Here is a 57,225-nt window from a genome sequence, read left to right on the forward strand (position 1 = left end):
TCGGGTGCCCGCTCATCCTTACGAGGGGGCACACTCCCGAATGTGCGGGCGGGCCGGTCAGAGGGTGACGCGGCGTTCGGCGGAGAAGGCGCCCCAGGTGCCGTCGGGGAGTCGGGCGCGGAGCTTGAGGGCGCGGACGGTGCCGGCGGGGGCGGTGTCGGTGAGTCGGTACTCGGCGCGGCCGGTGGGGACGGCGCCCTCGCCGAAGTCCAGGGTGGTGACCGCCTTCCCGTCGAGGTACACCTCGTAGCTCGTGATCGGCTTCTCGCTCGCCGGGGGCGTCCAGCTCAGGGTGATCTCGCCGCCGGCGGCGCGCGCGGCGAGGTCGGCGGGCGCGGTGCTCGGGCCCTCGCCGGCGGCCGGCGGGGTGGCGGCGTCGGCGGCGGGGCTGTCGGGGGAGGAGTTGTCGGCGCCGTCGCGGGCCCGCACGGTGAAGGTGTAGACGGTGTCGGGGCGCAGGGCGGGCACGGTGGTGCGGGTGGAGCCGGCGGGGGCGGTGTGCACGCGGACCCCACCCTGGTACACGTCGAAGGCGGTGGTGTCGGCGGCGTCCGGGCCGCTGCCGGGGGTCCAGGTCAGGGTGACGGCGCGGGGGCCGTCGACGCGGGCGGTGAGCGCGGTGGGGCGGGGCGGGGGCGTGTGGTCCTCGGGGCGGGCCGCGGGGGTGGTGGCGGTGACCTCGGGGGCCGGGGCGGAGAGGTTGCCGGCCCGGTCGCGGGCGCGGGCGGTGAAGCGGTGGGCGGTGCCGGGCGCGAGTCCCGTGACGTCGGTCATGTGCTTCTCGGCGGGCAGTTCGGCGACCACCTTCCCGTCCCGCAGGACCTGCCATCCGGCGAGGTCCCCGTCGGGGTCGGCGGGGGCCTCCCACATGACGTGGGCGGAGCCGGAGCTGCCGGCCTGGGCGGTGAGGCCGGTGGGGGCGGCCGGGGCGGTGGTGTCGGCGCAGCCGGTCGCGCCGAGGGCGAGGAGCAGGGCGCAGGCCAGTGGGCGGCCGGGGCGGGGGCGTCGCACGGGTGCCTCCGGGTGGGGGGAGCGGGGACGGGCGGGGATCGGGGGGACGGGCGCGCGGATGGGGCCGCGATCCATATTGGTCCAGACCAACTGTCCTTGTATGTCACGGGATCCGGCCCCGCCACAAGGGTCGGCCGCGATCGGATCCGACCGCCGGGACCATTCGTCCGCCTCGGTCCACAGTCGACCCGATGTGGTCGTTCCCGGACCGGATCTGGCATTATTGCGATCCCTTTGCAATAAGCGGTAGATCGGAAGTGTCACGCATGACGGCCCGGACCAAGCCCCGGATCCCCGCCCGGACCACGCGCAAGGCGGCCGCGGTCGGCCTGGCCGGCGCCCTCGCGCTCACCGCGGCGGCCTGCTCCAAGCCCTCCGGCGGCGGCGCTTCCCCCGCCGGGAAGGGCGAGGAGTCCGTGGTCGTCGGCATCGCCAACGAGCCCGAGACCCTCAGCCCGCTCCTCGGCTACGGCAAGGACGGCAACTCGAAGATCTTCGACGGCCTCCTCGCCCACGACACCGACATGAAGCTGAAGCCGGCCCTCGCCGCCGCCCTGCCCGAGGTCTCCGCCGACGGCCTGACCTACACCTTCACCCTCCGCCAGGGCGTGAAGTTCAGCGACGGCGCGCCCTTCGGCGCCCGGGACGTGGTGGCCACCTACCGCACCGTCCTCGACCCGAAGACGAACAACCCGTCCAAGGGCGAGCTCGACGCCGTCGCGAAGGTCGAGGAGAAGGGCGCCGACACGGTGGTCTTCACCCTCAAGTACCCCTACGCCCCCTTCGCCGAGCGCACCGTCCTGCCGATCGTCCCCCACCGCGCCACCGAGGGCGGCGACGTCAACGGCGGGGAGTTCTCCACCAAGCCCGTCGGCACCGGCCCCTACGTGCTGACCGACTGGTCCAAGGGCGAGAAGATCTCCTTCAAGGCCAACCCCGACTACTGGGGCGGCGCCCCGGCCGTGAAGAAGCTGACCATGGCCGTGGTCAAGGACGACGACGTGCGCGCCACCCGGCTGCGCTCCGGCGAGCTCGACGGCGCCATCCTGCCGCCCAACCTCGCCAAGACCTTCGCCAAGGACAAGGACCGCACCACCCTGACCGCCAAGTCCTTCGACTACCGGCAGGTCACCCTCCCCACCCACAACAAGGTCACCGGCGACCTCGCCGTCCGCCGCGCCCTCGACATCGCCGTCGACCGCCAGGCCATGGTCGACAAGCTCCTCGAAGGCGCCGGCAAGCCCGCCTACGGCCCGGTGCCCACCGACAGCCCCTGGTTCACCGCCGGCACCGAACGCCGCCACGACCCCAAGGCCGCCGAGAAGATCCTCGACGAGGCCGGCTGGAAGCCCGGCGAGGACGGCATCCGCGTCAAGGACGGAGTCCGCGCGAGCTTCCCCCTCTGGTACACCAGCGGCGACAAGATCCGCCAGGACCACGCCCTCGCCTTCGCCTCCGACGCCAAGAAGATCGGCGTCGAGGTCAAGACCGAGTCCGGCGGCTGGGAGGTCATCGAGCCCCGCATGAAGACCGACGCCGTCCTCGCCGGCGGCGGCTCCCCGGCCGACCCCGACTTCGACCAGTACCTCACCCTGAAGTCCTCCCTCGGCGGCGACGGCTTCAACAACATGGCCTGGTACGACAACCCCGCCGTGGACGCCGCCCTCGAAGAGGGCCGCAAGAGCGGCGACCGCGCCACCCGCAAGAACGCCTACGACACCATCCAGCGCGAACTCGTCGAGAACCCCGGGTACGTCTACCTCACCCACATCGACCACCTGTACGTGCTGAACGACCGCTGGGACGGCCCCAGCACCCAGGTCGAACCGCACGACCACGGCCTGGGCTCCGGCCCCTGGTGGAACGCCGAGTCCTGGAAGCCCAAGAAGTGACCGCCCGGCTGCCCTGGCGGCCGATGACCCGCATGGTGGGGCGGCGCGCGCTGCTCGCCGCCCCCGTGCTGCTCGCCGTCACCTTCGGCGTGTTCGCCATCGCCGCGCTCTCGCCCTTCGACCCCGTCAAGGCGTACGCCGGCACCGCCGGCCTCACCGCGACCCGCGCCGAACTCGACCAGCTCCGCGCCAACCTCGGCGTGGACCGGCCCCTGGTCGCCCGCTGGTGGGACTGGCTCACCTCGGCCCTCGGCGGGGACCTCGGACAGTCCTCGGTGATGCGCCAACCCGTCTCCGACGTGATCCTCGAACGCGTCGGCTGGTCCGCGCTGCTGGCCGGCACCGCCTTCGCCGTCGCCATCCTCCTGGGCACCGTCCTCGGCGTGCTCGCCGCCCGCCGCCAGGGCGGCCCGCTGGACCGCGTCGTCTCGGGCCTGGCCTACACGCTGGAGGCCGCGCCCGCGTTCTGGCTCGGCCTGCTCGCCGTGTGGTTCTTCTCCGTCCGGCTCGGGGTGCTGCCCTCGGGCGGCCTCACCGACGCCGACAGCGACGTGGTCACCCTCGACCAGGTCGCCTCCCACCTCGTGCTGCCCGCCCTCGTCCTGGGCGTCTCCCAACTGCCCTGGTTCTTCCTCTACGTCCGCCAAGGCGTCGCCGACGCCCTGGAGGAGGACCCCGTGCGCGGCGCCCGCGCCCGCGGCCTGGCCGACCGGACCGTCCTCCTCGGCCACGCCCTGCGCTCCGGAATGCTGCCCATGCTCACCCTGATCGGCTCCCGGGTCCCCGAGCTGATCACCGGCGCGCTGCTGGTGGAGACCGTGTTCAGCTGGCCCGGCATCGCCGCCGCCACCGTGCAGGCCGCCACCGCCGTGGACTTCCCGCTGCTCGCCGCCCTGACCGTGCTGGCCACCGCCGCCGTGCTCGCCGGCAACCTGCTGTCCGACCTGCTGTACGGGTTGGCCGATCCGAGGGTGGGCTTCGATGGCTGACCACGACACCACCCTGGTGAAGGACGCCCCGCGCACCGCGCCCGCACCCCCGGTGTGGCGCTCGCGCGGCCCGCGCCGCCGCTCCACCCGCGTGCTGCGGCTGCGGGTCTCGGCCGCCGTCACCCTCCTGGTGGCCCTGACCGTGCTGATCGTGCCGCCCCTGGTCGACCTCGACCAGCAGGCCGTGGACCTCGGCGCGCGCCTCCTGCCGCCCTCCTGGGCACACCCCTTCGGCACCGACGACGTGGGCCGCGACCTGCTGCTGCGCTGCGTGCACGGCCTGCGGGTCTCCCTCCTCGTCGGACTCGTCGCCGCCCTCGTGGCCACCGTCGTCGGCACCGTGGTCGGCGCCGCCGCCGCGGCCTTCGGCGGCTGGACCGACCGGGTGCTGATGCGCCTGGTCGACACCTTCTCCTCGGTGCCGCACCTGCTGCTCGGCATCTTCATCGTGGCCCTGTTCCGGCCCGGCCTGTGGCCCGTGGTGGTCTCCGTGGCCCTCACCCACTGGCTGTCCACCGCCCGCATCGTCCGCGCCGAGGTCCTCTCGCTGCGCTCCCGGCCCTTCGTGGACGCCGCGATCTCCGGCGGGGCCTCCCGGCTGCGGGTCGCCGTCCGCCACCTGGTGCCCGGGGTACTGCCCCAGGCCGGGCTCGCCGCCGTGCTGATGGTCCCGCACGCCATGTGGCACGAATCGGCCCTCTCCTTCCTCGGCCTGGGCCTGCCCGCCCACCAGGCCAGCCTCGGCAACCTCGTGCAGAACGGACGCGGCTCCCTCCTCGCCGGCGACTGGTGGCCCACCCTCTTCCCCGGCCTGTTCCTGATCGTGCCCACCCTCGCCATCGCCGGACTCGCCGGCGCCTGGCGCGACCGCCTCAACCCCCGTCGCCGCTCGGAGCTGACCCTGTGACCCGCCCGCCCGACGCACCCGCCCCCACCGGCCCCGTGCTGTCCGTCCGCGAGCTCTCCGTCCGGTTCCGGATGCCCCGGGCCGCCCCCGTGGCCGCCGTCACCGAGGTCTCCTTCGACCTCGCCCCCGGCGAGTGCCTCGCCCTCGTCGGCGAGAGCGGCTGCGGCAAGTCCGTGCTCGCCTCCGCCCTCCTCGGACTGCTGCCCGGGAACGCCGAGACCGCCGGCTCCGCCGTCCTCGACCCGGCCGGCGCCCACGCCCTCGACCTGGTCACCGCCGACGAGACCACCCTGGCCCGCCGGGTCCGGGGCCGCCGCGTCGGCCTCGTCCCGCAGAGCCCCGCCGCACACCTCACCCCCGTGCGCACCGTCCGCGCCCACGTGGAGGAGACCCTGTGGGCCCTGCGACCCGCCGGCCGCGACCGGGCCGGGCGCCGCGCCCGGCGGGAGGCGCTGCGCGAGGCCGGGGAACGGGCCGCCGACCGCGCCGCGTTCCCCCGCGACCACCTCGACCGCCACCCGCACCAGCTCTCCGGCGGCCTCGCCCAACGCGCCGCCACCACCCTCGCCCTGATCGGCGACGCGCCGCTGCTGCTCGCCGACGAACCCACCACGGGCCTGGACCGCGAACTGGTGCACCGCACCGTCGACGAACTGCGCGCCCACACCCGGGACACCGGCCGCGCCCTGTTGATGATCACCCACGACCTGGCCGCCGCCGAACGCATCGCCGACACCGTCGCCGTCATGTACGCCGGCCGGATCGTGGAACACACCGCCGCCGACGCCTTCTTCGGCGCCCCCGGCCCCCGCCACCCCTACGCCCGCGGCCTGCTCGGCGCCCTGCCGGAACGCGAGTTCGCGCCGATCCCCGGCAGCCCGCCCGCCCTCGCCGCCCTGCCGCCCGGCTGCGCCTTCGCCGCCCGCTGCCCCGCCGCCGACGACACCTGCGCGACCGTCCGCCCCGCCCCCGTCGCGGGCCTCGCCTGCCACCACCCGGAGCCGACCCGTGCTTGAGCTCGTCGACATCACCGCCGGCCACGACCGGCACGCCGCCCCCGCCGTCACCGGCGCCCACCTCACCCTCACCGAGGGCCGCGCGATCGGCCTGCTCGGGCCCAGCGGCTGCGGCAAGTCCACCCTCGCCAAGGTCGCGGCCCTGCTGCACCGCCCCGACCGGGGCCGCGTCCTCCTCGACGGGCAACCCGTCACCGGCTTCCGGCACCGCGCCCCGCGCGCCGCCCGCACCGCCATCGGCGTGGTCTTCCAACAACCCCGGCTCTCGGCCGACCCGCGGCTGCGGCTGCGCGACCTGATCGCCGAACCCCTGCGCGCCGTCGGCCGCCGCGAGGAGGCCGCCGACCGGGTCGCCGAACTCGCCGCCGAGGTCGGCCTCGGCGAGGACCTGCTGGTCCGCCGGCCGCACGAGGTCAGCGACGGACAACTCCAACGCGCCTGCCTCGCCCGCGCCCTCGTGCTGCGCCCCCGCCTGCTGATCTGCGACGAGATGACCGCGATGCTCGACGCCTCCACCACCGCCGCCCTGGTCGGCGTGGTCGAGGCCCACCGGGCCGCCACCGGCGCCGGGCTGCTCGCCGTCGGACACGACCCGGTGCTGCTGGAACGCTGGTGCGACAGCACCCTCCCCTGGTCCGAGGTGACGGGGGTTCCGGCCGGCGAGATCCGGCCGCCGGCCACCGCTCGCCGGGGCCCCGACCCCGGGTAGCGGACGCCCGCCGGCGGCCCGGCCCACACCGGCCCGAGCGGCGCCAACTCCCCCCGCTTGATCGACTGTTGCGCGTTCGTGAACCGTGTCCCGGGGCCATGGACTCCTCGACGTCGGCGATCTAGCGTCCCGTGGCGGCGCGACACCCACACAACCGAAGAGAAGGGAGGCCGTCGGGATGCTCCGAAAAGCCTGGAACCTGGCCCTGGTGCCGGCCCTCGCCGCCCTCGCGATCGTCAACGGGATCACACCGGCCGCCGCCGACGAGATCCCCAAGGCCCCCGGGCACCGCCTGGTCGACTCCTACACCGGAGCCCCCGCGACCGCGAACCCGCTGCCCGGACAGGCCCCGCCCCAACACCCGTACCTCGCGCCCAACGGGCGCAGCGGCATGCACTCCGACGCCGCCGGCAGCGCCACCAGCCCCTGGTCCGGCCCGCTCGGCAAGAACCCCGAGGTGCGCAGCGAGAAGATCGCCGCCCTCGGCGGGGAGTGCGCCACCGTCACCTTCGACTCCGGCGGCCGGCTGGTCACCGTCTGCGGCACCTTCACCGGCTTCCTCGTCCGACTCCTGGACCCGCGCACCCTGACCACCCTGGCCGAGTACAAGCTGCCGCAGCGCTCCTCCACCGTCGAGGCCGTCACCAGCCTGGACTTCTCCAAGATCTTCAAGGACACCTCCGGCGGCGCCTACTTCTTCCTCGACAACGAGGACCGGGTCGTGCTCGCCGACTCCCGCCAGCACGTCCTGCGCCTGGCCCACGGGCAGAAGCCGGACGGCGGCTGGCAGTTCACCGTCGAGAACGACTGGGACCTCACCGGACAGGTCCCGCACGACTGCGCGAGCTGGACCAACCTGTGGCCCTCGGGCACCTGCGACCCCGTCACCTCGGTCATGCCCGACTGGGACGGCCGCATCTGGTGGGTCACCCGCCAGGGCCGCGTCGGCACCGTCGACCCGCGCACCGACGCGATCCGCTCGATCCGCCTGACCGGCGAGGAGATCCAGAACTCCTTCTCGGTCGCCGAGGACGGCGTCTCCATCGTCACCGACCACGCCCTGTACAGCTTCCGCGCCGAGGCCGACGGCACCCCGAAGGCCCAGTGGCGCGAGACCTACGACCGGGGCACCGGCACCAAACCCGGCTCCGTCAACCAGGGTTCCGGCACCACCCCCGACCTCTTCGGGGACGGCCTCGTCGCCATCACCGACAACGCCGACGACCGGATGAACGTCCTGGTCTACCGCCGCGACCCGAACCTGCCCGCCGGCACCGACCGGCTCGTGTGCACCGTGCCCGTCTTCGGATCCGGCGCCTCCACCACCGACAACTCCCTGATCAGCTGGGGCAACAGCCTCGTGGTCGAGAACAACTACGGCTACGAGAACCCCACCACCCTGCTGCTGGGCAAGAGCGTGGTCGGCGGGGTCACCCGCGTCGACGTCCGCCCCGACGGCAGCGGCTGCGACACGGTCTGGCAGAGCGCGATCCGCTCCCCCTCCACCGTGCCCAAACTCTCCACCGGCAACGGGCTCCTGTACTTCTACGAGAAGCAGCCCAGCGTCTGGGGCATCGACGCCTGGTACCTCACCGCCGTCGACTTCCGCACCGGCGAGCGCCGCTGGAGCCGACTGACCGGCACCGGCGCCCTCTACGACAACAACTGGGCCCCCATCACCCTCGGCCCCGACGGCACCGCCTACGTCGGCGTCTTCAACGGCATCGTCGCCGTCCGCGACACCGACTGAACCGCACGCCGCACACGGGGGCGCGCCCGGGCCTCGGCCCGGACGCGCCCCTCGCCGTGCGGGGGTCAGCCGCGCAGCACGCGGTCCTCCGGGCGGCGGGCGGCCGGCTCCGGGCGGAACTCGTCACCGCGTCGCACCGCCGGGACCAGCAGCCCCAGCGCCGCCCACACCGCGACCGCCGCCGCGGCCGGCCAGGCGAACACGCCGCCCAGGGTGGCCGGCAGCGGGTCCAGCGCGCCGAACGAGGCCAGCCCGTGCAGGGCCAGCACCGCCAGGGCCGTCGCCGCCACCGTCAGCCAGGCCCGGGGGCTGCCGCCGCGCACGGCGAGCCAGCCGCCCAGGGCCACGCACAGCACCGTGACCGTGGGCAGGATCACCGCCGAGGTGCCGCCGCCCGGGATGCTCTGGGCGACCGCCGGCAGGTGCAGCAGCCCGCAGGCCGTCAGCAGCGCCGCGCCGAACCAGCGCAGCACCCCGTCCGCCACCCGCCCCGGCCGGTCCGCCGGCCGCTCGCGGGGCCTGGCCGGGGCGGCCGGGCGCGGTGGGGCCGCGGCGGCGGGGGCGCCGGCCGGCGGGGCGGGCGGCCAGGGGCGCGGTGCGGCGAGCGGGTCGGCGGCGACCCGGGGGACCGGTCCGGTCCACGGGGCCGGGTCGGGCCCGCCGGTCGGGTCGGCCGCCCCCGGGTGCGGCCGGCCCGACGCGACGGGGCCGGGCGTGGGGACCCCGTGCGCGAGGGCGGGGTGTTCGGGGGCGAGCGGGGCCGCCCCGCAGGCCGGGTCGGCGTCGTCGGTGAGGATGCCCACCAGCGCCGCCACGTCCTCCAGCGAGCGTCCGACGGCCGCCGCGCGCAGCGCCGCGTCCACCTCGCTCGGGTCGTGCGGCGGCACCCGCAGCAGGGCCACCAGGTGCCGCACCTCGTCCAGCGGACGGGCCACGGCCGCCGCGCGCAGCGCCGTCTCGGTCGCCTCCGGCAGGGCCCCGGTCCGCTTCAGCAGCCCGACCAGGTCCGCCACCTCCTCCAGCGGCCGAGTGGTCGCCGCCGTCCAGAGCAGGGTCTCGACGGCCGCGGGGTGTTCGGGGATGTCCGGGTTGAGGACTCGGTCGTCCCCCTCGAACTCGGAGGGACGAGCCGGGTCACTCGGGTCAGGTTTCATGGAACCGCTCCATTCAGGGCGCACCGGGGCAGAACACCCCAGTGGCTCGCACACATTCACGGAATGCGTACGTCTGACTACATTCCATGGGCATCCGGCGTGCTCCGCCATTCGGGAAGTCCCGAAAACGACCCGAGTGGTCCCTGTGGGTGAGGAGTCGGCCGATCGGAGCAGCGGACCCCCGCTCGGCCGACGCCCGCCCGGGGACCCGCCCCGAGCGGGCGGGCCGCCCGCCGCAGCGGGCCGGTCCGGGCCGGCGGGCCGATCGGGTGAGCCCCACCGGCCCCACCCGTCCCGGCCGCGGGCCGCCGCCCCCCGAACGGGCGCCCCTCAGTCCCGCCCGGCCGACGCCCGATCGGCCGCGTCCCGCTCCGCCGCCCCGCTCAGCGCCAGCGCCGAGTTCACCAGGCCCACGTGACTGAACGCCTGCGGGAAGTTCCCCAACTGCCGGCCCGCCGCCGGGTCGTACTCCTCCGCCAACAGCCCCACGTCGTTGCGGACCGCCAACAACCGCTCGAACAGCTCCCGCGCCTCCTTGTCCCGCCCCGTCTGCACCAGCGCGTCCACCAGCCAGAAGGAACAGGCCAGGAACACCCCCTCCGAACCCGGCACCCCGTCCACCGCCTGCCCCGCCACGCTGTAGCGCCGCAGCAGCCCGCCCTGGTCCAGCTCCCGCCGCACCGCCTCGATCGTCCCCAGCACCCGCGGATCGTCCGGCGGCAGGAACCCGGTGCGCGGGATCAGCAACGTCGCCGCGTCCAGCTCCTCCGAGCCGTAGGACTGCGTGAACGTGTTCCGCTCCGGGTCGTAGGCCCGCTCGCACACCTCCCGGTGCACCTCGTCCCGCATCGCCCGCCACCGCTCCGCGTCGCCCTCCAGCCCCGGCTCCCGCTCCAGGGACCGCACCGCCCGGTCCGCCGCCACCCACGCCATCACCTTCGAGTGCGTGAAGTGCCGGCGCGGGCCCCGCACCTCCCACAACCCCTCGTCCGGCTCCCGCCAGGTCCGCTCCAGGTACTCCAGCAGCGCCGTCTGCACCCGCCACGCGTGCGCCTCCGAGGGCAGCCCGGCCTCCCGGGCCACGAACAGCGAGTCGATCACCTCCCCGTACACGTCGAGCTGCAACTGCTCCACGGCCGCGTTCCCGATCCGCACCGGCCGCGAGTCCGCGTACCCCCGCAGCCAGCCCAACTCCGCCTCCGGCAGCCGCCGCTCCCCGCCCAGCCCGTACATGATCCGCAGGTCCGCCGGGTCCCCGGCCGCCGCCCGCAGCAGCCAGGCCCGCCAGTCCCGGGCCTCCTCGGTGTGCCCCGTGGACAGCAACACCCCCAGCGTCAGCGTCGAGTCCCGCAGCCAGCAGTACCGGTAGTCCCAGTTGCGGACCCCGCCGATCTCCTCCGGCAGCGAGGTCGTCGCCGCCGCCACGATCCCGCCCGTGGGCCGGTACGTCAGCGCCTTCAGTGTGATCAGCGAACGCGTCACGGCCTCCTTGTACGGGCCGTCGTAGGTGCACCGCGCCACCCACTCCCGCCAGTCCGCCACCGAGTGCTCCAGCGCCTCGAACGGGTCGACCAGCGCGGGCCGCGGCTCGTGCGAGGGGTGCCAGGTCAGCACGAACGCCACCCGCTCCCCGGCCGCCACCTCGAACTCCGAGTGGGTGGCGTTCTCCTCGCCCCAGGTCCGCACCGGCGGCTCGCTGCGCAACCACACCGAGTCCGGGCCGGCCACGGCCACCCGGTGCCCGTCGCAGCGCCGCACCCACGGCAGGGTGTGCCCGTAGTCGAAGCGCAGCCGCAGGGTGCCGCGCACCGTCACCCGGCCCTCGATCCCCTCCACGATCCGCACCACGTCCGGCGCGGTGTCCCGCTGCGGCATGAAGTCCAGGACCCGCACCGCGCCCTCCTCGGTCTCCCAGACCGTCTCGACCACCAGGGTGTCGGGCAGGTAGCGGCGCCGGGTCGCGTGCTCCCCGGGCGCGGCCCCGGCCGGCGCGATCCGCCAGTGCCCGTTCTCCTCGTCGCCCAACAGCCGGGCGAAGCAGGCGCCGGAGTCGTGCCGGGGCAGGCACAGCCAGTCGACGGAGCCGTCGCGGCCGACGAGGCCGGTGGTCATGAGGTCGCCGATGACGGCGTAGTCCTCGATCGGCGGGGTCGGGACGGGGGGCTGGGGGTGACGCGTCTGCGCGTTTCGGATCCGGTTCACGCCTTCGCTGTTTCCCGAAGAGGGGGCACGTCAAGCGGTACGCGTCCGGACGGGTGGCGGACACGCCGCGGCGCCCGCTCCCGGGGTGGGGGAGGGGCGCCGTGTCGGCGGTGCGGGCGGGCCCCGGTGGGGGCGTGCCGGCTTCGGACCGCCGGGCGGTCCCGAGGGGATCAGACCAGGTGGACCGGGAGGTCGAAGAGGTCGTTCTGGGTCACGATCGGCTTGTTGCGCAGGCCCTCGGGGCCCACCGCGAGCCGCAGCCCGGGGAAGCGCGCGTACAGGGCGGGCAGCGCGATGGACGCCTCCAGCCGGGACAGGGCCGCGCCGGGGCAGACGTGCGGGCCGTGACCGAAGGAGATGTGCCGGTTGGGGGTGCGGGTCACATCGAAGGAGCCCGCGTTCTCGCCGTGCTGCTCCTCGTCGCGGCCGATGGCGCCGAAGGAGACGATCAGGCCCTCGCCCTTGGGCAGGATCCGGTCGCCGACCTCCACGTCCTCGCTCGCGAAGCGGATCAGCACGTGGGAGGTCGGGGTGGCCCAGCGCAGGGTCTCCTCGATCACGTTCTCCCACGGCACCTCGCCCTTGAGCACCAGTTCGCGCTGCTCGGGGTGGGTCTCCAGGGCCACGACCGCGTTCACGATCAGGCTGATGGTGGTCTCGTGGCCGGCGGCGACCATGAGCTGGAGGGTGTTGACGATCTCCTGGGTGCTGAGGCTGTCGCCGTTCTCGGAGGCCGCCAGCAGGGCGCTGGTGAGGTCGTCGCCGGGCTCCGCGCGCTTCTGCTCGGTGATCCGGGTGAACAGCGTGGCCAGGTCCGCCATCATCTGCGGGACCTCGGCCGGCGGGGTCTGGGTCGAGAAGAACTTCTCGAACAGTTCCTTCATCAGCGGGTGGTCGGCGGAGTCCAGGCCCATCAGGTCGCTGACGATGGCCATCGGCAGCGGCCAGGCGAACGCGGCCTTGAGGTCGATCGCCTCGCCGGGGCCCGCGGCCTCGGCGGCGGCCGCGGCCTCGTCCAGGAAACGGTCGGTGAGTTCGGCGATCCGCTCGCGCAGCCGCTCCACCCGGCGCACGGTCAGCGCCTGGGCGACCAGGGCACGCAGCCGCCGGTGCTCGTCCCCGTCCACCGTCAGCATCGACCTGCCGGGGTTGGCCAGGCCGATCAGCGGCCAGTCCAGGGGTATCTCGCCGCGGGTCCAGGCACCCCAGACCTCGATGTCCTTGACGATCCGCGGGTCGGTGAGCAGCTTGCGGGCCTCGGCGTGCCGGGTGACGGCGTACACCGGCACCCCGCCCGGCAGGATCACGCGGGCCAGCGGGCCGGCCTCGCGCAGGGCGGCGCTCTCGGCGTCGAGGTCGGTGACGAAGGGGTCCAGCGCGATCGGCGCGGGCAGGCCGGCGGCCCCCGCGGTGTGGTCGTACGGGCACGTCATCGAATGGCTCCTAGGGCGGGGGTCGGGGTGTACGTGACGGGCAGTGCTGTCAGGCCCCGCAGCCAGGGGGAGGGCCGGCGGGTCAACGACTCCGCCGGCACCGCGAGGTCCACATCGGGCAGTCGGTCCAGGAGCACCTCGATCCCGGTCCTGGCGATGACCTCCGCCACCTCCTGGGCCGGGAAGGGACAACGGTGCTCGCCGTGTCCGAAGGAGAAGAACGCGTTGTTCCCGCCGGTGAGGGCGGACGCGTCGGTGCGGACGTGGGGGTCGGTGTTGGCGGCGGCCAGCCCGAGCAGGAGGAGTTCCCCCGCCGGGATGTGCCGGCCGCCGAGCTTGGTGTCGCGGGAGGTCCAGCGCCCCGCCACGTTCTGGGTGGGGGTGTCCTCCCACAGCACCTCGTTCATGGCCTCGCCGACGCTGTGCCGGCCGCCCGCGAGGGAGGCGGCGAAGCGGTCGTCGGTGAGCATCAGGCGCAGCGAGTTGCCGATCCAGTCGGCGGTGGGCTGGTGGCCGGCGGCCATCATCACCATCAGGTCCTGGGCCACCTCCTCGACGGTGAACCCGGAGCGGTTGGCGAGCATGTGCGAGGCCACGTCGTCGGCCGGGGCCTCGCCCTTGGCGGCGAGCAGCGCGAACATCGACTCCGCGAGGTGTTGCTGCCCGGCCAGGGCCCCCTCCCGCCCGTTGATCATGTCGTTCATCGCGGAGACCAGGCCGGGTCCCTGGGCGTCGGAGAAGCCGTAGATCCGGGCCAGCACGCGCAGCGGCAGCCGCATCGCGTACTCGGCGACGATGTCGGACTCGCCCTTCTCGCAGAGCTCGTCGATCAGTTCGTCGGCGAAGCGCTCGGCGTGCGCCCGCAGTTCGAAGGGGTCCACCGACTCCAGGGCCTCGGAGATCATCCCGGCCCGTTCGCGGTGGCGTTCGCCGACGGTGTAGAGGATGGACGGCTGGCGGTGGCCGATCATCGGCAGCAGCGGCCAGTCGGCCGGGATGTTCGGCCACTGGTTCCACAGCTCGGAGTCCCGGGAGAACAGCACGGGGTCGCTGGTGACCTGGTGCAGTTCGCGGTAGCCCAGCACCAGCCAGGCCGGCACGTTCCCCTCCAGGACCACCGGGGCCACCGGCCCGTGGTCCCGCCGCAGGTCCCGGTACAGGCCGATGGGGTCGGTCTGGAACCGCGGTCCGCTCAGCGGGACGGCCGAACGCGCGGGGCAGGAATCGGGGGTGGTCACGCGGTGGGCTCCGGGATCTTCGAAAGCTGGGCGGCGACGGTGGACTGGAGGTACTCGACGAGGGAGATCAGGACCTCCTTGCCGGAGGCGCGCGACCGCGCGTCGCAGAGGACCAGCGGGACCTCCGCGCCGAGGTCGAGGGCCTCGCGGATCTGCTCCGGGGTGTGGGCGGGGCCGCCGAAGTCGTTGACGGCGACCACGAAGGGGGTGCCGTGGTGTTCCAGCCGGTCGATCGCGTACCAGGAGTCGGCGAGCCGGCGGGTGTCCACGAGGACCACCGCGCCGAGGGTGCCCGCGAACAGGCGGTCCCACAGGAACCAGAAACGTTCCTGCCCGGGGGCGCCGAACAGGTAGAGCACGTTGCGCCGGTCCAGGGTGATGCGACCGAAGTCGAAGGCCACGGTGGTGGCGGTCTTCCCGGCCACCCCCGCCGTGTCGTCCACCTCCGCGCCCGCCTGGGTCATGGTCTCCTCGGTGTTCAGCGGCCGGATCTCGCTCACCGAACGCACGAGGGTGGTCTTGCCCACGCCGAAACCGCCGACGATGACGATCTTGAGACCGCTGTCGGCGGTGGGCGCCAGCGCGGTGCGACCGGCGGGGAGGTGGCCGGGGTCAGAGGTTGCGGAGTCCAACGAGCACCTGCTCCAGGATGTCGGGATCGGGAAGGCGGTACGCCGCCACGCGCGGGTGCCGGGCGCTGACGCGCCCGGTGTCCAGGAGATCGGCCAGCAGGATGCGGGTGATGGACACCGGGAGCCGCAGCTCCGCCGCGATCTCCACGACGGCCGTCGGGAACCGGCACAGCCGCAGGATCGTGGCGTGCTCGGACTGCATGCCCGGGGTCGGATCGCATTCGGCGACCACGAGGGTCACCAGGTCGAAGGCGTCCGAACCGGAGCTGCTGCGGCCCCCGGTGAGGGTGTAGAAGCGGTCGGGTGCGTCGTCCCGGCCCGGCCTGGGCCGACTCATCCCCGGGGCCTGGCGATCAGGTGCTCGCCGAGCTGCTCCACCAGTTCGGACATGTTGTGCCCGACGAGTCCGGCGTCCGCGTCCTCGGCGGCCACCAGCGCCAGGTGGGCGCCCTCGCCGGCCTCCACGATGAACAGGATCCCGCCGTAGAACTCGGCCATCGCCGAGCGCACCCCGCCGGTGCCGTCGCCGAACTCGACGGACGCGCCGTGCGAGAGGCTCTGGATGCCGGCGGCGATGGCCGCGAGTTGATCGGCCTGGTCGACGGAGAGCTCGGGGGTGCGGCAGAGCTTGAGCCCGTCCCGCGACAGGACGAGGGCGTGCCGGGCGCCGGGGGTGCGCTCCAGCAGGCCCTCCAGGAGCCAGCCGAGGGTCTCGTCGGTGGTGGTGCCGGTCATCGGGGATCGCCTTCCGGGTGAGTCGGGGTCTGCGGGGACGGGGCCGGGGAGTGCTCCGGTCCCGGTTCCGGCTCGGACTCGGACCCGGGCGTCGGGCGGGCGGAGGCGCCGCGCACGGCCTGGCGGAAGCTGCCGAAGCGGGCCACCGAGCGGGAGGGGGAGGGTGCGGGGGTCCGGTCGGACCGGGGGCCGGCGTCGGGGCCGTCGGGGTGCGCGGCGGCCAGGGCCCTGCCGCGCCGGCGGCGCGGCAGGCCCGATTCCCCGTACTCGACGTCCGGGTCGCCGGCGGTGTCCGGGCCCGCCGGCTCCGGCGCGTCGGCCACGGGCGCGGGGGCCGGCGGCGCGGGGTCCTCGGCCGGCGGCCGGCGCCGGGTGGAGGTGCGGGTGGGCAGGTCGGGCAGGCCCTGCTCCTCGCGCCCGGTGTGCGTGCGGTCGGCCTCGCCGGCGGTCTCGGGCGCGGCCTCGGCGCGGGGGCGGGCGGAGCCGGTGTCGGGGACGCGGGGCGCGGGCACGCGGGTCAGCGCGGGGCGCGCGGCGGGTGCCTCGGGGCTCTCGCGACGGGGCGCCGGCAGCGCGGGCCGGGCGGCGGGCCGGGGGTCGGCGGGCCGTTCGGGGGCCGGCGCGGGCGCGGGGGCCTCGGTGATCAGCTCGGCGGGCAGCCGCAGCAGGGCGCCGGTGCCGCCGCGCGCGGAGGGGCGGAAGGAGACGGCGAGGTTGTGCTTGCGGGCCAGCCGGCCGACGACCGCGAGCCCGAGACGGGTTCCGGACAGGCCGGCGAGGTCGGTGTTCTCCCCGCCGACGGCGGCCTCGGCGCGCCGCAACTGCACGTCGCTCATGACCAGGCCGCTGTCCTCGATCGTGATGACGACCCCGACCGGGACCTCCTCCACGTACACGTGCACCTCGGCCGTGGGCGGGGAGAAGTTGGCGGCGTTGTCCATGAGTTCGGCCAGCGCGTGCATGACGCCCTCGGCGGCGTGGCCGGCGACGGCGGCGGTGCAGGTGGAGTGCAGGCGGACGCGCTGGTAGCCGCCGATGCGGCCCATCGCGCCGCGCAGGATGGACTCCATGACGATCGGTCGGGCCCAGCGGCGGCCCGAGCGGGCGCCGGTGAGCACGGCGATGGAGTCGGCGAGCCGGCCCGCCTGGGCGGTGCGGTGATCGAGGTGTAGGAGGTCGCCGAGCACCTCCTCGTCGGCGTGCCGGTGCTCCATGTCGCGCAGGTCCGCGAGCATTCCGGTGGCCAGGGCCTGCATGCGGCCGGCGGCGTTGGCGGCGGCGGCCATGGCGGCGGCCCGGCCGGACTCGGCGCGGCGCAGGTCGGCGCCGAGCCGTTCGCGGGTGGTGGCCTGGGCGGTGACCAGCGCGTCCAGCTCGGCGGTCTGGGCCAGCACCAGCCGGTCCAGCGCCTCGGCGTGCTCGGCCTCGGCGCGGGCGCGCTCGGCGTGGTGGGCGGCGGTCAGCCGGTCCAGTTCGGCGCTGCGGGCGGCCGCGGTCTCGGCCCGTTCGGCGGCGTGGGCCGCGTGGAACCGGGCGGCCTCGGCGCCCAACAGCCCGAGCCGGGCCTCACGGGAGGCGAGTTCCTCGGTGAGCCGGGCGGCCCGGCGGCGCAGCTCGCGACGGGTGTGCCAGGACCAGGTCAGGGCGCACGCGGCGAGGGCCAGCAGCAGGGTCCCGGCGCCGGCGAACCAGCCGAGGGGGAGACGGACGGCTTCGGGGGCCGCGGCCACCGCCGCCGTCGATATCGCGCCGCCCACGGCCGAGGTGGCCACGAGGGCGAGGGCGGAAGGGCGAAGGGGTGAGGGCGACGCCGTCATCAATGAAAGCCTCATACCGGGCGCAAATGGAAGAGAACGTTCCTGGGTAACGAGGAGTCACTATAGGAGAGTTGTTGATCGATTTGGAAAGTTCTCGTTCGGTATTCCTCGCCACGGTGACCGAAAAAACGGGATGTCACCGGATCTGTCGGCACAAACCGGCCGAGGGTGTGGTCGGGATCTCTCCGCGCCCGTGAGACGGTGCCGGGTGACGATGCGCCAGAGAGCGTCTGTTTTCAGCCGGCTGACGACGCGTCGGCCGCGTGGCGGAACGGGGGAGCGATGAACGGGTGGGGACCCACCGCACGGGACCGGGTGCTCGTGGGCGTCGACGCCCTGGTGATCGCGGCCCTGGCCGCCGCGGGCGTGGCCGACCTCTACGGGCCGTGGTGGTGGCAGCTCGTCGCCGTCCTCCTCGTCGGCCTCTTCGCCTCCGACGCCGGCGACCGGGTCCGCCGCCGGCGCGCGCCCGAACCCCCCGAAACCCCCGAAGGGCACTGAGGCGCGCGAGCCCCCGCGCGGGCCGGCGGCACGTCAGGAAGGCGTCAGATCCCGCCCCGCGCACGTCAGGGACGCGTCAGCGCCGCCGCCGGCACCCGCTCCCCGGGGGTTCCATGGGGGAGTCGACCCCGCCGGGACGAAGGGAGCCCCCATGCGACGCGCCCCGCGCCACGCCACCACCCACCCCGCCCGGTCCGCGCCCGCCCGCGCGGACCGACCGGCGCACCGCCCCCGCCCCGTGCGCCGCGACCCCCGACCCGAACGGCGCGTCGCCCTGGGACTGGCCGCCCTGACGCCGACCCTCCTGAACGCCGTGGACCTCATGGCCGGCCGGGCGCACCCGACCAGGGCCCTGGGTTGGTGCGCGCTGGGCCTGCTGGTCCTGGCCGTCCTGTGGCCCGCCCGCGTCGAACTCGCCCCCGGCCGGCTCCTCGTGCGCGGCCTCCTGGTCCGCCGCGCCCTGCGCACCGACCGCGTCACCGGCCTCGCGCTGTCCGAGGGCCTCGTCCCGCGCCTGCTGCTGCGCGACGCCGACGGCCGGCGCGCCGCCCTCGACCCGGCCCTCCTCGTCGAGCAACCCCGGGCCTGGGCCGTGCTCGACGCGGACCTCCGCGCGAGCGAGGCCGCGGGCGCCCTGCGCACCGGGACCGCCGACCTCGCGACCCTGCGCCGACGGGTGGAGCGGGCCACGCTGGAACGAATGGCGACCCTGCCGACCCACCCCGGGCAGGGCTGAGCCGGGCCGAGACGGGTCGGGGCGGGCTGAGGGGAGGCGGCGGAATTCCGGTTGCCCGGCCGCGAGGGCGGTGCCCCCGCCGCCGTGCCGGCCCCGATGCGCACCGCCCGCGACCTGCCGGGCCGGAACACGGCGGGCCGGAACGCGGCGGCGCCCCGGCCCCCCGAGGAAGGAGGGGCCGGGGCGCGGTCCGCGCGGCCGGGGGAAGGTCAGCCGATCGGTCCGCCGAAGGGGCCCACGGCTCCGTAGTGCCGGGTGACGTCGAGCTTGTAGCCGGGGTCGGCGAGGTGGGTGTCGCGGTGGAACTCGGGGGCCGCCTTGATCTGCTCCTTGGTGCGGTCCACGTGCACCGTGCGCTCCTCGGCGTCCACGCGCGTGACCGTGCCCGCCGGCAGCAGCACCTCCTTGCCGAAGATCCACACTCCGGTGTCGACGACCAGGTAGGCGTCGGACACCTCGTGCGAGTGCTTGTCGACGTGGCCGATCGTGCCGTCCACGGCGTGCACCGTGTAGCCGGTGAGGTCGGCGCCGTCGGGATGGACGATCCCGGAGCGGTACTTCCACGCGTCGTCGGTCATCGGGTGAACTCCTCCTGTGGGGACGGGGCGTACGGGGGGGCCTGCTCGGGGTCGGCTACCAGCGGTACCAGCGGCCGCCACCGCCCGAGCGGGGCTTGGCGACGAAGCCGATCAGCCACAGCACCAGGACGGCCAGGGCCACCCACCAGAGCAGCTTCACGGCGAAGCCGGCGCCGAACAGGACCAGGACGAGCAGAAGAACGAGCAAAAGGGGAACCATCGTGTGCACCTCCGATCCGCCGCCTGCCCGCCGAACGCCCGTTCACGCGCCGCGGTGCGGAATTCCTCGCGGGCCGGCGCCGTGGATCCGAAGGCGGAATCGGGGTTCGGGGGCACCCCCTGAAAGATCCATTCGCCGTGGGGCTAGCATGTGAGCGCTGCCTAGCTCGAAAGAGAATCTTGTGACTGTCAACGAGGACTCGTTCACCAACTGGAAGACCCGCGAGGAGATCGCGGAGTCGATGATCCCGATCATCGGGAAGCTGCACCGGGAGCAGGACGTCACCGTGCTGCTGTACAGCCGCTCCCTGGTGAACAAGTCGGTGGTCAGCATCCTCAAGACCCACCGCTTCGCCCGGCAGATCGCCTCCGAGGAGCTGTCGGTCACCGAGACGATGCCCTTCCTGCGGGCCCTGACCACCCTCGACCTGGGCCCCTCCCAGATCGACATCGGCCTGCTCGCCGCCCAGTGGAAGACCGACCCGCGCGGTCTGTCGGTGGAGGAGTTCACCGCCGAGGCCGTGGCCGGCGCCACCGGCGAGAACAAGATCGAGTGCCGGACCTCCCGTGACGTGGTCCTCTACGGCTTCGGCCGGATCGGCCGCCTCGTGGCCCGGCTCCTGATCGAGAAGACCGGTTCGGGCAACGGCCTGCGCCTGCGCGCCATCGTGGTCCGCAAGGGCGGCGAGGCCGACCTGGTCAAGCGCGCCTCCCTGCTGCGCCGCGACTCCATCCACGGCCAGTTCCAGGGCACCATCACCGTGGACGAGGCCACCGACACGATCATCGCCAACGGCAACGAGATCAAGGTCATCTACGCCTCGGACCCCTCCGAGATCGACTACACGGCGTACGGGATCTCCGACGCCATCCTGATCGACAACACGGGCCGCTGGCGGGACCGCGAGGGCCTCTCGCAGCACCTGCGCCCCGGCATCGAGAAGGTCGTGCTGACCGCCCCCGGCAAGGGCGACGTGCCCAACATCGTGCACGGCGTGAACCACGACACGATCAAGCCGGACGAGCAGGTCATCTCCTGCGCCTCCTGCACCACCAACGCGATCGTCCCGCCGCTCAAGGCGATGGCCGACGAGTACGGGGTGCTGCGCGGCCACGTGGAGACCGTCCACTCGTTCACCAACGACCAGAACCTGCTGGACAACTACCACAAGGCCGACCGTCGGGGCCGCTCCGCGCCGCTCAACATGGTCATCACCGAGACCGGCGCCGCCTCCGCCGTCGCCAAGGCCCTCCCGGACCTCAAGGCGCCGATCACCGGCAGCTCCATCCGCGTGCCCGTCCCGGACGTGTCCATCGCGATCCTCAGCCTGCGCCTGGGCCGCGAGACCACCCGCGACGAGGTGCTGGAGTACCTGCGCGAGGTCTCCCTGACCTCCCCGCTCAAGCGCCAGATCGACTTCACCGGTGCCCCCGACGCCGTCTCCAGCGACTTCATCGGCTCCCGGCACGCCTCCATCGTGGACGCCGGCGCCACCAAGGTCGACGGGGACAACGCGATCCTCTACCTCTGGTACGACAACGAGTTCGGCTACTCCTGCCAGGTCATCCGGGTCGTGCAGCACGTCTCGGGCGTCGAGTACCCGACCTTCCCGGCGGTCCGCGACTGACCGGGACGCCCCGCACCCCGCCCGCCCCGACGCGCCAAGGCCCCCCGGCCCGGCGCGCCGGGGCGCGGCGCGTTCCGGGGTGATCGTCGTACCCTTCCGGACAAGAGTTTTTCGAGTCGGGGGGTCGGCTCGCGCGACAGCAGGTCACGCCGGGCCGGCCGACACACCCCGGTCGCCCGTCCGCGACCGGCGCCGCGCCCGCTCCCCACCACCCGAAGGGAGCGAGACGTGACCGCCCGAAACCTGCTGGCCGTCAGCGATCTGCACATCTCCTACGAGGACAACCGGACCCTGACGGAGTCCCTGAGACCGCACGGCGACGAGGACTGGCTGATCGTCGCCGGCGACGTGGGGGAGAAGTACTCCGACATCGAATGGGCCCTGAAACTCCTCGCCGACCGCTTCGCCAAGGTGATCTGGTCCCCCGGCAACCACGAACTGTGGAGCCATCCCAGCGACCCCTTCGAACCCCGGGGCGTGGCCCGCTACGAGCGGCTGGTCGAGATGTGCCGCGCGCTGGGCGTCCTGACCCCCGAGGACCCGTACGCGGTGTGGGAGGACCCGAAGGGCCCGATCAGCGTGGCCCCCCTGTTCCTGCTCTACGACTACTCCTTCCGCGCGCCCGGCGCCCGCACCGTCGAGGAGTCGCTGCGGATCGCGCACGACGCCGGGATCGTCTGCGCCGACGAGCACTTCCTGCACCCCGACCCCTATCCCGACCGCGCCTCCTGGTGCCGGGCCCGGGTGGCCTACAGCGAGGAGCGGCTCGCGGCCGTGCCGGCCGAGCACCGCACCGTGCTGATCAACCACTGGCCGATGACCCGGCACCCCACGCGGATCCTGCGCCACCCCGAGTTCGCCCAGTGGTGCGGCACCGAGCTCAGCGCCGACTGGCACGTGCGCCACCGCGCCGCCGAGGTCGTCTACGGGCACCTGCACATCCCCCGGGTCACCTGGCAGGACGGGGTCCGCTTCACCGAGGTCTCGGTGGGCTATCCGCGCGAATGGCGCCCGCGCGCCGAACCCCCCAAACTGCGCCGGATCCTGCCCACCGGGGCCCGTTCCGCCGACATCACCGGAGGTGCCCGGTGATCGGCGCGCTGCTGCCCGCGTCCGTGGCCACCGCCTGGCGCCCCGACGACGCCGAACAGCCGCCCCTGCACCCGGAGGAGGAGGCCGCGGTGGCCCGCTCGGTGGACTCCCGCCGGCGGGAGTTCACCACCGTGCGCGGTTGCGCCCGCGAGGCGCTCGGCCGGCTCGGGCTGCCGGCCTCGGCCGTGCCCTCCGGCCCGCGCGGCGAGCCGCTGTGGCCCCAGGGGGTGCGCGGCAGCATGACGCACTGCAAGGGCTACCGGGCGGCGGCCGTCACCGTGGACCCGTCGATCCTGTCGCTGGGCATGGACGCCGAGCCGGCCTTAGCCCTGCCGGACGGGTTCCTGCCCGGGGTGACCCTGCCCGAGGAGCTGGACCGGCTGCTGGCCACGGCGGCCGCGGTGCCCGGAGTTCCCTTCGACCGGCTGCTGTTCAGCGCCAAGGAGACCGTGTTCAAGGTCTGGTACCCGCTGGTGCGGCGCGGCCTGGAGTTCGAGGAGGCCGACGTGACGGTGGACCCGGACGGCACGTTCACCGCCCGGCTGCTGGTGCCCCCGCCCACCGTGGCCGGCCGGCCGCTGGACCGGGTGACGGGCCGGTGGCTCGTGCGCGACGGGTTGCTGATGACCGCCGCCGTGCACCGGGCGCCCGAGGCGGACTGATCCCGCGGCCCGGATCGGGGCGGATTCTGTGGATTCATCCCGGTTCGGGCCCTTCGGTTCCTCTGGGCACGGGGGCCTGTGGACAAGTGGTTCGCGCACGCGCCCGAAGCATGATCATGCACTCGGATGGTGGCCTCTCCCTCGCTCCGCGTGTTCGTGGCACCCGCCATTCGAGCATTTCACAGCAGTTTTCCGGAGGGGGTGGAGGAGAGCGCACACCGCCGGCTAGAATGCATACATGTCGAAGGTCCTGAATAAACTTCCAGTGGGTGAGCGCATCGGGATCGCCTTCTCCGGCGGTCTCGACACCTCCGTCGCCGTGGCGTGGATGCGTGAGCGCGGCGCGATCCCGTACGCCTACACGGCCGACATCGGCCAGTACGACGAACCGGACCTGTCCGACGTCCCCGCGCGCGGCCGTGCCTACGGCGCCGAGCAGGCCCGTCTCGTGGACTGCCGCGAACAGCTCGTCGAAGAGGGCCTCGCGGCCCTGGCCTGCGGCGCCTTCCACATCCGCTCGGCCGGCCAGGCATACTTCAACACCACCCCGCTCGGGCGCGCCGTCGTCGGCACCCTGCTGGTGCGCGCCATGCGCGAGGACGACGTCTCCATCTGGGGCGACGGATCCACCTACAAGGGCAACGACATCGAGCGGTTCTACCGCTACGGCCTGCTCGCCAACCCCGACCTGCGGATCTACAAGCCCTGGCTCGACCAGGAGTTCGTCACCGAACTCGGCGGCCGGCACGAGATGTCCGTCTGGCTCTCCGAGCGCACCCTGCCCTACCGGGACTCCACGGAGAAGGCGTACTCCACCGACGCCAACATCTGGGGCGCCACCCACGAGGCCAAGCGGCTGGAGTTCCTGGACACCTCCCTGGAGATCGTCCAGCCCATCATGGGCGTCCGCTTCTGGGACCCCGAGGTCGAGATCGCGACCGAGGACGTCACCGTCGAGTTCGAGCACGGCCGTCCGGTCCGGATCAACGGCCGCTCCTTCGACTCCGCCGTCGACCTCGTCCACGAGGCCAACACCATCGGCGGCCGGCACGGCCTGGGCATGTCCGACCAGATCGAGAACCGGATCATCGAGGCCAAGAGCCGCGGCGTCTACGAGGCCCCCGGCATGGCCCTGCTGCACCTGGCCTACGAGCGGCTCCTCAACGCGATCCACAACGAGGACACCCTCGCCATGTACCACACCGAGGGCCGCCGCCTCGGCCGGCTGCTCTACGAGGGCCGCTGGTTCGACCCGCAGGCCCTCATGCTCCGCGAGAGCCTCCAGCGCTGGGTGGGCTTCGCCGTCACCGGCAGCGTCACCGTCCGACTGCGGCGCGGCCAGGACTACACCGTCCTCGACACCCAGGGCCCGCACCTGAGCTACCACCCCGAGAAGCTCTCCATGGAGCGCACCGTCGACCCGGCCTTCGTGCCCGACGACCGCATCGGCCAGCTCACCATGCGCAACCTGGACATCGCCGACTCCCGCGAGAAGCTGGAGCAGTACGCCGCCCACGGCCGGCTCACCGCCTGGGGCGGCCTGATCGGCGACCTGCCCCCCGGCGGGGCGCGGGCCATCGCCGCCGGCGACCGCGAGGGCTCCACCGTCGACGCCGACGCCCTGGACCACGCCGCCATGGAGTCCGGCACCGACTGATCCGCGACGCGCACCGGACCCACCACGCCCGCGGGCCCGGGTGGACCGCCCCGACGAGGGGACGGCCCACCCGGGCCCGCGGCGCGTCCGGCCGGGCCCGGGCTCAGCCCTTCGTCAACGAGCCCCCCGCGTCACCGGCGGGCGCCGTCGCCCCCGCGCCCGGCCCCGGGCTCCCGCCGCGCAGCCGCTCGCGCAGCCGCCGGGTCGGCGACACCGGCAGCTCCCGCCCGCTGCCCCGCGCGTAGTACCGCTCCACGTGGTACTGCCCGAAGCTCAGCACCGTGGTCACCGCGATGTACCAGACGGTGGCCACCATCAGCAGCGGGATCACCTCGTACGTCTGGTTGTAGATCAACTGCACCGAGTACAGCAGGTCGTGCACGGCCAGCACGCTGACGATGCTCGTCCCCTTCAACGTGCCGATCAGCATGTTCCCGGCCGTCGGCACGATCGAACGCATCGCCTGCGGGATCACGATCCGCCGCAGCGTCCGCCCCCGCCCCAGCCCCAGGGCCTGCGCGGCCTCCGTCTGCCCCGCGTCCACCGACAGGATCCCGCCGCGCACCACCTCGGCCGCGTACGCCGTCTCGTGCAGGGTGAGACCGATCACGGCCGTCAGCGTCGGCCCCAGCAGGTTCACCGTCTTGACGCTCACGAACTCCGGGCCGAACGGGATGCCCAGCCCCAACGTCGGGTACAGCGCCCCGATGTTGAACCAGAACAGCAACTGCACCAGCAACGGCGTGGACCGGAAGATCCACACGTAACCCCAGCTCAGCGACGCCAGCACCGGGTTCGAGGAGAGTCGCATCACCGCCAGCACGGTCCCGAACAGGAAGCCCAGCACCATCACCACGGCCGTCAGCCACAGCGTCAGCACCAGCCCGTCCAACACGGCCGAGGTGCCGAAGTAGCGCACGACCACCCCCCACTGGAAGGCGTCGTTGCGCACCACCGACTGCACCACCAGCCCGAACACGGCCAGCGCCAGCGCCGCCGCCGACCAGCGGCCGACCCGGCGACGCGGCACGATCGCCAACTCGCCTTCGGGAGAGGCCCGTTCGGCACGGGGCGGCGGGGCGGGCGGGGCCGGGGGAGCGGCGGAGGACAGGGCGGGTGGCGTGGCCATGGGGAAGCACTCCAGGAGGGGATCGCGAACACGGGCGGAAGGCGCCGAGGACCCCGTCGGGGCCGTCGGACCGGGGTCGGGGAGCCGACCCCGCGGTCGTCACGCGCGCCGCGTCCCTCAACGCGACCGACGGGCCGCCACGCCGCGCGGGGACCCGTCACCTCGATCGTACGCGCGCACCGCGCCGCCCTGTCAACCGCCCGGTACCCGCCCAACGGGCCCGTGTGACCGGGAGATTGCGGCCGTGTGTCCCCTTCGTCAGGGACCGCCGCCGACCCCCGAACGGCCTTGACGCCACCCACCCGCTCCGGCTGAATGGACGGCATGAGCCCCCAGCCGCCCCTGGTCACCCGCGACCACATCGACTTCGGTCGCGTGTGGTCCGCGGCGTGTCGCGGCTGACCGCCACCCCCACCCCGGCGGACCGCCGATCCCCGATCGGCCCTTCCCTCACGTGACCCCCGCGACGCGCGAGGCGGCCCCACCGGCCCCTCGCCGCCCGCGACCTCACCCCCTCTCGGCCCGCCGGCCGCGCCCCGCCCGTCGTCACGCCGCGCCCGCACACCCGCCGCAGCCCCGCACGCCCCGCCCCGCACGCCCCGCACGCCCCGACGCCCGCACGGTCGACACCGCCGTGCCCGTCCGCGCCCACGAAAGGCCGGCCCACCCATGCCCGTGGAATTCCTCGGCATCGCCGCCACCAACGACGGCTCCGAGACCACCGCCCGATCCGGCGCCTCCTTCGACAAGGACTACACCCTCCGCCTCGCCCGCGCCCACGAGGACCACGGCTGGGACCGGGTCCTGTTCGCCTACGGCTCCGGCAGCCCCGACCCCGCGCCGGCCGCCGCGTACATCGCGAGCCGCCTGGACCGGCTCCAGATCCTCCTGGCCCACCGCCCCAACGTCTCGTACCCCACCTACGCCGCGAAGACCTTCGCGACCCTGGACCGGATCAGCGAGGGCCGGCTCACCGTCCACTTCATCACCGGCGGCAACGACCGCGAGCAGGGCCGCGAGGGCGACACCCTCACCAAGGACCAGCGCTACGCCCGCACCCGCGAGTACATCGAGATCGTCAAGCGGATCTGGACCACCCACGAGCCCTTCGACCACGAGGGCGAGCACTACCGCTTCCACGACTTCGTCAGCGACGTCTTCCCCGTCCAACAGCCCCGCCCGAACGTCTCCTTCGGCGGCTCCTCGCCCGCCGCCTACGCCGCGGGCGGAGCCGAGGCCGACGTGTACTGCCTGTGGGGCGAACCGCTGGCCGAGACCGCGCAGCAGATCGAGTCCGTCAAGGCCGCGGCGAAGGCCGCCGGTCGCACCGACACCCCCCGCATCCAGGTCGCCTTCCGGCCCATCATCGCGCCCACCGAGGAACTCGCCTGGGAGAAGGCCCACCGGACCCTCGGCCTGATCCGCGCCCGCCGGGGCGCCGGCGCCGGCGTGGACCGCCGCCACCAGAGCGGGGTCACCGAGACCCACGTGCCGGAGAACACGGGCTCCCGCCGGCTGCTGGCCGTGGCCGAGGCCGGCGAACGCCACGACCGCGCCCTGTGGACCCCCACCGCCGCCGCCACCGGCGGCGCCGGCAACTCCAACGCCCTGGTCGGCACCCCCGAGACCGTGGCCCAGGCCCTCCTCGACTACCACGACCTCGGCGTGGACATCCTCTCCGCCCGCGGCTACGACCTCCTCGGCGACGCCATCGACTTCGGCCGCCACGTCATCCCCCTGGTCCGCGAGGAGGTCGCCCGCCGCGACGCCGCCCGCGCCGCCAAGACCGCCGAGGCCGAACGCCTCACGGTGACCGCGTGAGACCCCAGGCCGGACCCCCCGGCCCGGCCCCCGACCCCGCCGCCCCGCTCCCGAAAGGCCCCCGACCCGTGACCCGCCCCGCCGCCGTCGCCGGCCGCGCCCGCCTCGCCGCGATCGCCGCCCTCACCCTGCTCCCGCTGTTCGCCGTCACCGCCTGCGGCTCCGGGAACACCGCCACCGGCGGCGCCGACAAGGCGGCCCCGGCCGGCGCCCAGGGCGGCGGACCCGCGCCCGCGTCCACCGACAACCCGGTGGCCGAGGTGAAGAAGGTCGACGCGATCGCCGCCCTGCTCCCCGCCGACGTGCGCGCCAAGGGCAGCCTGCGGATCGGGACCTCCGTCGGCGCCCCGCCCAGCGCGTACTACCCCAACGGGCAGGACAAGCCGCCGGCCGGCCAGGACATCGACCTCGCCGACGCCGCCGCCAAGGTCCTCGGCATCACCCTGGAGCGCCAGGACGCCTCCTTCGAGACGATCCTGCCCGCCCTCGGCAGCGGCAAGTACGACCTGGGCACCGGCAACTTCGGCGTCACCACCGAACGCCTCAAGACCATCGACTTCGTCACGTACATCAACGACGGCCAGGGCTTCGCCGTGAAGACCGGCGGCGACCGCCTGACCAAGCCGGTCAAGGACCTCACCGACCTGTGCGGCCTGATCGTCGGCACCGGCGCCGGCACCACCTTCGAGAAGACCCTCACCGCGAAGAAGGACGTCTGCGAGAAGGCCGGCAAGAAGCCCTACGAGGTGAAGGTGTTCTCCGACAACGGGGCCACCGTCTCCGCCCTGCGCCAGGGCCGCGTGGACACCGTCATGTCCACCATCAACGGGCTGCGTTACCAGGCATCCCAGCCCGCCGCCCAGACCACCTTCCTCGGTGAGTTCAAGCGCCTCGACGTGGGCTTCGCCTTCAAGAAGGGCACCCCGCTGGCCCCCGCGTTCCAGGCCGCCGTCAACGAACTCGTCAAGAACGGCACCTACGAGCGGATCCTGAGGAAGTGGGGCACCCAGGAGTCCGCCATCCCGAAGTCCGAGATCAACCCGGCCGAGCTCTCGTGACCGCCGGGACGGACACCACGCCGGACCCCGGGCCCTGGATGGTCGACGTGCGCGGGGTGCACAAGGACTTCGGCGCGCTCAGCGTACTGCGCGGGGTCGACCTGCGGGTGCGGGCCGGCGAGGTCACCGTCGTGCTCGGCCCCTCCGGCTCGGGCAAGTCCACCCTGCTGCGCACCGTCAACCACCTGGAGCGCCCCACCCGGGGCCGGGTGGAGGTGGACGGCGAGATCATCGGCTACCGGCGGGTCGGGGACACCCTGCACGAACTGCCCGCACGCGAGGTGCTGCGCCAACGCACCCGCATCGGCTTCGTGTTCCAGAACTTCAACCTCTTCCCGCACCTGACCGTGCTGGAGAACCTGGTCGAGGCCCCGATCGCCGTGCAGGGCCGCTCCCGCGCCGAGGCCGAGACCGCCGCCCGCGCCCTGCTGGACCGGGTGGGCCTGGCCGACAAGGCGGACACCCACCCCCGACAGCTCTCGGGCGGGCAGCAGCAGCGGGTCGCCATCGCCCGCGCGCTGGCCCTGGAACCCAAGGTGCTGCTCTTCGACGAACCGACCTCCGCCCTCGACCCCGAGCTGGTGGGGGAGGTGCTGTCGGTGATCAAGGACCTCGCGGACGGCGGCACCACCATGATCGTCGTCACCCACGAGATCGGCTTCGCCCGCGAGGTCGCCGACACCGTCGTGTTCATGGACGAGGGCGTGGTCGTCGAACAGGGCCCGCCCGAGCGCGTCCTGGACCACCCCGAGCACCCCCGCACCCGCGCCTTCCTCGCCAAGGTGCTCTGACCCGCCCCCGCCCCCTCCCCTCGCACCGCCCGCACCCCCGTCACGAGAGACGAGAGCCCGTGAGATTCCAGGTCCTGACCATCGTCGGGCACGCCCCGCACCCGCTGACCGGGGAGCTCGCGCCCGCCGCCGACCGGCTCGCCGAGGTCGTCGAGACCGGTGTCGAGGCCGAACGCCTCGGGTTCGACGCCTACGCCGTCGGCGAGCGGCACGCGGGCGCCTTCCTCTCCTCCAGCCCCTCCGTCCTGCTCGGCGCGCTCGCGGCCCGCACGAGCCGGATCCGGCTGCTCACGGGGGTCACCGTGGTCGCGATCCTCGACCCGGTCCGGGTCGCCGAGGAGTACGCCACCCTCGACCAGCTCTCCCGGGGCCGTGTCGAACTCGTCGTCGGCAAGGGCGCGGAGGCGGGGCACTTCGACCTGTTCGGGCTCGACGAGGACCTCCAGTGGGAGTACCAGGCCGAGAAGTACGAGCTGCTGCGGCGCCTGTGGCGCGAGGAGGACGTCACCTGGGAGGGTCGCTTCCGGCCCGCGCTGCGCGGGGTCACCACCGTCCCCCGCCCCTACGAGGGGCGCCCGCCCCGGGTCTGGCACGGCTCGGCGACCAGCCTCAACTCGCCCGAACTCGCCGCCCGCCACGGCGACCCGCTGTTCAGCGCCAACGCCATCCAGCCTCGCGCCGCCTACGCCCGACTCATCGAGCACTACCGCGAACGCTTCGAGGCCCACGGCCACGACCCGGCCCGCGCCTACGTGGGAGCCGGCTCCGGCGGGCTCTTCCTCGCCGACACCACGCAGGAGGCCATCGCCCGGTTCAAGGAGTTCTACGAGGCCAAGGTCCGCCAGACCCACCGCCCCCACCTGGAGGGCAAGGCCGGCTACAACACCCCGTTCACGACGGTGGAGGAGGCCGTCGCCGACGGGCCGCACCTGATCGGCAGCCCGCAGCAGGTGATCGACAAGATCCTGCGCTACCACGAGTCCTACCGGCACGACCTCCAGTCGATCACGGTGGACGGCTCCGGCCTGGGACTGCCCGAGCAGATCGAGCAACTGCGCCGGTTCGCCGAGGAGGTCGCCCCGGTGGTGCGCAAGGAGGCCCCGACCACCCTGTGGTCCGCGACCGACCCCGGCTGACGGGGGCGCCGGACGCGCCCGGCGCGCCTCAGGCGGGCGGGGCGCGGTGCAGGGCCACGAGCAGGCGCCACACCTGTCCGGCGACCTCGTCGGCGTCCCCCGGCACCCGCCCGTGCACCCAGTCGGCGAGCACGGCCGTGAAGGCCCCGGCCACGGCCGAGGCCACCAGCTCCGGCCGGTCCGCGCCCACCAGTTCCCGCTCGGCGCGGCTGCGTTCGCGCAGGTCGCGCCGGAGCACGTCGCCCAGCGGCCCGCCGCCGCCCGGGGCCAGCAGTTCCCGGTGCAGGGCGAGGCGGGGCGCGAGGCCGGCGAGGAACGCGGCCAGCGCCGGCGGCGGCACCCGGGGGTCGGGCGTGCCGCGCCAGGCGTGCAGGGCGTCCACGGCCTCGCGCACCACGTCGGCGCAGGCGTCCACGGCCAGCGCCGTGAGGTCCGGGTAGTGCGTGTAGAACGTGGCCCGGCCCACGCCCGCCCTCCGGGCGAGGGCGCTGACCCCGATCCGGGACAGCGGGGTCCGCTCGCACTCCTCCAGCAGGGCCCGGCGCAGGGCGGCCCGGGTCCGCGCGGCCCGGGGGTCCGCCGGCTCCGCGCCCGTCACGCGGCGAGCACCAGGGCCAGGGCGGCGGCCCCGGGCAGGGCCTGGGCCAGGAGGATCCGCCGGTTCGCGGTGAGCCCGCCGTAGATCCCGGCGACGAGCACGCACGCGAGGAAGAAGACCCGCGCCGCCCGCCCCACAGGGTCCTCGGCGATCAGCCCGGCCACCAGGCCGGCGGCGAGGAACCCGTTGTAGAGGCCCTGGTTCGCGGCGAGCGGGGCGGTGGCCCGCGCCATCTCGGCGTCGAAGCCGGACAGGGAACGCCCCGGCCCGCGCTGCCACAGGAACATCTCCAGCACCAGGATGTACAGGTGCAACAGGGCCACCAACCCGACGGCCACCCGCGCGGCGATCTCCACGACGGATCCCCTTCCCACTTCTCGGACAGGTGTCCAATATAACCGGACACCTGTCCAGGAACTCCGCGTGCCCCGTCCCGTGCGCCCGCCCGCGCCCCGGAGCCATCCGAAAGACCGTCCGCGCGCTCACGCGAACGGCGGGTTTCGCCCTCCGTCCGCGCGTCCGTCCGCACGGCGCTCCCTACTGTGTGCCGTGCCCACCGATCCCTCCCCGCCCCGAGGACCGCAGGTTGCCGGCACAGAACACCGCCGCCCGTCCCGCCCACCCGGCCCGGGCCCGCACCCGCTACTGGTTCGACACGATCGTCGCGCGCGGCACCGCCGTCCTGATCGGCTGGCTCACCCTGCTCTGCCTCGCCGTCGTGGTGCCCACCAGCGCCGTCCTCGTCTGGTCCGACGACCGCCACCCCGCCACGTGGACCGGGCGGCTGCTGGCCGTCTGGGTCAGCGTCGGACAGACCCTCAAGATCGGCGGGGCCGTCGGCAGCCCCGTCTACGTGCTCCTGTCCGTGCTGCTCGCCCTCGTGGCCCTGCTCTTCGTCTCCACCCTCGTCGGCCTCATCACCAACGGCCTCAACGACAAGGTCCTCGACCTGCGCCGGGGCCGCTCCACCGTGCTGGAATCCGACCACACGGTGCTCCTCGGCTGGTCCGACCAGGTCTTCCCGATCGTCTCCGAACTCGTCCTCGCCAACGCCAACCGGGGCCGCGCCGCCCTCGCGGTCCTCGGCCCCAAGGACAAGACGGAGATGGAGGACGAGATCGCCGCGACCGTCGGCCGACTCGGCCGCACCCGCCTGGTCTGCCGCACCGGCGCCACCACCGACCCCGCCCTCGTGGCCCTCGTCGGCCCCCAGCGCGCCCGCGCCGTCCTCGTCCTCACCCACGAGGGACCCGACGGCGACGTGCACGTGGTCAAGACCCTCCTCGCGCTCGCCGCCGCCGTCCGCGACCACGCGCACCGACCGGCCGTCGTCGCCGCCGTCCGCGACGGACGCCACCGCCGCGCCGCCGAACTCGCCGCCGGCCCCCTCGGCCGGGTCCTGGACATCGAGGACGTCAGCTCCCGCCTCATCGCCCGCACCGCCTGCGAACCCGGCCTCTCCCTCGTCCACCGCGAACTCCTCGACTTCGCCGGCGACGAGATCTACACCGTGCCCGCCGGGCCGCTCGCCGGACTCGACTTCGGCCGCCTGCTCCTCGCCCACGCCGACTCCACCGTCATCGGGATCCTGCGCGCCGACGGCGCCGCCGTCCTCAACCCGCCCTCCGGCACCCGCCTCGAACCCGAGGACCGGATCGTGGTCATCACCCACGACGACGACACCGCCGTGCCCGCCGACGGCCCGCCGCCCGTCACCGAGGACGCCATCGTCACCCCCCTCCCCGGCCCCCGCGCCCCGCTGCGCCTGCTGCTGCTCGGCTGGAACCCGCGCGCCCCCCGCGTCCTGGACCAGCTCGACCCGACCGTCCCCGCCGGCTCCACCCTCCTCGTCGTCGCCGAGGGCGCCGAGCGGCTCCGCGAGGCCGACCGGCACGCCCGGCTCCCGGACCGCCGGATGCCGGTCACGGTGCTCACCGGCGACATCAGCGACCCGCGCGGCCCGGCCGGACTCGACGTGCGCTCGTTCGACCGCGTCATCGTCCTCGGCTACGAGGGCGGCCCCGACGATCTCGCCGGCGGCGACGCCCGCACCCTCGTCACCCTGCTCCACCTGCACGAACCCGAAGGCTCCGGGGACGGGGACGGTGCCCCCGCCGTGGTCACCGAACTCGCCGACGACCGCAACCGGCTCCTCGCCCCCGACCGCGAAGGCTCCGAGTTCATCGTCGCCGGCCGCCTCATCAGCCTCCTCATGACCCAGATCGCCGAGGACCGGCACCTCGCCGCCGTCTTCGACGCCCTCTTCGCCCCCGGAGGTGACACGCTCCACCTGCGCCCCGCCGCCGACTACGTGCGTCCCGACCGGCCCGTCACCTGGGCCACGGTCGTGGAGTCCGCCCGCCGCCGGGGCCAGTGCGCGATCGGCTACCGCGACGGCGCCGGCCCTGCCGGCCTCCACGTCAACCCCGACAAGCGCGCCCCCGTCCTGCTCGGCCCCGGGGCCCGCGTCATCGTCCTGGCGCCCGAGCCGGACCCGGCCGGGAGGCCCGCCCCGGGCCGGCGGGCGTACGGGAGTGTCCCCGATCCCCGATAGGCTCGTCGGATGGTCCTTCCCGACACCCCCCGTCCCGCCGGCACCGAGGCCCTGGCGGTGCTCCACCGGGTCTTCGGCTACGAGTCCTTCCGCGGCGAACAGCAGGCGATCATCGATCAGGTCGTGAGCGGCGGCGACGCCCTCGTGCTCATGCCCACCGGCGGCGGCAAATCCCTCTGCTACCAGATCCCGGCCCTGGTCAGAGCGGGCACCGGCGTGGTGATCTCCCCGCTGATCGCGCTCATGCAGGACCAGGTGGACGCGCTGACGGCCCTCGGGGTGCGGGCCGGCTTCCTCAACTCCAGCCAGGACTTCCACCAGCGGCAGGCCGTCGAACAGGCATTCCTCGCCGGCGAACTCGACCTGCTCTACCTCGCCCCCGAGCGGCTGCGCACCGAGGGCACCCAGCGGCTGCTCGACCGGGGCACCGTCTCGCTGTTCGCGATCGACGAGGCGCACTGCGTCGCCCAGTGGGGCCACGACTTCCGGCCCGACTACCTGGCCCTGTCGATGCTCCACGAGCGCTGGCCCGAGGTGCCGCGGATCGCGCTCACCGCGACCGCCACCGAGGCCACCCACGGGGAGATCGCCGACCGGCTCGGCCTGCGGGACGCCAAGCACTTCGTCGCGAGCTTCGACCGCCCCAACATCCAGTACCGCATCGTCCCCAAGAACAGCCCCGTCAAGCAGCTGCTGGACCTGATCCGCGCCGAGCACGACGGGGACGCCGGCGTGGTCTACTGCCTCTCCCGCAACTCCGTCGAGAAGACCGCGGCCGCCCTCGTCGAGGCCGGGATCGACGCCGTGCCCTACCACGCGGGCCTGGACTCCCGGACCCGCGCCGCCAACCAGGCCCGGTTCCTGCGCGAGGACGGGGTCGTGGTCGTGGCCACCATCGCCTTCGGCATGGGCATCGACAAGCCCGACGTGCGCTTCGTGGCCCACCTGGACCTGCCCAAGTCCGTCGAGGGCTACTACCAGGAGACCGGCCGCGCCGGCCGCGACGGGGAACCCGCCACCGCCTGGCTCGCGTACGGGCTCAACGACGTGATCCAACAGCGCCGCATGATCGACACCTCCGAGGGCGACGCCGCGCACCGCCGTTCGCTCGCCGCCCACCTCGACGCCATGCTCGCGCTCTGCGAGACCGTCGACTGCCGCCGGGTGCGGCTGCTGGACTACTTCGGGCAGAAGGGCGAGCCCTGCGGCAACTGCGACACCTGCCTGACCCCGGTGGACTCCTGGGACGGCACGGTCGCCGCGCAGAAACTGCTCTCCACCGTGTGGCGACTGGCCCGCGAGCGGCGCCAGAAGTTCGGCGCCGGCCAGATCATCGACATCCTCCAGGGCAAGAAGACCGCCAAGGTCATCCAGTTCGACCACGACCAGCTCTCCGTGTTCGGGGTCGGCGCCGACCTCGGCACCGCCGAATGGCGCGGCGTGGTGCGGCAGTTGCTCGGCATGGGACTGCTCGCGGTGGAGGGCGAGTACAACACGCTGGTGCTCACCGAGGAGAGCGGCGAGGTCCTCGGCGGGCGGCGGACCGTGGCCCTGCGCAAGGAGGCCAAGCCGGCCGCGCCCGCCCGCAAGAGCTCCGGCGGCGGCTCGGGCAGGTCCCGCGTGCCGGTGGACCTGCCGGCCGGCGCCGTGCCCGTGTTCGAGGCCCTGAGGGCTTGGCGCGGGGCCACCGCCAAGGAGCAGGGGGTGCCCGCGTACGTGGTCTTCCACGACGCGACCCTGCGCGAGATCGCCACCCTCATGCCTACCACCGTCGCCGAACTCGGCACGGTCGGCGGCGTGGGCGAGGCCAAGCTCGCGAAGTACGCGGAAGGGGTGCTGGAGGCCCTGGCCGGCACCGGGGTCACGGCCGCCGAGACGGCTCCGACCCCCGCCGGCGCGGCCCCCGCGCCGGCCGCGTCCCGACCGGCGCGCACCGCGCCGCGCGCCGCCGAACGCCCGGCCCCCGACACCGGGTTCGGCGAGGAGCCGCTCTTCCACGACGACGAGCCCGACCCCTTCGGCGACGAACCGGACCCCTTCGCGGACGACCACCGCTTCTGAGCCGGCCCCGACCGGCGGCCCGCTCCACCCGGGGCCCGGCGCGCACGCGCGCGCCGGGCCCCGTTCCCTGTCCCGCGCCCCCTCGGGTTCGACCATGGACAGATCGTTCCGTATACGGAACGATGGCGGCGTCGTCCCGCCGGGACGGGAGAGGGGGACCGTCACGTGCACACGAACACGGGCGACGCGGGGAGCGCGGGGGGCGGGCAGGCGTCCGGAGCGCAGGCGGGGGCGTTGGTCGGGCCCGCCCTGCGGGAGTTGCGCGAGGCCCGGGGCCTGTCGCTGTCCGAACTGGCCCGCCGCTCCGGCACCGGCAAGGGCACCCTCTCGGAGCTGGAGACCGGCCGCCGCAACCCCACCCTGGAGACCCTCTACGCCGTCACCACCGCCCTCGGCGTCCCGCTCAGCACCGTGCTGGCCGGGGCCCCGCACCCCCGGGTGCTCTCGGGCCGCACGGTGGACGCCGTCCTGATCGAACGGCACGAGGACCCGGCGGCCGTCTCCGAGGTGCACCGGCTGCGGATCCGCGCCGGCGACGTGCAGCACTCGCCCGCGCACACCCCCGGCACCACCGAACACCTCGTGGTGCTCACCGGCACGGCCCGGGTCGGCCCGGTCGACGCCCCCGAGACGGTCGGCCCGGGCGGCCACACGGCCTGGGCCGCCGACGCCCCGCACGTCTACGAGGCGATCGACGCCGACGTGGAGGCCCTGCTCGTGGTCCGGTACCCCCGATGACCGGCCCCGAGCGCACCGAGCGCACCGACCGGGCCGTGTCGTCCGTACCCTCGGCACCGTCCGCACCCCCGCCGCCCGCCCCCGTCGCGGGGGCCGGCGTCCTGGCCCGGGTCCGGCGGGCCGCCCCGCTGTCCGCCGTGGTCGCGGGCCTGGTGGCCGTGCTCGTCGGGGTGACCAGCTCCGCCGCCATCGTCTTCAGCGCGGCCCGCGCCGCCGGCGCCGGCGAGGCCGAGACCGCCTCCTGGATGCTCGCCCTCTGCCTGGGCATGGGCGCCACCTGCGTCGGCCTGTCCCTGCGCTACCGGGCGCCGATCGTCACCGCCTGGTCCACCCCCGGCGCGGCCCTGCTCGTCACCGGCCTCGACGGGCTCACGACGGCCGACGCGATCGGCGCGTTCCTCGTCTCCGCCGCCCTGATCCTGATCAGCGGGACCACCGGCTGGTTCGAACGCGTCATGGGCCGGATACCCGTGCCGCTCGCGGCGGGCCTGCTGGCCGGGGTGCTGCTCCAGTTCGGCACCGGCCTCTTCGGCGGCCTGGGCCGGGACCTCCCCCTGGTCCTCGTGATCTTCCTGGTGTACCTCGCGGGCCGCCGCTGGTTCCCCCGGTTCGCGATCGTCGCCGCCCTCGTCGCGGGGGTGGGCGTCGCCCTGGCGGAGGGCACGGTCCGCACCGGCGGGATCCGACTCGGCCTGGCCGCGCCCGTGTTCACCGCCCCGCAGTTCTCCTGGCAGGTGGCCCTCGGCGTGGGCGTGCCACTGTTCGTGGTGACGATGGCCTCGCAGAACCTGCCCGGGGTGGCCGTGCTCCGGGCCGACGGCTACGGCCGGGTCCCGGTCTCCCCGCTGATCTCGTGGACGGGCGGCGCGAACCTGCTGCTGGCCCCGTTCGGTTGCCTCGGCCTCAACCTGGCCGCGATCACCGCCGCGATCTGCACCGGCCGCGAGGCGCACGAGGACCCCGAGCGCCGCTGGCTCGCCGGGGTCTGGGCCGGGATCTTCTACCTCGGCGTGGGCGCCCTCGGCGGCACGGTCAGCTCCCTGCTCACCGTGCTGCCCCCGGCCCTCGTGCTCGGCGTGGCCGGCCTGGGCCTGCTCGGCACGATCGGGAGCTCGCTCGCCTCGGCGCTGTCGGACCCGGGAGCCCGCGAGGCCGCCGTGGTCACCTTCCTGGCCACCGCCTCCGGCGTCACCCTCCTCGGCATCGGCGCCCCCTTCTGGGCCCTCCTGGCCGGCACCCTCACCCTCCTCCTCACCCGCCCGAAGGGCCAAGGGGGCCCAAAGCGGCGGGAATCGGCCCGGTCTCGGGGGTGAAAGCGTCGGAATCCGGGTGGGGCATTGACGGGCGGGAGAACCGATAGGAAACTTACCTGTCAATTCCCCCGGTGCGCGGGACAGGGCCCGAAAAGCCCTGTTCCCGGCCCCGGGAGGGCCCGCGGCGGCCGGATTCCGGCCGCGTGCGCGCCCCCGCACGTCCCCGTCCCGCCATGAAAGGCGCCGCCATGCCCGCAACCCCGCGAATCGCCGCCGTCGTCCCCCTCGCCGCCGCCCTCGCCCTGGTCGCCGGCTGTACCGGGGCCGGCTCCACGACGGCCGGCGACGACCCCAAGGCCGAGGTCACCCTGACCCTGTGGCACGGCTGGTCCGCGCCCGGCGAGGTCAAGGCCATCGAGGAGAACGTCCGGCGGTTCGAGGCGGCGCACCCGAACATCAAGGTCAAGGCCGTCGGCAACATGACCGACGACAAGATCAACCAGGCGCTGCGCGCCGGCGGCGACAAGGCACCCGACGTGGTGTCCTCGTTCACCACCGACAGCGTCGGCAAGTTCTGCAACACCGGGGCCTTCGCCGATCTCACCCCCTTCCTCGCCAAGTCCGGCATCGACAAGACCAAGGTCTTCCCCCGCCCCCTGATCGAGTACACCTCCTTCCGCGGCAACCAGTGCACCCTGCCGCTGCTCCACGACGCCTACGGGCTCGTCTACAACAAGACCGCGTTCAAGGAGGCGGGCATCACGGCCCCGCCGAAGACCTGGAGCGAGTTCGTCGAGACCGCCGCGAAACTCACCAAGCCCAAGGGCGAGAGCTACGAACGGGTCGGCGTCATGCCCACCTTCCACGGCTACGAGACCACCCCCATGCGCCTGGCCGCCCAATGGGGACCCACCTGGTTCACGCCCGAGGGCAAGTCCAACCTCGCCACCGACCCCGCCTTCGCGCAGATGCTCACCGCGCAGAAGGACCTCGTCGCCAAACTCGGCGGATACGAGCGGCTGGAGCGGTTCCGGAACACCTTCGGCGACGAATGGGGCGCCGAACACCCCTTCCACAAGGGCCAGGTCGCCATGCAGATCGACGGCGAATGGCGACCGAACATGGCCAAGGAGGCCGGGGTCGACTTCGAGATCGGCACCGCCCCCCTGCCCGTCCCCGACGCGCAGGCCGCCGACTACGGCAAGGGCTACGTCTCCGGCACCGTGATGGGCATCGCCGCCGGGAGCAAGAAGCAGAACGCCGCCTGGGAACTCGTGAAGTACATGACCACCGACACCGACGCCGTGGTCTCCTTCGCCAACGCCATCCACAACGTGCCCTCGACCCTGGCCGCCCTCGACTCCCCGAAGCTGACCGCGGACGAGAACTTCCGCACCTTCATCGACATAGCTCGCCACCCCAAGTCCACCACCACGCCCCCGCAGGCCGACGGCGGCACCTACCAGCTCACCTTCACCGACCTCGCCTACCGGCACGAGAAGGGCGCCGTCCCCGACCTGCGCGCGGCGCTCGCCGCCACCGACGCGCAGATCGACACGGACATCGCGAAGGCGAAGTAGCCCCGCCATGACCACCACGACCCCCGCCGCCGCGACGGCCCCCGGCGCCCTCCGCCCGGCCGCCCGCGCCCGCAGACGCCGCGCCCGCCTGCGCACCGCCGCCTTCCTCGCCCCATGGCTGATCGGCTGCGCCCTGTTCTTCGCCTACCCCCTCCTGTCCACCGTCTACTTCTCCTTCACGAAGTACGACGGCTTCCGGGAGCCCGTCTTCAACGGCCTGGACAACTGGACCTACGTCCTCACCCAGTACCCCATGTTCTGGCCCGCCGTCCGCAACACCCTGTGGCTGGTCGCGGTCGTGGTGGTCTGCCGCGTCGCCTTCGGCCTTGGCGTGGGCCTCCTCGCCGTCAAGGTGAAGACCGGCAAGGGCCTGTTCCGCACCTTCTTCTACCTGCCCTACCTGGCCCCGCCGGTGGCCGCCACCCTCTCCTTCGTCTTCCTCCTCAACCCCGGCACCGGCCCCGTCAACACCCTGCTCGACACCCTCGGCCTGCCGCAGCCGGGCTGGTTCACCGACCCCGCCTGGTCCAAGCCCGCCCTGACGATCCTCGCCGTGTGGGGAGTCGGCGACCTGATGGTGATCTTCATGGCGGCCCTGCTCGACGTGCCCAGGGAGCAGTACGAGGCCGCCGAACTCGACGGCGCCGGCCGCTGGGCCCGCTTCCGCCACATCACCCTGCCGGGCATCTCCCCGATCGTCCTGTTCGCCGTCGTCACCGGAGTCATCCAGGCCATGCAGTACTACGTGCAACCCCTCGTGGCGGGCAAGGTCGCGGCGGGGGTGATCGGCGGATCCGGCCAACAATTCGAACCCGGATACCCCGACAAATCCACCCTCACCCTGCCCCAGGCCATCTACAACCTGGGATTCCAACGCTTCGACTACGGCTCCGCGAGCGTCATGGCACTGATCCTCTTCGCCCTCTGCATGGCCTTCACCGCCCTGCTCATGCGCCGTCGGGGCGGCCTCCTCGGGGCGGGTGACTGACCGTGGACCGACTCCTCGCCCCCGACACCCGCCCGCCCGCCGCGCCCACGCCCCCGGACCCCGCGTCCGGCGCCCGGACGCCCCGGAACCGCACCCCCCGGGCCCGCCGCAGGGCCGTCCTGCACTGGATCGCCGTCCACTCCCTCGGCGTGGCCGCCGCCCTGTTCTTCGTCCTCCCCTTCGTGTTCGTCCTCCTCACCTCGCTGATGACCGACCAACAGGCCCTCAGCCGCGACCTCGTGCCCCGCACCTGGGTCTGGGAGAACTACGTCCGGGTCTGGGACACCCCCGGCTTCCTCACCTGGTGGCGCAACACCCTCCTGTACGCGGGCCTCGGCACCCTCCTGACCGTCCTGTCCTCCATCCCCCCGGCCTACGCCCTGGCCCGCTTCCGCTTCCGCGGTCGCCGGCTCTCCCTGCTGCTCGTCATCGCCACGATGATGCTGCCGCCCCAGGTGGTCGTGGTCCCCATGTACCTGTTCTGGGCCAAGCAGCTCGACCTGTCCGGCAGCCTCTGGCCGCTGATCATCCCGCTCGCCTTCGGTGACGCCTTCTCCATCTTCCTGCTCCGCCAGTTCCTGCTCACCATCCCCGTCGAATACCTCGACGCCGCCCGCGTCGACGGCTGCGGGGAACTGCGGGTGCTGCTCCGCGTCGTGCTCCCGATGGCCAAGCCCGGCATCGCCGCCATCGCCCTCTTCTCCTTCTTCGCCCTGTGGAACGACTACTTCGGGCCACAGATCTACGCCTCCGACAACCCCGCCGCCTGGACCCTCAGCTACGGCCTGGAGTCCTTCAAGGGCGCCCACCACACCGACTGGAACCTCACGATGGCCGCCACCGCGCTGGTCATGGCCCCCGTGATCCTCCTGTTCTTCTGCGCCCAACGGGCCTTCACCGAAGGCGTGACCCTGACCGGTGTGAAGGGCTGACCCCGCCCTCCCGCCGCCGCTCCACCCGCACCGCACACCCCCACCCCCCTGGAGGAACCATGCGCGCGCACCCCACCACTCCCCGGCGGCTCCTCGCCGCCTCCGGAGCCGCCCTCGCGGCCGCCGCCCTGCTCGTCGGCCTCGGCGCCGCCCCCGCCCCGGCCGCGGGCCCCGCCCCGGGCCCCGCCGCCGTCCTCGCCGATCCCACCCCCGTGGCCGTCAACGGACAACTCGCCGTCTGCGGCACCAAGCTCTGCAACCGGTACGGCAAGCCGATCCAACTGCGCGGCATGAGCGGCCACGGCACCCAGTGGTACGCCCGGTGCCTCACCGACGGCTCCCTCGACGCCCTCGCCCAGGACTGGAAGGCGGACGTCCTGCGCGTCTCCACCTACGTCCAGGAAGGCGGCTACGAGACCGACCCCGCCAAGTACACCGAGATCGCCCACCGCCTCATCGAACAGGCCACCGCGCGCGGCATGTACGTGATCGTGGACTGGCACATGCTGGACCCGGGCGACCCCAACACCAACCTCGCCAAGGCCAAGACCTTCTTCGCCGCCATCGCCGAGCGGCACAAGGCGAAGAACAACGTGCTCTACGAGATCGCGAACGAACCCAGCGGCGTGAGCTGGTCCGCGATCAAGGGCTACGCCGAGAAAATCATCCCGACCATCCGCGCCGTCGACGCCGACGCCCCCGTGCTCGTCGGCACCCGCGCCTGGTCCTCGCTCGGGGTCTCCGAGGGCGCGGACGAGAAGGAGGTCGTGAACAACCCGGTCAAGGCCGCGAACATCATGTACACCTTCCACTTCTACGCCGCCTCCCACCGCCAGGAGTACCTCGACGCCCTGTCCCGGGCCGCCGACCGGATCCCCGTGTTCGTCACCGAGTTCGGCACCCAGGACTACGCCGGCGAGGGCGCGAACGACTTCGCCATGACCCAGAAGTACCTGGACCTCATGGCGAGCAAGAAGATCGGCTGGGTGAACTGGAACTACTCCGACGACTGGCGCTCGGGCGCCGTGTTCAAGGAGGGCACCTGCGCGAAGAACACCGGCTGGGCGGGCACCGCCAACCTCAAGCCGGCCGGCGTCTGGATCCGCGACCGGATCCGCACCCCCGACGCCTTCCCCACCTCCTGACCCGACCCACCCACCCCGCGGCCCGACCGGCTCCGGGCCCGCCGCGTCCCCTTCGCGCGGCGGGCCCGTCGCCCCTTCGCCCCGTCAGCCTGCGGGCTCCGCCGGTCCGAAGGCCCCGAGGTCCACGCCGTCGAGCACGAACCCTCCCGCGAACCGCACCCGAACCCCGACCCGAAGATCCTCCCGGTGCGCCCGCCACACCGGCTCCAACGCGGCCACCTCGGCCTCCGCCCGGGCCCGACTGGCCGGGGGCATCTGCGCCCCGAAATCGGCGAGCAGCGAGGACAGCCGCTCGTACTCCAGCACCTCGGCCCCCGGCTCCCGCTCCGCCGCCGCGTCCACCCGCTCCACGACCCCCTCGGCACCCGCCCCGAGCGCCAGGAACCCGCCCCCGTCGAGTTCACCGCCCACGGGCACGTCCCGCAGCAACCGCACCCGCGTCCCCACCTCGACCACCGACATTCCCGTCACCGTGCCTCTCCTTCGTCCCGTGTCCCTCAGTGCTCGCAGAGCGAGAACTCCCGCTCGTAGACCTGCTCGTTGTGCGCGTCCACGAAGAACTTCCGCTCCCGCATGAGCTCCTCGCGGTGGGCCCGGGCCTGGTCGAGGGTCATGGTCGAGGTCCGGGCCCAGGGCTGCTGCGGCGGCACGTCCGAGGTCGAGACGATCTCCGCGGCGGGGTCCACCAGGAAGAACGCCAGGATCTTGCGGTGCCCCGGCCGCTCCGGGTCCGCGAGACGGAAGGGCGCGACCCGGTGTTGCAGCACGTTCGGGAACGCAAGGCAGCGGCCCGCCGGGGTAGCGGCCGAACCGAGGACCTGGTTCAGCGCGCCCTCGTTCTCCAGGCCGTAGACCTCGCGCATCCCGTTGTCGTCGTTCTGCTGGTAGTCCGGGTCGTGGACCGCCGCCCGGAAGCCCAACCGGCTCTCGGTGACGTTCTCGGCGTCCCAGTAGCAGATGCCCGTGGACACGATCCGCTCGTTCAGCATCCCCTCGACGTGCCACGAGCCACCCGGGTACTCGGGCTTCTCGGGCGTGAGGTGGATGGTCGCGAGCTTGACGACCACCTGGAGCCGGCGTCCCCGCAGGCTCACCCGCGCGTCCCCGTCGGGCACCTCCGGAGCGGTGAACTCCGGGGCGTCGGGCAGCACCGGCCGGCGCTCCTCCCACCACAGGTCCATGGCCTCCTCCCACGCCGACAGGGCGTCCTGATGGGCCCCGTAGTCGGGGAAGTCGGCCTTGTTCGGGTACACCGGCTCCGAGTCGTACCAGCCGTACGGGTCGGGCTCGATGCGCGGGGGCCGCGGGTGCCGCAGGTCGGTGAGCACGTTCTCCCACAGCGGGAGCAGCCGCCCGAACAGCTCCGGCAGCACGCCGGCCAGCTCCCGGTGCGCCTCGGGGTGCACGTTGTTGACGTACGAACGGAACGACACCCCGCCGTCCTCGCTGACGTCCACGTCCGTGGGCAGCCACTGGAAGCGGGCGGAGAACTCGTGGCCCGCGCGCCCGCCCGTCGGGTCGACCCACGCCCGCTCGGGCGCCCCGCTCACCTCGCGCACCAGGCAGAACAGGGAGGGGTGCACCAGGTCCAGGACCTGCCCGTCGGAGCCGGGATGCCAGTCCCGCTCCGCCTCGGGGACCTGCTCCAGCACCCGCACTGCCGCGCGCAGCCGCGCCCGGAGATCGTCGTCGAGCAGCGCGTCCGACTGCCACACCCCGTCGACGGCGGACACCTCGACGCCGGTGCGCCCGTCGCGCAGCCCCGCGTAGTGCGCGAGTTCGGCCAGCACGTGGCGGACCTGGGCCTCGGTCAGCCCCTGCTCCGCCGCCTCCCGGCCCCACCGGGCGAGCACCTCCGCGTCGCGCATCTTCTCGAACCAGCCGGGCTTGGAGCGGATGTGCGCGCCGCACGCGATCATCCGCAGTTCCGCGAGCGTGCGCGGAGTGGCCGCGTACGCCTCGGAACGGGACGTGTCGAAGGGCAGCGGAAAAGCAGACAGGCCGGTCAACGCTCCAGATCCTCCCGGTCGGGTGTGTGGTGGCCGGAAGGATATGCCGGCCCGCCGACACCGCCCCCGGACACCGTCCCCGCTCAGACCACGGACAGCAGGTCCACCACGAAGACGAGCGTGGATCCGGCCGGGATCAGGGCGGACGGGGACTGCTTGCCGTAGCCCAGGCGCGGCGGGACGAGGATCTCGCGCCGACCCCCGACCCGCATCCCCCGCACGCCCCGGTCGAAGCCCTTGACGGCCCGTCCGCCGCCCACCGCGAACTTGAACGGCTCGTCCCGGTCCCAGGAGGCGTCGAACTCCCGGCCGGACGCGAACGTGAGCCCGACGTAGTGCACCCGCACCACCCGTCCCGGCTTCGCCTCGGCGCCGTCCCCGACCACGAGGTCCCGGACCGTCAGCTCCTCGGGGGGTTCGCCCTCGGGGCGCTCGACCAGGGGCTTCGTCGGTTCGCTCATGTCGTCCTCATCGCTCGGCCGCCGGGCCCGTGGCCCGGGCCGGCCGGGCGCACGGTCGCTCCGCACGCCGACCCCCACGCTACCGACGCCGGAGGCCATGGGGGATACTCGGTGCATTATCGACCGGTTTACGGGGGTTTGCGCCCTCTGTTCGGCATACGAGGAGCGGGTGGCATGGACGGGATGGGCGGCTGGCGCTGGTACTACACGCGCCGCAGACTGCGGACGCACCGGGTGTGGCGACTGCCGGTGTGCCTGCTCGCCGTGAGCCTGGTGCTGTCGTGGCTGCTGCCGTACCTGGACCGGACGGTCACCCGGATCGGCCGGAACACCGGCTCGCACCTGTTCAACGAGATCGACGAGGGCTCCATGGCCACCCTCCTCGGCGCCGTGGCCGGCGGCATGGTCACCCTCGCCGGTCTGGTGTTCACCGCGCTGACCCTGGCCATGCAGTTCGGGGCGGGCCAGTTGTCCGTCCGGGTGGTGCCGATCCTGCAACAGGACCCGCTGATGCGGTGGGCCACCGGCACCTTCATGGCCACTTTCGTCTACACCCTGATGATCTCGGTACGCCTCGCGGTGCACGAGGAGGACTACCGGCCGGTGCTGTCGATGCTCTTCGCCATCGGCATCTCGATTGTCTCGGCGGTGCTGTTCTTCGCGCTGGTCGCCCGGGTGGGCGGGGTCCTCAACTCCGGGGCCCTGCTGCGGACCCTGGCCCTGGAGGGCCGCCGGGCGGTGGCGCGCAACCACCCCTACCCCGTCCGTTGGCTGCCCGAGCACGCCGTCCCGATCCCCGAACCGACGCCGGCGCCCGGGCCGGACGCCGGGCCGCCCACGGTGGTCAGCCTGGACACCCCGCCCCGGGCCGGCCAGATCCTGCTGGCCTTCCACACCGACCGCCTGGAGCGCACGGCGCGGGCCTGGGGGGTGCGCGTCGAGCTGGTGCCGGTGGTCGGCGACTTCGTGGCCCTGCACGCCCCGCTCTTCCTCGTGCACGGCCCCGTGGACCGCGCGCGCCGCCGGGTGCTGCTGCGGTGCCTGCTGTTCGGCGAGACCCACGGCTCCACCACGGACCCGGCCGGCGCCCTGCGCACCCTGGTCGACATCGCGCTGAAGGCGCTGTCGCCGGCGGTCAACGACCCCGGACGGGCGGTCCAGGCCCTCGACCACATCGAGGACATGCTGACCGACCTCGCGCCCCGACTCGCCCTCGTGCCCACCGGCGGCGGCGCCGCGTTCGGGCACCGCACCCGGTCCTGGGCCGACTACGTGTGCATCGGCACGGACGAGATCCGGCACTTCGGCGCCACCTCCATCCAGGTGCAGCGCCGGCTGCGGGCGCTGTTCACCTCGGTGGCCTCCGTGTGCACCCCCGAGCAGCGGGGACCCTTGACGGCGCGTCTGGAGACCATGGACGCCGAGGCCGCCGCGCAGTGGCCGCAGGCCCTGGACCGCGAGCTGGCCCGCCGCCCGGACGCGCAGGGGCTGGGCCGGGAGGACGGCAGCACGCTGTAGCACCACGCGGAGGCCCGGGGGTGGGGATTTGAGGCTCAGTCCGACTCGGTGAACGACAGAATGTTCGCCTTCCAGCGGGCCGCCGAGTGGGGGTACGGCATCAGCGCGGCCTCCTCCTGGGCCTCGGCGCCCGCCGCGAGGATCTCCGGATCGGGCTCCCCGTCGCCGGAGAGACCGGTGTCGGTGCCGGCGGGTGCCTCGCCGGCCGTCTCGGCCACGGCCCGGTCCAGGGCCTGGCCGTAGGCGCGGATGAGCGCGGCGGTCTCGGCGACGGCCGGGTGCTCCGGGTCGTCGAGCCGGTCGAGGGCGGCCTCGGCCGCGTCGAGTTCGGCGGCCAGGGCGCGCAGCTCGGGGTGGGCGGCGAGGGCGAGGACGGTGTCCGTGCGGAAGGCGGCGAGGTCGGGCCCGTAGAGCCGCTCGGAGACCAGCAGGTCCTCCAGGTCCCGGGCGCGCAGGGCGTCCGGGCCCAGGTGGGCGACGGGGTCGGTGACGGCCGACGGCAGCAGGCCCAGCGGGGAGCCGACGGCGCGCAGGCGGTCCGCGAGCACGTGCCCGGGCCCCGCCTCGGGGTGACGGGCCGCCAGCACCTCGGGCAGGGCCGTGAACACGGCGTCGAGGTCGGCGGGGCCGCCGGCGGCCGGGACGGCGACGGCGTCGAACGCGGCCTCGATGTCCGCGTCGATCAGGCCCGAGGCGACCATCCGGCCCAGCCACATCAGGCGCACGACCTCGTCGTGCCCGAAGAGCGGCCGGCCCTCCGGGTCCCGTTCGGCCGCGGGCGCGTGCCCGCGCTCCGACCAGACGCGCGCCCGTTCGGCCGGCACCCCGGCGAGGCGGGCGGCGTCGGCGAGGCCGACGGTCCGGGGCGGTAGGGCGGAAGGATCGAAGCTCACGGCGGTGACACCTCTCGTACGCGGTCCGGGGCGGACCACGCCTCCGTGCCCGGATGGCGACGGAGGGAACCGACAAAACACCGCAATGCTCGCCGCCCGGCCCGCCCGCCCGAAAGCGCCGTTCGTCGCGGGCCCTCTCATCCCCGAGGATGACCCGGCCGGGCGGAGCGGCAACCGTTACACAACTCCGGCATCACTGATACAAACGACTTTTACCGTCGTTTGCATGACTATCACCGAAAACGGGGGCGGAGTCGACGCCGCCGCGACCGGCGTCCTCGTCGTGACCACCAACGACGCCCCCGGATACCGCGTGGAGCGGGTGATCGGCGAGGTCTTCGGCCTGACCGTCCGGTCCCGACACCTGGGCAGCCAGATCGGCGCCGGCCTGAAGTCCATGCTCGGCGGAGAGCTCCGGGGCCTCACCAAGACCCTGGCCGAGACCCGCCACGAGGCCATGGAACGCCTCATCGAGCAGACCAGGGCGCGCGGCGGCAACGCCGTCCTCATGATGCGCTACGACGTGACGGCCGCCGCCGACGTCGGCACCGAGGTGTGCGCCTACGGCACCGCCGTGGTCCTGACCCCGGAAACCGCCTGACCCACGCCACGGCGCGCGGCGGGTTCGCCCGGGGAAGCGCCAGAAACGATGCGCGCATGATCTCCGACACCCTCGCCGACCTCGCCCGCGCCCTCGGCGGCCGGTTCACCGCCCCCGAACCCGACCGCTCCCGCCCGGGCCCGCCCCCGACCTCGCCCGTGACCGGCGCGAGCCCCGTGACCGGCCCCGTCGTCATCGACTCCCGCGAGGCCCGCCCCGGCTCCCTCTTCGTGGCCCTCGCCGGGGACCGCACCGACGGCCACCGCCACGTCGCCGACGCCCTCGCCCGGGGCGCCGTCGCCGTCCTCGCCGAACGACCCGTGCCGGCCCCGGCCGTCGTGGTGCCCGACACCCGACGGGCCCTGATCGGCCTCGCCGCCAGACACCGCTCGCGCCTCGCCGCCCGCACCGTCATCGGGATCACCGGCTCGGCCGGCAAGACCACCACCAAGGACCTCCTCGCGCACGTCCTGGCCCCGCACGGCCCGACCGTCGCCAACCGCCTCTCCTTCAACAACACGCTCGGCCTGCCCCTCACCCTGCTCTCCGCCGGACCCGACACCCGCCACCTCGTCCTGGAGATGGGCGGACGCCGACCCGGCGAGATCGCGCACTTGGCCGACACCGCGCTCCCCACCATCGGTGTCGTCACCAACACCGGCACCGCCCACCTCGGGCCCTTCGGCGGACGCGAGGGCATCCGACGCGCGAAATCCGAACTGATCCGGGCCCTGCCCCCCGAGGGCACCGCCGTCCTCAACGCGGACGATCCCGCCATCCTCGTCCTGCGCGGCCGGGCACCGGGCGCGATCCTCACCTTCGGCACCCGCAACGCCGACGTGCTCGTCGAGGACCTGCGTCTCGACGAGGAGGCCCGCCCCCGCTTCACCCTGCGCCACGACGGCCGCGCCGAACGCGTCGCCCTCGGCCTCCACGGCCCCCACCAGGCACTGAACGCGGCCGCCGCGACCGCCGCCGCCCTCGCCGCCGGCCTCGAACTCCCCGAGATCGCGCACGCCCTGCGCACCGCCCGCCGAGCCACCCCCAGCCGGATGCAACTCACCCGCCTGGCGAACGGGGCGATCGTGCTCAACGACGCGTTCACCGCGAACCCGCACGCCATGGACGTCGCCCTGCACACCCTCGCCGCCCTGGCGGCGGCCGGCCGCCGCCCGATCGCCGTGCTCGGCGAGATGCGCGACCTGGGAGCCGGCTCGGCCGACTTCCACCGCCGCCTCGGCCGCCGGGCCGCGGCCCTCGGCGCGGCCCGCCTGATCGGCGTCGGCGGGCCCGAGGCCGCCCTCATGGTCACCAGCGCCCGCCGCTCCGGTCTCGACGCCGGCCACGCCGCCGACCCCGACCGGGCCCTCGCCCTCCTCGGCGCCCCGCGCCCCCACGACGTGGTCCTCGTCAAGGGCTCCCGCGCCGGCGGCGTCGAACACGTCGCCCGCGCCCTGTCCGCACCACCCGTCTGAGCCCCCCTTCCCCCCACCCTGCCCGTCCAACATCCCCGGAGGACCCCGCGATGCGCCGCCCCGGCCTCACCCCCGGCCACTCGGTGGCCCCGCACACCTTCGTCGCCCTGGCCGACGTCGACCCCCCCCCCCCACCCTGCCCGTCCAACATCCCCGGAGGACCCCGCGATGCGCCGCCCCGGCCTCACCCCCGGCCACTCGGTGGCCCCGCACACCTTCGTCGCCCTGGCCGACGTCGACCCCACCCCCCCCACCCTGCCCGTCCAACATCCCCGGAGGACCCCGCGATGCGCCGCCCCGGCCTCACCCCCGGCCACTCGGTGGCCCCGCACACCTTCGTCGCCCTGGCCGACGTCGACCCCACCATCGGCCAGGACCTCCGCTACGCCGGCCCCGACAACTTCGTCGGCACCCCCCTGGACGGCTACGAGAGGGCGACCTGCCTGTTGACAGCCCCCGCCGCCCGCGCCCTCGGCCACGCCCAGGGCCTCCTGGCCCCCCTCGGCTACGCCCTGCTCGTGCTCGACGGCTACCGCCCCCAGCGTGCCGCCGACCACATGCTCCGCTGGGCCGCAGGCCCCGAATGCCCCGCCACCCGCCGCCGGCACCACCCCCGAGTGCCCAAGGACCGCCTCTTCGGACACGAGCACCTCCACCCCCGGTCCGGTCACGGCCGGGGCAGCACCGTGGACGTGACCCTCGTCGACCGCCGGGGCGACGCCCTCGACATGGGCACCCCCTTCGACCACTTCGACCCCCGGTCCCACGCCGCGAGCACCGAGATCGAGCCGGAGGCGCGAGTCAACCGGCAACTGCTGGACACCGCGATGTCCCGGGCCGGCTTCCGGGGCCTGGCCACCGCCTGGTGGCACTACACCCTCCTCGAAGAGCCCTTCGCCGACACCCACTTCGACTTCCCGACCACCCGCACCGCCCTCCTCCCGCCCCACTGACCACCCGGACGGAAAGCCCCGCCCCCATGGCCCTCGTGTCGGCTCTGATCCCAGCCGTTCTGCTCCTCCTCTTCCTCCTCTTCCTCGGGCTGTTCACCGCGAGCGTCCGACAGGACCGACGCCGCTTCCGCAACGCCGTCCTCCTCGGCCTGGCCGTGATCAGCGGCCTCTACGGGCTCTACACCCTGGGCCGGTACCTGCCCGAACCGTGGAACGGGGTGGGGCACACCCTGGTGGCCGTCGTGCAGGGCACCGCCGTGCTCGTCCTGGTGGGCTTCCTGCTCGCCAACGGCCTGTCCATGGCCCGCAAGGAAGGCCGCCGGCTCGCCAACCTGCTCTCCGGCCTCGTCGGACTGGCCCTGCCGGCGGTGCTCCTCCTGATGTGGTCGGCCGCCTCGCCGACCACACCCGCGGCCTGGACGGGCGCCACCGCCTACATCGTCTTCACGACCTCCTACGTCTCCTTCCTCTTCCTGTGCTTCCTCGGCTACGCCTTCGTGTACGGCCGCGGCATCGTCCGCGAGGACGTCGACCACGTCGTCGTCCTCGGCTGCGGACTCCTCGACGGGGACCGGGTGCCGCCGCTGCTCGCCTCCCGCCTGCGCAAGGGCCTGGAGATCCACCAGGCGCAGCTCGCGCGCGGCGGTCCCGCCCCGATCCTGCTCACCTCGGGCGGCCAGGGACCGGACGAGACCGTGCCCGAGGCCACCGCCATGGCCCGCTGGCTCGTCGCGCACGGGGCCCCCGCCGACCACGTGCGGGAGGAGAACCGCTCGCGGACCACCACCGAGAACCTCGTCCTCAGCCGCGAGATCATGACCGCCGACCGCCCGGACTCCCGCTGCGTGATCGTCACCAACAACTTCCACGCCTTCCGCGCCGCCATGTTCGCCGCCGAGGCCGGTGTGAACGGGAACGTCATGGGCTCTCCGACCGCCGCCTACTACTGGCCCAGCGCCACGATCCGCGAGTTCGTCGCGGTCTTCTGGCAGCACCGGCGGGCCAACCTCGCCGTCTGCGCGTTCATGATCGTGCCCGCGGTGATCGTGGCCCTGACGCTCTGACGGGCCCGCTCGTCCCACTCAGTGGGAAACGTGCCCGCCGCGCACCCTCGGGATCGGGCCCGCAGGCGTGCCGGGGGCCGCGCGGGGGCAATGATCGTCCGGAGCCGCGGCGACGCCGCGTGCCACGGGAGTCGACGCGGGGGTTTTGTGGTGGGTACGGGACGAGTACGTGAGGGTTCGGTTCCGACGGGGGTGCCGACGGCCTCGGGCGCCCTGCCGGTGGTGGGCCACGGCGCCGCCCTGCTGCGGGACCCGATGGCCTTCCTGACGTCCCTCTCCGCGTACGGCCCGCTGGTGACCGTGATGATCGGCGGATCGCCCACCGTGTTCGTGTCCGACCCCGGGCTCGCCCGGCAGGTCCTCACCCACGACCGGGTCTTCGACAAGGGCGGCCCCATGGTGGAGCGGGCCCGCGCCGTGGTGGGCAACGGGCTGGTGGGCTGCCCGCACGCCGAACACCGGCGCCAACGCCGACTGTGCCAACCCTCGTTCCAGCCCGAGCGGCTCGCCGACTACGGACGCCACTTCCTGGAGGCGGCCCGGGTCACGGCGGCGGGCTGGCGGGACGGGCAGATCGTGGACGTGGTGGCCGAGATGCAGGTCATGGCCATCCGGGCGGTGCTCGACACCATCTTCTCCGGGGGCCTGCCGGCGGGTGTCGTGGCACCCACCCTCGCCGACCTGGACACGGTGGTCGGCGGGGTGTTCCGCCGCATGGTGACCCCCTCGGCCCTGGAACGGGTCCCGGTCGTCGGCAGCAGGGGCTTCACGGAGGCCCTGGCGCGCCTGAACCGGACCATGGAGAGCCTGATCGAGGTCGGCCGCCGGCAGGCCGCGGCCGGCACCGAGGACCCGGCCGCGGCCGGGCAGGGCGTGACGGACGCGGCGGAGAACCTGCTCGGCGTCCTGATCCGCACCGTCGACCCCGAGGCCGCCGGGGACGCCCGCACCGCCCGTCTCGACCGGGGGGAACTGGCCGACCAGGTGTTCACGTTCTTCGGCGCCGGCTCCGAGACCACCGCCAACACCCTCGCCTGGGCCTGGGAACTCCTCGGCCGGCACCCCGAACCGGCCGGCCGGCTGTGGCGCGAGATCGCGGACGCGGCCACCGCCGGGCCCCTCACCCACGGGCGACTCGCCGAACTCGACCTGACCGACCGGGTGGTCACCGAGACCCTCCGGCTGCGCCCGCCGGCCTGGCTCATCGGCCGCCGCACCACCGAGCCCGTCGACCTGGGCGGCGTGTCGCTGCCGGTCGGCACGGACGTGGCCGTCAGCCCCGTCACCGTCCACCACGACCCCGCCTGGTACCCGGACCCGGAGCGCTTCGATCCGGACCGCTGGGTGGGGGTCCGGCCGCACCGGGAACGGTTCCTCGCCTTCGGCGGCGGACCCCGGCGCTGCATCGGCGACCGGTTCGCGCAGACGGAGATGGTGGCCGCCCTCGCCGTGATCGGCTCGCGGTGGCGCCTGGAGACCGTGGACGCCCGCCCGCCCCGGGTCGTGCCCGGGATCACGCTGCGCCCGCGCGGACTGCGCATGCGGGTCCGCGCGCACACGGCCTGAGGCCCGACACGAGTGAACGCCCGCCGGGCGACGGGGGATCCGTCGCCCGGCGGGCGTTCGTGGCACCGCCGGGGCTACTGCGCGGCGGTCGCCGACGGGATGTCCACCTGCGCGGCCCGACGGGCCGGCAGCAGCGAGGCGAGCAGGGCGCCGCCGACCGCGAGGCCGATGCCCAGGGCGAGCCGGCCCCACGGCAGGACGAAGTCGTAGCCGACCACGGACGCCTGGAGGGTGCGGCCGAAGGCCCAGCCCAGGAACACGCCCGCCACGGTGCCGATCACCGCGCCGAGCACGCCGACCACCAGGGCCTCCAGCCGGATCATCCGGGCCACGCCGGGCCGGTCCAGGCCGATCGCGCGGAGCATGCCGATCTCCCGGCGACGCTCCATGACCGACATGGCCAGGGTGTTGGCGATGCCGAGGGCGGCGATCACCAGGGCCATGCTGAGCAGGGCGTAGAAGATGTTCAGCCCCTGGGCGAGGTCCCCGCTCTCCATCTCGATGATGGTCCTCTTGTCCAGGACCGACAGGGAGGGGTTGTCGCCGAGGGCCTTGACGATCTCGGCGTGCCCGGCCTTGCCCAGGCCGCTCTTCGGGGAGACGAGGACCTTCTGGATGCCGGGAGCCTCGTCGTAGCGGGAGACGAGATCGGCGGAGGCGGTGATGCTGGGCATCACGGGGTCCTCCTCGTTCGCCTTGTACACGGCCCCGATCGTGACCTCGCCCTGCTTGTCGTGCCGGACGAGCGGAAGCTTCTGGCCGAGCTTCCAGCCCTCCTTGGCCATCTTGAAGTCGGCGACGGCGATCTGCCCCTTGGCGAGGACGTCCATGGAGCCGGAGACGAGCTCGTGCCGCATCAGCTTGCCGACGGAGGCGGGGTCCACGCCGGTGATCACGGACTCACGGCCGTCCAGACGGTAGGTCGTGGACATCCGCAGCGGGGTCTGGGTGGCGCCGGGGATCTTGGCGACGGCCGCGACCGTCTCCGGCGACAAGGGGCCGCCGTCCGCGGACTCCACCAGGTAGTCGGCGGTGAAGGAGCCGCCGGTGGACCGGTCGATGTAGGCGTTCGCGGAGGCCCCGAGCACGGACAGGCCGGAGGCCAGGGACAGGGCGATGGCCAGGGCGGCGGCGGTGGCGCCGGTACGGCGCGGGTCGCGGACGGTGTTGCGGGTGGCCAGGTCGCCGTGGACCGGGGCGAACCGCAGCAGCAGCGGCCGGATCGCGGCGACGAAGGGCCGCGACAGCAGCGGGATCAGCAGCAGCACGCCGGTCAGGGCCACGGCGGCACCGAGCCCGAGCACGGTCCGGGAGTCCTGGGTGTTCTTGATGAACAGGCCGATCACGACACCGGCCACACCCGCGACCAGCGAGCCCGTGCCGATCTTGCTGCGCAGGCCGCCGACGGTGGCGGGGGCGGCGGGCTCGGCCTCGCTGAGCGCGGCCATCGGGGGGATGGACATGGCGCGACGGATCGGCAGCCAGGCCGCGAGCACCGGGAGCACCGTGCCGACGACGACGGCGATGAACACCACGTCGGGGCCGATGACCAGCGACGCGACCGGGGACTCGTCGGTGGCGAAGAGCACCTGGAGGAGCTGGGCGACACCCACGCCCGCCGCGATGCCCATCACCGAGGCGACGAGGCCGACGAGGGCGGACTCGGCCAGCAGGATGTTGCGGACCTGGTGCCGGGTGGCGCCCACGGCCCGCATCAGGGCCAGCTCGCGGGTCCGGCGGGAGACCAGCATGGTGAAGGTGTTGGCGATCAGGAACGTGGCCACGAACAGGGCGATGCCGGCGAAGCCCGTCATGATCTGGCTCATGGTGTCGCTGTCGCTGGACGCCATCATCGCCGCGGTGCGGGACATCTGGGCACCGGTGACGGCGATGGTCCCCGGCAGGGTCTTCTCGACCTGGTCGGCGAGGGCCATCACGTCGGTGGAGGGCTCCACCGCGATCTCGATCGAGTTGTAGTGACCGGGCTCGCTGAACAGGGCCTGGCCGGCCGCGTCACCGAACAGGACCAGGCTGCCGCCGGGCGGGAGCTTGGAGTAGTCGGTGGTGAACAGGCCGGAGATCCGGTAGTCGGCGGCGGCCCCGCCGGTGCCGACCCGCGCGGTGTCCCCGACCCGGTAACCGGCCTTGGCCGCGCTGTCCTTGTCGAGGGCGATCGACTTCTCGTCGGCGGGGCCCGCGCCCTGCACGAAGGCGTAGGCGGGGTCCACGCCCTTGGCGTTGGGGGCGAAGTTGCCGCCCTGCCGGAAGTTCTTGCTGCCCAGCAGCCTGCCCTCGCGGTCGGTGACGGCGGTGAACCCGCTGACGCGGCCCGCGGCGGCGGTGACCCCGGGCAGCTTGGCCAGGGTCGCCGCGTCGGCGGACTTCAGGGAGGCGGGGGGCTTTCCGGGCTCGTTCTTCGGATCGACGTTGAGGTCGATGTTCTTGAAGCCGGCGCTGACGCGGTCGACGCCGGCCTGCTTCTGACTGTCGCCGTAGACGAGGCTGCCGGTGATGAAGGTGACACCGAGCATGACCGCGAACACGGTCATCGCCAAACGGGCCTTGTGCGCGAGGACGTTGCGCAGGGCGGTACGGAACATGGCGGGAGAATCCTGGGGGGAGAGGGCTCGACGGGGGCCGAGCGGGTCCGGGTGGGGGCGTCGCGGGGCGTCAGCTGGTGCGCGCGCGGCCGTCGAAGCCCTTCATGCGGTCCAGCACCCGGTCGGCGGTGGGCCGGGTCATCTCGTCCACGAGCCGGCCGTCGGCGAGGAAGATCACGCGGTCCGCGTAGGACGCGGCCACCGGGTCGTGGGTGACCATGACCACGGTCTGCCGCAGTTCGTTCACCGAGGCCCGCAGGAAGCCCAGCACCTCGGCGCCCGCCCGCGAGTCGAGGTTGCCGGTGGGCTCGTCGCCGAACACGATCGCGGGCCGCGAGGCCAGCGCCCGGGCCACGGCCACGCGCTGCTGCTGACCGCCGGAAAGCTGGTTGGGGCGGTGCGAGAGCCGACCCGACAGGCCCACCATGCCCACGACGTGGTCCACCCAGCCCTGGTCGGGCTTGCGGCCGGCGATCGTCATCGGCAGCGTGATGTTCTCCAGCGCCGTCAGCGTGGGCATCAGGTTGAACGCCTGGAAGATGAACCCGATCCGGTCCCGCCGCAGCTGGGTCAGCTGCTTGTCGTTCAGGGAGCTCAGCTCGGTGTCACCGATGCGCACCGAACCCGAGGTGAACGAGTCCAGCCCGGCCACGCAGTGCATCAGGGTGGACTTGCCACTGCCCGACGGCCCCATGATCGCCGTGAACTGCCCCTCCCCGAAGGCCACGTTCACCTGGTCCAGCGCCACGACCCGGTTCTCCCCGTCGCCGTAGACCTTCGACAGGTTGCTCGTCGCCGCGGCGGCCTGCGGCGCGGGGATCCGCTCGCCCTGCTCGTGCGGCGGGGGGTAGGAACCAAAGGGGACGGTCATGAGAACTCCTCAGCGGGCGCCGGGGCAACGAAAGATCAAAAGGCGCGGTTCGAAGAGTGCCGGGGGAACGTATCGAAGCCGGGGCCCGTTTGTATCAGCGCCCACTCCGCTTGGCAGCAATCCGGCCGGACCGGCCCGGGGACGCGCGACACGGGTCGAAAGTCCCGGCCGGAAACGACGAAAGCCCCCACCCCCTCCGGTGAGGGGGCGAGGGCCGGAGCCGCGCACGGGGGGGCGACGGGATCACGCCTTGCGGAGCTTGCGGACGTCGTCGGTGTAGATCGCGTCCCCCTGCCAGGAGCGGTCCTGGTCCTCCAGGGCGGCCGCGCAGCCGATCTTCTCGTAGGCGGTCTTGAAACGCTCCCCGCACCACGAGAAACGGGTCTGGTCGGGATTCACCACCTGCTCGCCGTGGAAGGTGTACGCCGGGCGTACCTCCTTCTCGTACTCGGTGGTGGTCTTGTCGTAGGCGGCCTGGCGGACGGCGTTGTCGGGGCGCGGCACCCGGCCGTGACCGTCGTAGGTCTCGGGGTCGTACGGGGTCTCCTGCTTCGGCTGCGGGATCACCTTGCCGGCCACGTAGCCCACGGGGTTGTCACCGCCCGACAGCACCGTGAACCCGAACCCGCCGAGGAGCACCAGGCCCGCCGCGCCCAGGGCCAACCGGCCGGGCCGCGGCCACGCCCGACGGTCCGTGGTGGGAATCCGCGTGGTCTTGTCGCTGTCCATGGTCACCGCTCGCTCTCCGTCCTGTGCGCGCCCCCGGCCCGTGCCGCGGGTCGCGGCGGGCTCGGGCGGCTCGCGCCGTCCAGTGGCCGGGGAGGGGAGGTCGTCCGGGGGTCTGTCCCGGCGCGCGCTCGACCGCCGATGGC

At 73.9% G+C, this 57,225-nt stretch carries 51 protein-coding genes (1 of these 51 cut by a window edge); 30 read left to right on the plus strand and 21 right to left on the minus strand.

Translation table 11 applies throughout. The annotated features are described in order from the left end of the window. Positions 1-57: 57 nt before the first annotated feature. Positions 58-1,011: a fibronectin type III domain-containing protein gene (locus ACN20G_RS24520; RefSeq protein ID WP_424214972.1), complete on the minus strand. Its 954-nt coding sequence runs from the start codon at positions 1,009-1,011 to the stop codon at positions 58-60. Positions 1,012-1,301: 290 nt separating this feature from the next. Between ACN20G_RS24520 and ACN20G_RS24525 the strand changes: the two genes are divergently transcribed. The 6 genes from ACN20G_RS24525 (at position 1,302) to ACN20G_RS24550 (ending at position 8,274) form a co-directional block, all read left to right on the plus strand. Then, a complete protein-coding gene (locus tag ACN20G_RS24525) occupies positions 1,302-2,903 on the plus strand; it encodes an ABC transporter substrate-binding protein (protein WP_424215664.1) in 1,602 nt (533 codons plus the stop codon). Positions 2,904-2,926: 23 nt separating this feature from the next. After that, a complete protein-coding gene (locus tag ACN20G_RS24530) occupies positions 2,927-3,892 on the plus strand; it encodes an ABC transporter permease (RefSeq protein ID WP_424215665.1) in 966 nt (321 codons plus the stop codon). Then, complete coding sequence (locus ACN20G_RS24535; RefSeq protein ID WP_424214973.1) at positions 3,885-4,799, plus strand: ABC transporter permease; 915 nt, start codon at positions 3,885-3,887, stop codon at positions 4,797-4,799. Before ACN20G_RS24530 ends, ACN20G_RS24535 begins: the two co-directional genes overlap by 8 nt. A gap of 71 nt (positions 4,800-4,870) precedes the next feature. Continuing rightward, positions 4,871-5,815 (plus strand): ABC transporter ATP-binding protein, encoded by a 945-nt coding sequence (locus tag ACN20G_RS24540; protein ID WP_424215666.1) that lies wholly within the window; start codon positions 4,871-4,873, stop codon positions 5,813-5,815. Further along, a complete protein-coding gene (locus tag ACN20G_RS24545) occupies positions 5,808-6,524 on the plus strand; it encodes an ABC transporter ATP-binding protein (RefSeq protein WP_424214974.1) in 717 nt (238 codons plus the stop codon). Before ACN20G_RS24540 ends, ACN20G_RS24545 begins: the two co-directional genes overlap by 8 nt. A 178-nt stretch (positions 6,525-6,702) precedes the next feature. Further along, complete coding sequence (locus ACN20G_RS24550) at positions 6,703-8,274, plus strand: hypothetical protein (RefSeq protein ID WP_424214975.1); 1,572 nt, start codon at positions 6,703-6,705, stop codon at positions 8,272-8,274. A gap of 65 nt (positions 8,275-8,339) precedes the next feature. Here the strand turns inward: ACN20G_RS24550 and ACN20G_RS24555 are convergent, their stop codons facing one another. The 8 genes from ACN20G_RS24555 to ACN20G_RS24590 form a co-directional block, all read right to left on the minus strand. Continuing rightward, positions 8,340-9,428, minus strand: coding sequence for a hypothetical protein (locus ACN20G_RS24555; protein WP_424214976.1), 1,089 nt, complete (start codon positions 9,426-9,428; stop codon positions 8,340-8,342). A 330-nt stretch (positions 9,429-9,758) separates the two neighbouring features. Next, positions 9,759-11,630 carry a glycoside hydrolase family 15 protein gene (locus ACN20G_RS24560; RefSeq protein ID WP_424214977.1) on the minus strand — a complete coding sequence of 624 codons (1,872 nt, stop codon included), beginning with the start codon at positions 11,628-11,630 and terminating at the stop codon, positions 9,759-9,761. A gap of 170 nt (positions 11,631-11,800) precedes the next feature. Then, positions 11,801-13,063, minus strand: coding sequence for a cytochrome P450 family protein (locus tag ACN20G_RS24565; protein ID WP_424214978.1), 1,263 nt, complete (start codon positions 13,061-13,063; stop codon positions 11,801-11,803). Beyond that, positions 13,060-14,301 (minus strand): cytochrome P450, encoded by a 1,242-nt coding sequence (locus ACN20G_RS24570; RefSeq protein WP_424214979.1) that lies wholly within the window; start codon positions 14,299-14,301, stop codon positions 13,060-13,062. Before ACN20G_RS24570 ends, ACN20G_RS24565 begins: the two co-directional genes overlap by 4 nt. Then, positions 14,298-14,933, minus strand: coding sequence for a GTP-binding protein (locus ACN20G_RS24575; RefSeq protein WP_424214980.1), 636 nt, complete (start codon positions 14,931-14,933; stop codon positions 14,298-14,300). The genes ACN20G_RS24570 and ACN20G_RS24575 overlap by 4 nt, the downstream gene beginning before the upstream one ends. Beyond that, complete coding sequence (locus tag ACN20G_RS24580) at positions 14,914-15,270, minus strand: DUF742 domain-containing protein (protein WP_424214981.1); 357 nt, start codon at positions 15,268-15,270, stop codon at positions 14,914-14,916. Before ACN20G_RS24580 ends, ACN20G_RS24575 begins: the two co-directional genes overlap by 20 nt. Next, positions 15,267-15,668: a roadblock/LC7 domain-containing protein gene (locus ACN20G_RS24585; RefSeq protein WP_424214982.1), complete on the minus strand. Its 402-nt coding sequence runs from the start codon at positions 15,666-15,668 to the stop codon at positions 15,267-15,269. The genes ACN20G_RS24580 and ACN20G_RS24585 overlap by 4 nt, the downstream gene beginning before the upstream one ends. Then, complete coding sequence (locus tag ACN20G_RS24590; protein WP_424214983.1) at positions 15,665-17,485, minus strand: ATP-binding protein; 1,821 nt, start codon at positions 17,483-17,485, stop codon at positions 15,665-15,667. The genes ACN20G_RS24585 and ACN20G_RS24590 overlap by 4 nt, the downstream gene beginning before the upstream one ends. A gap of 282 nt (positions 17,486-17,767) precedes the next feature. Between ACN20G_RS24590 and ACN20G_RS24595 the strand changes: the two genes are divergently transcribed. Together ACN20G_RS24595 and ACN20G_RS24600 are read left to right on the plus strand one after the other, a co-directional pair. Further along, positions 17,768-17,986, plus strand: coding sequence for a hypothetical protein (locus ACN20G_RS24595; protein WP_424214984.1), 219 nt, complete (start codon positions 17,768-17,770; stop codon positions 17,984-17,986). A 151-nt stretch (positions 17,987-18,137) separates the two neighbouring features. Further along, a complete protein-coding gene (locus ACN20G_RS24600; protein ID WP_424214985.1) occupies positions 18,138-18,722 on the plus strand; it encodes a hypothetical protein in 585 nt (194 codons plus the stop codon). 209 nt (positions 18,723-18,931) lie between these two features. Here the strand turns inward: ACN20G_RS24600 and ACN20G_RS24605 are convergent, their stop codons facing one another. Together ACN20G_RS24605 and ACN20G_RS24610 are read right to left on the minus strand one after the other, a co-directional pair. After that, positions 18,932-19,300 (minus strand): PRC-barrel domain-containing protein, encoded by a 369-nt coding sequence (locus ACN20G_RS24605; RefSeq protein WP_424214986.1) that lies wholly within the window; start codon positions 19,298-19,300, stop codon positions 18,932-18,934. A gap of 55 nt (positions 19,301-19,355) precedes the next feature. Further along, complete coding sequence (locus tag ACN20G_RS24610; protein WP_424214987.1) at positions 19,356-19,520, minus strand: hydrophobic protein; 165 nt, start codon at positions 19,518-19,520, stop codon at positions 19,356-19,358. Positions 19,521-19,701: 181 nt separating this feature from the next. On the opposite strand from ACN20G_RS24610, the gene ACN20G_RS24615 reads away from it, so the two are divergent. The 4 genes from ACN20G_RS24615 (at position 19,702) to argG (ending at position 24,558) form a co-directional block, all read left to right on the plus strand. Next, positions 19,702-21,147, plus strand: a complete 1,446-nt coding sequence (locus tag ACN20G_RS24615) for a glyceraldehyde-3-phosphate dehydrogenase (protein WP_424214988.1) — start codon at positions 19,702-19,704, stop codon at positions 21,145-21,147. Between the two features lie 228 nt (positions 21,148-21,375). Further along, positions 21,376-22,239 carry a metallophosphoesterase family protein gene (locus ACN20G_RS24620; RefSeq protein ID WP_424214989.1) on the plus strand — a complete coding sequence of 288 codons (864 nt, stop codon included), beginning with the start codon at positions 21,376-21,378 and terminating at the stop codon, positions 22,237-22,239. Then, entirely contained in the window at positions 22,236-22,901 is a 666-nt protein-coding gene (locus ACN20G_RS24625; RefSeq protein WP_424214990.1) for a 4'-phosphopantetheinyl transferase family protein, read from the plus strand. Before ACN20G_RS24620 ends, ACN20G_RS24625 begins: the two co-directional genes overlap by 4 nt. Before the next feature lie 238 nt (positions 22,902-23,139). Next, complete coding sequence (gene argG / locus ACN20G_RS24630; RefSeq protein ID WP_424214991.1) at positions 23,140-24,558, plus strand: argininosuccinate synthase; 1,419 nt, start codon at positions 23,140-23,142, stop codon at positions 24,556-24,558. Positions 24,559-24,661: 103 nt separating this feature from the next. On the opposite strand, the gene ACN20G_RS24635 is transcribed toward argG, so the two are convergent. Continuing rightward, the gene (locus tag ACN20G_RS24635; protein ID WP_424214992.1) at positions 24,662-25,687 is read right to left on the minus strand and encodes an amino acid ABC transporter permease; all 1,026 of its coding nucleotides are present in this window, start codon (positions 25,685-25,687) and stop codon (positions 24,662-24,664) included. 669 nt (positions 25,688-26,356) lie between these two features. Between ACN20G_RS24635 and ACN20G_RS24640 the strand changes: the two genes are divergently transcribed. The 4 genes from ACN20G_RS24640 (at position 26,357) to ACN20G_RS24655 (ending at position 30,493) form a co-directional block, all read left to right on the plus strand. Next, positions 26,357-27,508: an LLM class flavin-dependent oxidoreductase gene (locus ACN20G_RS24640; protein WP_424214993.1), complete on the plus strand. Its 1,152-nt coding sequence runs from the start codon at positions 26,357-26,359 to the stop codon at positions 27,506-27,508. Between the two features lie 68 nt (positions 27,509-27,576). Continuing rightward, positions 27,577-28,566, plus strand: coding sequence for an ABC transporter substrate-binding protein (locus ACN20G_RS24645; protein ID WP_424214994.1), 990 nt, complete (start codon positions 27,577-27,579; stop codon positions 28,564-28,566). 38 nt (positions 28,567-28,604) lie between these two features. Further along, positions 28,605-29,357, plus strand: coding sequence for an amino acid ABC transporter ATP-binding protein (locus tag ACN20G_RS24650; protein ID WP_424215667.1), 753 nt, complete (start codon positions 28,605-28,607; stop codon positions 29,355-29,357). A 59-nt stretch (positions 29,358-29,416) separates the two neighbouring features. After that, positions 29,417-30,493 carry an LLM class flavin-dependent oxidoreductase gene (locus tag ACN20G_RS24655; RefSeq protein ID WP_424214995.1) on the plus strand — a complete coding sequence of 359 codons (1,077 nt, stop codon included), beginning with the start codon at positions 29,417-29,419 and terminating at the stop codon, positions 30,491-30,493. Positions 30,494-30,521: 28 nt separating this feature from the next. Here ACN20G_RS24655 and ACN20G_RS24660 read toward each other — a convergent pair whose 3' ends face one another. Next, positions 30,522-31,091: a TetR/AcrR family transcriptional regulator gene (locus ACN20G_RS24660; RefSeq protein WP_424214996.1), complete on the minus strand. Its 570-nt coding sequence runs from the start codon at positions 31,089-31,091 to the stop codon at positions 30,522-30,524. Next, complete coding sequence (locus tag ACN20G_RS24665; protein WP_424214997.1) at positions 31,088-31,447, minus strand: DUF1304 domain-containing protein; 360 nt, start codon at positions 31,445-31,447, stop codon at positions 31,088-31,090. Before ACN20G_RS24665 ends, ACN20G_RS24660 begins: the two co-directional genes overlap by 4 nt. A gap of 230 nt (positions 31,448-31,677) precedes the next feature. On the opposite strand from ACN20G_RS24665, the gene ACN20G_RS24670 reads away from it, so the two are divergent. The 8 genes from ACN20G_RS24670 (at position 31,678) to ACN20G_RS24705 (ending at position 42,342) form a co-directional block, all read left to right on the plus strand. Next, complete coding sequence (locus tag ACN20G_RS24670) at positions 31,678-33,645, plus strand: CASTOR/POLLUX-related putative ion channel (protein ID WP_424214998.1); 1,968 nt, start codon at positions 31,678-31,680, stop codon at positions 33,643-33,645. A gap of 9 nt (positions 33,646-33,654) precedes the next feature. After that, entirely contained in the window at positions 33,655-35,706 is a 2,052-nt protein-coding gene (recQ, locus tag ACN20G_RS24675; RefSeq protein ID WP_424214999.1) for a DNA helicase RecQ, read from the plus strand. A gap of 234 nt (positions 35,707-35,940) precedes the next feature. Next, a complete protein-coding gene (locus ACN20G_RS24680; RefSeq protein ID WP_424215668.1) occupies positions 35,941-36,444 on the plus strand; it encodes a helix-turn-helix domain-containing protein in 504 nt (167 codons plus the stop codon). Further along, positions 36,441-37,757 (plus strand): benzoate/H(+) symporter BenE family transporter, encoded by a 1,317-nt coding sequence (locus tag ACN20G_RS24685; protein ID WP_424215000.1) that lies wholly within the window; start codon positions 36,441-36,443, stop codon positions 37,755-37,757. The genes ACN20G_RS24680 and ACN20G_RS24685 overlap by 4 nt, the downstream gene beginning before the upstream one ends. Positions 37,758-37,945: 188 nt before the next feature. Then, a complete protein-coding gene (locus ACN20G_RS24690) occupies positions 37,946-39,277 on the plus strand; it encodes an ABC transporter substrate-binding protein (RefSeq protein WP_424215001.1) in 1,332 nt (443 codons plus the stop codon). A gap of 7 nt (positions 39,278-39,284) precedes the next feature. Next, the gene (locus tag ACN20G_RS24695; protein WP_424215002.1) at positions 39,285-40,265 is read left to right on the plus strand and encodes a carbohydrate ABC transporter permease; all 981 of its coding nucleotides are present in this window, start codon (positions 39,285-39,287) and stop codon (positions 40,263-40,265) included. 2 nt (positions 40,266-40,267) lie between these two features. Next, on the plus strand, positions 40,268-41,197 hold the full coding sequence (locus ACN20G_RS24700; protein WP_424215003.1) for a carbohydrate ABC transporter permease: 930 nt from the start codon (positions 40,268-40,270) through the stop codon (positions 41,195-41,197). Positions 41,198-41,256: 59 nt separating this feature from the next. Continuing rightward, positions 41,257-42,342, plus strand: a complete 1,086-nt coding sequence (locus ACN20G_RS24705; RefSeq protein WP_424215004.1) for a glycoside hydrolase family 5 protein — start codon at positions 41,257-41,259, stop codon at positions 42,340-42,342. Between the two features lie 84 nt (positions 42,343-42,426). Here the strand turns inward: ACN20G_RS24705 and ACN20G_RS24710 are convergent, their stop codons facing one another. From ACN20G_RS24710 to ACN20G_RS24720, 3 genes are all read right to left on the minus strand, one after another. Beyond that, positions 42,427-42,804 carry a hypothetical protein gene (locus ACN20G_RS24710; protein ID WP_424215669.1) on the minus strand — a complete coding sequence of 126 codons (378 nt, stop codon included), beginning with the start codon at positions 42,802-42,804 and terminating at the stop codon, positions 42,427-42,429. Positions 42,805-42,839: 35 nt separating this feature from the next. Next, positions 42,840-44,351 carry a DUF4246 domain-containing protein gene (locus tag ACN20G_RS24715; RefSeq protein ID WP_424215005.1) on the minus strand — a complete coding sequence of 504 codons (1,512 nt, stop codon included), beginning with the start codon at positions 44,349-44,351 and terminating at the stop codon, positions 42,840-42,842. A gap of 83 nt (positions 44,352-44,434) precedes the next feature. After that, a complete protein-coding gene (locus ACN20G_RS24720; RefSeq protein WP_424215006.1) occupies positions 44,435-44,812 on the minus strand; it encodes an FKBP-type peptidyl-prolyl cis-trans isomerase in 378 nt (125 codons plus the stop codon). A 174-nt stretch (positions 44,813-44,986) separates the two neighbouring features. Here ACN20G_RS24720 and ACN20G_RS24725 point away from each other — a divergent pair, with 174 nt between their 5' ends. Next, complete coding sequence (locus ACN20G_RS24725) at positions 44,987-46,330, plus strand: DUF2254 domain-containing protein (RefSeq protein ID WP_424215007.1); 1,344 nt, start codon at positions 44,987-44,989, stop codon at positions 46,328-46,330. A gap of 35 nt (positions 46,331-46,365) precedes the next feature. On the opposite strand, the gene ACN20G_RS24730 is transcribed toward ACN20G_RS24725, so the two are convergent. After that, complete coding sequence (locus ACN20G_RS24730) at positions 46,366-47,223, minus strand: MerR family transcriptional regulator (RefSeq protein ID WP_424215008.1); 858 nt, start codon at positions 47,221-47,223, stop codon at positions 46,366-46,368. A 226-nt stretch (positions 47,224-47,449) separates the two neighbouring features. Between ACN20G_RS24730 and ACN20G_RS24735 the strand changes: the two genes are divergently transcribed. From ACN20G_RS24735 to ACN20G_RS24755, 5 genes are all read left to right on the plus strand, one after another. Continuing rightward, entirely contained in the window at positions 47,450-47,824 is a 375-nt protein-coding gene (locus ACN20G_RS24735; RefSeq protein ID WP_424215009.1) for a YbjQ family protein, read from the plus strand. Positions 47,825-47,880: 56 nt separating this feature from the next. Beyond that, positions 47,881-49,299, plus strand: coding sequence for a UDP-N-acetylmuramoyl-tripeptide--D-alanyl-D-alanine ligase (locus ACN20G_RS24740; protein WP_424215010.1), 1,419 nt, complete (start codon positions 47,881-47,883; stop codon positions 49,297-49,299). 287 nt (positions 49,300-49,586) lie between these two features. Next, positions 49,587-50,252, plus strand: coding sequence for a M15 family metallopeptidase (locus ACN20G_RS24745; protein ID WP_424215011.1), 666 nt, complete (start codon positions 49,587-49,589; stop codon positions 50,250-50,252). A gap of 26 nt (positions 50,253-50,278) precedes the next feature. Beyond that, the gene (locus tag ACN20G_RS24750) at positions 50,279-51,316 is read left to right on the plus strand and encodes a YdcF family protein (protein WP_424215012.1); all 1,038 of its coding nucleotides are present in this window, start codon (positions 50,279-50,281) and stop codon (positions 51,314-51,316) included. Positions 51,317-51,508: 192 nt separating this feature from the next. After that, entirely contained in the window at positions 51,509-52,882 is a 1,374-nt protein-coding gene (locus tag ACN20G_RS24755) for a cytochrome P450 (protein WP_424215013.1), read from the plus strand. 74 nt (positions 52,883-52,956) lie between these two features. Here the strand turns inward: ACN20G_RS24755 and ACN20G_RS24760 are convergent, their stop codons facing one another. The 3 genes from ACN20G_RS24760 to ACN20G_RS24770 all read right to left on the minus strand — a co-directional run. After that, entirely contained in the window at positions 52,957-55,482 is a 2,526-nt protein-coding gene (locus tag ACN20G_RS24760) for an ABC transporter permease (protein ID WP_424215014.1), read from the minus strand. Positions 55,483-55,552: 70 nt separating this feature from the next. Further along, positions 55,553-56,353 (minus strand): ABC transporter ATP-binding protein, encoded by an 801-nt coding sequence (locus tag ACN20G_RS24765; protein ID WP_424215015.1) that lies wholly within the window; start codon positions 56,351-56,353, stop codon positions 55,553-55,555. Positions 56,354-56,596: 243 nt separating this feature from the next. Continuing rightward, positions 56,597-57,225: the end of an ATP-binding protein gene (locus tag ACN20G_RS24770; RefSeq protein ID WP_424215016.1), read on the minus strand. The gene runs 1,417 nt beyond the window's last position; 629 of the gene's 2,046 nt are visible here — the last part of the coding sequence; its start codon lies beyond the right edge, outside the window; its stop codon occupies positions 56,597-56,599.

The sequence above is a fragment of the Streptomyces dryopteridis genome (genome assembly GCF_049606955.1).
Classification (GTDB): domain Bacteria; phylum Actinomycetota; class Actinomycetes; order Streptomycetales; family Streptomycetaceae; genus Streptomyces.

Excerpts from the sequence above, each read along its gene's own strand:
- ACN20G_RS24750 (WP_424215012.1), top strand. The coding sequence starts at position 50,279 with ATGGCCCTCGTGTCGGCTCTGATCCCAGCCGTTCTGCTCCTCCTCTTC.
- ACN20G_RS24760 (WP_424215014.1), bottom strand. The coding sequence starts at position 55,482 with ATGTTCCGTACCGCCCTGCGCAACGTCCTCGCGCACAAGGCCCGTTTG.
- ACN20G_RS24595 (WP_424214984.1), top strand. The coding sequence starts at position 17,768 with ATGAACGGGTGGGGACCCACCGCACGGGACCGGGTGCTCGTGGGCGTC.
- ACN20G_RS24685 (WP_424215000.1), top strand. The coding sequence starts at position 36,441 with ATGACCGGCCCCGAGCGCACCGAGCGCACCGACCGGGCCGTGTCGTCC.
- ACN20G_RS24535 (WP_424214973.1), top strand. The coding sequence starts at position 3,885 with ATGGCTGACCACGACACCACCCTGGTGAAGGACGCCCCGCGCACCGCG.
- ACN20G_RS24765 (WP_424215015.1), bottom strand. The coding sequence starts at position 56,353 with ATGACCGTCCCCTTTGGTTCCTACCCCCCGCCGCACGAGCAGGGCGAG.
- ACN20G_RS24650 (WP_424215667.1), top strand. The coding sequence starts at position 28,605 with ATGGTCGACGTGCGCGGGGTGCACAAGGACTTCGGCGCGCTCAGCGTA.
- ACN20G_RS24600 (WP_424214985.1), top strand. The coding sequence starts at position 18,138 with ATGCGACGCGCCCCGCGCCACGCCACCACCCACCCCGCCCGGTCCGCG.
- ACN20G_RS24710 (WP_424215669.1), bottom strand. The coding sequence starts at position 42,804 with ATGTCGGTGGTCGAGGTGGGGACGCGGGTGCGGTTGCTGCGGGACGTG.
- ACN20G_RS24695 (WP_424215002.1), top strand. The coding sequence starts at position 39,285 with ATGACCACCACGACCCCCGCCGCCGCGACGGCCCCCGGCGCCCTCCGC.
- ACN20G_RS24635 (WP_424214992.1), bottom strand. The coding sequence starts at position 25,687 with ATGGCCACGCCACCCGCCCTGTCCTCCGCCGCTCCCCCGGCCCCGCCC.
- ACN20G_RS24555 (WP_424214976.1), bottom strand. The coding sequence starts at position 9,428 with ATGAAACCTGACCCGAGTGACCCGGCTCGTCCCTCCGAGTTCGAGGGG.
- ACN20G_RS24720 (WP_424215006.1), bottom strand. The coding sequence starts at position 44,812 with ATGAGCGAACCGACGAAGCCCCTGGTCGAGCGCCCCGAGGGCGAACCC.
- ACN20G_RS24690 (WP_424215001.1), top strand. The coding sequence starts at position 37,946 with ATGCCCGCAACCCCGCGAATCGCCGCCGTCGTCCCCCTCGCCGCCGCC.
- ACN20G_RS24640 (WP_424214993.1), top strand. The coding sequence starts at position 26,357 with ATGCCCGTGGAATTCCTCGGCATCGCCGCCACCAACGACGGCTCCGAG.
- ACN20G_RS24725 (WP_424215007.1), top strand. The coding sequence starts at position 44,987 with ATGGACGGGATGGGCGGCTGGCGCTGGTACTACACGCGCCGCAGACTG.
- ACN20G_RS24740 (WP_424215010.1), top strand. The coding sequence starts at position 47,881 with ATGATCTCCGACACCCTCGCCGACCTCGCCCGCGCCCTCGGCGGCCGG.
- ACN20G_RS24610 (WP_424214987.1), bottom strand. The coding sequence starts at position 19,520 with ATGGTTCCCCTTTTGCTCGTTCTTCTGCTCGTCCTGGTCCTGTTCGGC.
- ACN20G_RS24550 (WP_424214975.1), top strand. The coding sequence starts at position 6,703 with ATGCTCCGAAAAGCCTGGAACCTGGCCCTGGTGCCGGCCCTCGCCGCC.
- ACN20G_RS24735 (WP_424215009.1), top strand. The coding sequence starts at position 47,450 with ATGACTATCACCGAAAACGGGGGCGGAGTCGACGCCGCCGCGACCGGC.
- recQ (WP_424214999.1), top strand. The coding sequence starts at position 33,655 with ATGGTCCTTCCCGACACCCCCCGTCCCGCCGGCACCGAGGCCCTGGCG.
- argG (WP_424214991.1), top strand. The coding sequence starts at position 23,140 with ATGTCGAAGGTCCTGAATAAACTTCCAGTGGGTGAGCGCATCGGGATC.
- ACN20G_RS24540 (WP_424215666.1), top strand. The coding sequence starts at position 4,871 with ATGCCCCGGGCCGCCCCCGTGGCCGCCGTCACCGAGGTCTCCTTCGAC.
- ACN20G_RS24605 (WP_424214986.1), bottom strand. The coding sequence starts at position 19,300 with ATGACCGACGACGCGTGGAAGTACCGCTCCGGGATCGTCCATCCCGAC.
- ACN20G_RS24580 (WP_424214981.1), bottom strand. The coding sequence starts at position 15,270 with ATGAGTCGGCCCAGGCCGGGCCGGGACGACGCACCCGACCGCTTCTAC.
- ACN20G_RS24705 (WP_424215004.1), top strand. The coding sequence starts at position 41,257 with ATGCGCGCGCACCCCACCACTCCCCGGCGGCTCCTCGCCGCCTCCGGA.
- ACN20G_RS24745 (WP_424215011.1), top strand. The coding sequence starts at position 49,587 with ATGCGCCGCCCCGGCCTCACCCCCGGCCACTCGGTGGCCCCGCACACC.
- ACN20G_RS24590 (WP_424214983.1), bottom strand. The coding sequence starts at position 17,485 with ATGACGGCGTCGCCCTCACCCCTTCGCCCTTCCGCCCTCGCCCTCGTG.
- ACN20G_RS24530 (WP_424215665.1), top strand. The coding sequence starts at position 2,927 with ATGACCCGCATGGTGGGGCGGCGCGCGCTGCTCGCCGCCCCCGTGCTG.
- ACN20G_RS24585 (WP_424214982.1), bottom strand. The coding sequence starts at position 15,668 with ATGACCGGCACCACCACCGACGAGACCCTCGGCTGGCTCCTGGAGGGC.
- ACN20G_RS24565 (WP_424214978.1), bottom strand. The coding sequence starts at position 13,063 with ATGACGTGCCCGTACGACCACACCGCGGGGGCCGCCGGCCTGCCCGCG.